Source organism: Streptomyces sp. NPDC127190 (genome assembly GCF_042672505.1).
Lineage (GTDB): Bacteria > Actinomycetota > Actinomycetes > Streptomycetales > Streptomycetaceae > Streptomyces.
In genome coordinates this window covers 454,052-497,157 of the sequence record NZ_JBHXVE010000001.1, presented here as the reverse complement: position 1 = coordinate 497,157, position 43,106 = coordinate 454,052, and the positions used below count along the sequence as shown (strand labels likewise).

Here is a 43,106-nt window from a genome sequence, read left to right as displayed (position 1 = left end):
TAAACAACAAAAACAAGACCCCAAATATCCAAAAACCAACGGATAACCCGAGTACCGGAGCTGAGCCCAACGCCCCGGACCCCGCCCCCACAACGGCCCCCCCCGGGGGAGTGATGCTCCCGGCCGTCACCGCGACGGCCGCCCCCATGCCCCAGGTGCAGACGATGGCTGTCGCCCACGACCACCACGAGCACCACCACCACCACGACCACGACCACGACCACCACGACCACCACGACAACGCCGACCACAAGGGCACCGGCGGCAACGGCGGCAACGGTGGTGCGGGCGGGGTCCTGGGCGGTAACGGCGGCAACGGCGGAAAGGGCACCACCACCGGCGGCAACGGCGGCAACGGCGGCGCCGGCGGGATCCAGGGCGGCAACGGCGGTAACGGCGGAACCGGCGGCACGACCGGCGGCAACGGCGGTACGGGCGGCACCGGTGGTGTCGTGGGCGGCAACGGCGGTACCGGCGGGAACGGCGGGACCACCGGCGGCAACGGCGGCAACGGCGGCGCCGGGGGGGTCGTGGGCGGCAACGGCGGCGACGGCGGCAACGGCGGCTGACCCGCACGGTACGGCGGCCCGGGCGGGCTCCAGCGCCCGCCCGGGCCGCCGTGTCCCTCCTCTCCCCAAGGACACCCCATGACCAGGAAACTCCGGCTCCGCGCGGCCCGTCTGCTGGCCGCCGCCGTCACCCTCGCCGCGGGCACCGGCTGTGCCGCCCGCGCCCTGCCGGCCCCCGCAGCGGCCGACCGCCCCGTCACCTCCGAGTGCGGCAACGGCGGCGCCGGCGGCCAGGGCGGCGACAGCGGCGCGAACGGCCGGCCCGGCAAGCCCGGCAAGCCCGGCAGCCCCGGCACCCACGCCTGCAACCGCTACGCCGACCTGCCCGACAAGCCGAAGGGCGACCTCACCCTCGCCGACAAGGTCCGCGTCGTGCTGGTCCTGCTGAACGGCGGCGCGACCGAGGCGCAGATCGCCCACAAGTACCGGATGTCCCCGCACGAGGTCGAGGCATGGAAACGGGCCTACCTCGACGACGACTGGGCCGTCCTCATGCGCCACACCTGAGAAACCGCCCACGCACCCCGACGAACCCCATGACCCCGATGAACACCCACGACAACCGACGAGCAGGAAGCACCATGAAGACCGAAACGCGCAGGAACTCGCTCACCGCGGCCGCCGCCATCGTCTTCCTCGCCGTGACCGGCGCGGCCGTCCCCGCCGGCACCGCCCTCGCGGCCCCGCTCGGGCACAGCAGCCCCGCGCACACCCACCACGACCGCGACCACGACCGGCACCACGACCACTCCCCTCACGACCGGCACGGGGACGACCACGGCTACTGCCGCCGCGGCGACGGCGGCAACGGGGGCAACGGCGGGGACGGCACGGGCAGCCCGCCGGTGTGTACGGCCCCGGGCCAGACCGGCACCGGTGGTGCGGGCGGGCGCGGCGGCCGGGGCAGCTGCGGCGGCCGGGACGGCCGTAACGGCAGCAGTGGCAGCGGGGGCGGCGGGGGCGGCGGGGCACCCTGCCCGGAGCCGCCCTCGACCTCGGGCACGGACGGCGGCAGCGACCACGCACCGCAGAACGGCTCCGCACCCTCGGCACCCTCGGATAACAGCGGCCACGGCGACTCCGCGCCGCCCGACCAGGGCAGCGACAGCGGCCACGGCAACCCCGCGCCGCCCCCCGACCAGGGCAGCGACAGCGGACCGGTCGTTTCCTAAAGGGCCTGGAGCCCCGTCAGGTTCTGTTCGGCCCAGACCGTCTTGCCGATCCGGTCGTGCCGGGTGCCCCAGCGGTCGGCGAGCTGGGCGACGAGCAGCAGGCCGCGCCCGCCCTCGTCGAAGATCCGGGCGCGCCGCATGTGCGGGGTGGTCCCGCTGGCGTCGTACACCTCGCAGATCAGGGTGGAGTTCTGATGGATCAGCCGGAGCCGGATGGGCGGACGGCCGTAGCGGATGGCGTTGGTGACCAGCTCGCTCACCATCAGCTCGGTGGTGAAGGCCGCCTCGCTGAGCCCCCAGGCGCTCAGCTGGTCGTCGGCGAGATGGCGGGCCCGGGAGACGACGGTCGGCTCGGGCGCCAGCTCCCAGGAGGCGACCCGGTCCTCGTGCAGTACCCGGGTGCGCGCCACCAGCAGGGCGATGTCGTCGTCGGGCCGATGGGTCAGCAGCTCGGTGAGCACGTGGTCGCAGACCGAGTCCAGGGTGCGGGCGGGCCGGCCGAGCGCGGCGAACATCTTGTCCAGCGCCTCGTCGATGTCGTGGTCGCGGGCCTCGAACAGGCCGTCCGTGTAGAGGGCGAGCACACTGCCCTCGGGCAGTTCGGTCTCGACGGCCTCGAACGGCAGCCCGCCGAGCCCCAGCGGCGGACCGGGGGGTACGTCGAGAAAGCGGACGGCGCCGTCGGGGGTGACCACGGCGGGCGGCGGATGGCCGGCCCGGGCCAGGGTGCAGCGCCGCGAGACCGGGTCGTACACCGCGTACAGGCAGGTGGTGCCGATGCCGCCGGCGGTCTCGGCGGCCGGGTCCGCGCTGCCCTCGTCGGCGGCCAGCCGCAGCACCAGGTCGTCCAGGTGGGTGAGCAGCTCGTCGGCGGGCAGATCGACGTCCGCCAGCGTGCGCACCGCCGTCCGCAGCCGGCCCATGGTCGCGGAGGCCCGGATGCCGTGCCCGACCACGTCCCCCACGACCAGCGCCACCCGCGCCCCGGACAGCGGGATCACATCGAACCAGTCGCCGCCCACCCCGGCCCGGGTGGCGGCCGGCAGATAGCGGGTGGCGATCTCCAGGGCGGCCTGGTCGGGCAGGGTGTGCGGGAGCAGGCTGCGCTGGAGGGCCATGGTGGTGGTGCGGGAGCGGGTGTGGGCGCGGGCCCGGTGGATGCCGGTGGCCGCGCGGGCCGTGAACTCCTCGGCCGCCCGCAGCTCCTCCGGGCCGAACGGCTCCCGCTGCGGACGCCGGCCGAACAGCGCGACGCCGAGCGTGCTGCCCTCGGCGAGCAGCGGTACGGCCAGCAGCGAGCGGGTGCCGGAGGCGCGCAGCCAGAGGGCGCCCGGGTCCAGCGCCGCCCACCCGGCGACGGCCGGGTCCGTGGTGTCGTACAGCAGCGGCGTACCGGCCGCCAGGCACTGGGCCGGCGGCGAGTCCGCCGGGCAGACGGTGGCCTCGCCGACCCCGGTGCCGTAGCCGGGCCGGTCCTCGTCCGGGACCGCGCGCAGGGCGGCGCGGCGCAGCACCACCTGGTCGGTCGGCGAGACGGGTTCGTCCTCGCCGAGCGGGGTGTCCAGCAGGTCGACGGCGATGACGTCGGCGAGCCGCGGGACGGTGACCTCGGCCAGCTCCTGCGCGGCCCGGGACTGGTCGGCCACCGTGCCGACGGGGGTGCCGGAGTCGGCGGGCGGCGCCTCCCCGGTCGCGGGGGCGGACAGGCAGACGGCCCGGACCCGGCCGCCGGCGTCCTTCAGCGGGGTGAGGACGGCGCTGCGGCCCAGGTCCGGACCGAGCCCGGCCGGCGCCTCCTGGGGCCGGCCGGACTCCAGCGCCTGCCGCATCGAGCGCTCGGTCTCCTCGCTCCCGGTGCCGGGCGCGATATGGGCGAGACGCAGTCCGCGCATCGCCGCCTCGGGCAGGGCGAGGGTGTGCTCCATCCGGCGGTTGGCCCGCACCAGCAGCAGATCGGCGTCGAAGATGGCGAGCGGGAAGGGGGACTGGAGGAAGGTCCACTCCTCCAGCGGTTCGCCGCGGGGCGGCTGGGCCCGGGCGGTGACGGCGCTGACCACCAGCCAGTCCGCGGCCCGGCGGTGGGCGAGCACGCCCAGTTCCAGCAGCCGGCCGTCGCGGTGGCGCAGCGGTACGGTGCCGTGCCAGCGCTGCCGGCCGGCCAGGACGCGCCGGGCCGCCGGACCGTCGGCGGCGAGCAGCGCGGTGGCGGGACGGCCGACGACCGCCGAGGAGTCGTAGCCGAGCAGCCGCCGCGCGCCCTCGCTCCAGCCGGTGAGGATCCCCTGCTCATCGATGGTGGCCGTGGCCGTGTACGTGGACTGTCGCTCCATCGCCGCTCATCTCGCCCTTGCTCGGCAGGCTCTCCACCCCCCAGCATGATCCGGGGCGCCGCTGAGCACCAACGCAGCGATCCACGGGCCGGCTATCCGTTGGCCAGGGCCTGCACCCGGTCCAGCGCGCCGTTGAACTTGTCGTGGTCACCGACGGTCGGGCCGGACGAGGTGTACTGCCACATCGTGTAGTACGACCATCCGGCGGGCAGGGTCCCCGGGTCCGTCGCGTAGCGGGCGATCCACAGCGGGTCGTTCGTGGCGAAGCCGCCGTAGTTGCCGGTGCACTGGCTCCACCAGCTGTAGGCCGTGTAGATCACCGGGTAACGGCTGGTGAGCGACTTGTAGGTGGTGACGAAGTCGGCGATCCAGCTGACCATCTGGCTCGCCGTCTTGCCGTAGCAGGCCGCCCCGTACGGGTTCCACTCGATGTCGAGGGCACCGGGCAGGGTCTTGCCGTCCTGGGACCAGCCCCCGCCGTGGCTGACGAAGTAGCTGGCCTGGGTGGCGCCGCTCGTGGTGTCCGGGGTGGCGAAGTGGTAGGAGCCGCGGATCATGCCGACGTTGTACGAGCCGTTGTACTGCTGGGCGAAGGACGGGTTCGTGTAGTAGGTGCCTTCCGTGGCCTTGACGTACGCCCAGCGCACCCCGCTGCCGTACAGCGTGGACCAGGCGACGTTGCCCTGGTACGCCGAGACGTCCACGCCCTCGGTCTGGGTGACCGAGGCGGGCGTGGCGGCACCCTTCCGGCCGTCATGGGCGAGCACACCCATGCCCATGTAGGCGGAGCCGCGGCTGGGCTTGGCCGCGGCCTGGGCGGAGGTGCCGGGCAGCGCGAGGGCGAGCGCCGTGAGCAGGGCGGTCAGCCCGGCTGTGAGAAGGAGGGCGCGCGGGGAGCGGGCGGGGCGGATGGAACCGGGTCTGTGCACGGGCATGACGTGCCTCCGGGTGTGAGGTGGGGGAGCACAATGTGGGGGGTCTCCCACTGGCGTGGGCATGCCATTGGTTGCTCGCTAAAGAAGCTACGCACGTAGATAGGGCGACGGAAGGGGGTCCGGCCACCGCCGTTGGTCTACGCCTGCGAAATACTGACCGAGCTGCGGCAATGGCGGCGTTTGACAGAAACTTTCAGGACCGCGAAACCGATCAGGGGTGCTGACGTGCACGAGGACGGAAACGGCGACGAACCACTCGGCGCCCGCCAGGTGACGCCCAGTGGTGCAGACCAGGAGTTCCTGGCGCTGGAGCGCGAGTTGACCGTGCTGCTCCGGCGCGCCCGGGCCAACCAGGGCGAGATGGCCCGGGAGGTCCACCCCGATCTGGAGTCCGCCGCCTACGGACTGCTCATCCGGCTGGACGAACAGGGCGGCCAGCGGGCCACGGAACTCGCCGGCTACATCGGCGTCGGCAAGGCCACCATGTCGCGCCAGCTGCGCGCCCTGGAGGAGCTGGGCCTGATCGCCCGCGAGCCCGACCCCGCCGACGGCCGCGCCTGGCTCGTCACCCTCACCGACGAGGGACGCCACCGCGTCGGCACGGTCCGCGAGGCCCGCCGCGCCCGCTACGTCAGCCAGCTCGCCCACTGGAACCGCACCGAGGTGGCGGAACTCGCCCGGCTGCTGCACCAGCTGAACCGGGTCATGGAGAAGTAGCCGCCGGGCTCACAGCTCGACGTACACCGCGGTCGCGTCGTCGTGCGTCTTGGCGCGGCCGAGGAACGCCCGCTCCTCGCGGTCCGCCGCCTCCAGCTCCCGCACCCGGTCCACCAGCGACCGGGCCCCCTCCTTGGCGAGGATGTCGAACAGGGCCGTCCAGTCGCCCTCGCGGAACAGCTCCGTCCAGCGGCTCGCGCCGTCCGTCAGCGCGGCCAGGGCGCGGACCTGCGCGCGGGGCACCGCGCCGGTCACCGCACGGGCGGCCACCGAGGGATCCGCGGCGGCCGTGAAGAAGCCGCCCTCCTTGTTGCGCAGCATGCTGTCGACCACGGCCGCGCTCGCGAGCGCCGAGCGGGGCAGCCGGGCCAGCCGGTCGTCCAGGACCGGGGTGACCGCACCCTGTGGCGACCGGAGCAGCAGCACCGCGTCGGACAGCACCAGGTACTCGACCAGGTCGGCGGACCAGCGGGCCAGGGCGACGGTCGCCTGCGGTGTCCGCGGGTGAGAAAGCTCACAGGTTTGAGCGTGGGCCTGGGCGGTGCGCTCGATCGCCCGGGAAAGAATCTCCGGCAGCGTCAGATCTCGCCCGGAAACGGTCAGTTCGGTCAGTGCGCCACCCAGGTGCGCGGTGAACCAGGGGACGGAATGCAGACAGCCCGTCTCGCCGCTGGGCGGCGGTGTCACCCCGTCCAGCACGATCACACAACCCCCCTGTCCGGAGGCGGGAAGTCCGACACAGGCGAAGTCCTCGTCGGGGCGGGCCGCGTCGCCCGGTTCCGAGACCAGATCAGTGCGCATTCGGCCAGTCTGCACGACCTCTTCACAGCGTGCGCCAAAGGCTGCGAAGCGTTGCCGAATGACCACGACCCCGCAGGTCAGCCGTCTGGTTTGGGAGGGAATGAGGCACTCCGGCAAGACGCGGTGGCGAATCCTGCCAAAGCCTGCCGCCCGCGTCCAACCGGCCCCCCGCGCAGGGGCCGTGCACGCGCCAGAGGAACTTGCCCGCCAACTCCCCTCCGATGTTCACTCCTTCGAGTGGCGGGTCAGGTGATGCACGACCACCGCCCACCGGCGCTGGGAGGGTCGGGAACCGTACGAACCGGGTGTACGCACCACTTGGCGCCGACATGACGGGCCGCCACCCGGGCCCTTGGGTAGACGAGTTACGGAATGCGAGCACCGGTGCAGATGAAGCGGCCTCGGCGCACAGGCAGGCAGACGGCCCCCGAGGGGACCGCCGAGCAGACCCCCGTGGGCACCGGCCGCCCCACTCATGTGCGCACCCGGCTGATCATCGCCGTCGCGGTGGTCGCCGCGGCCGTCGCCGGAGCCGGCGCGCCCGCACTGCTCACCGCCTCCGGGAACGTCAGCGACTCGCAGGACCTGGTGACCCTGGCCGCCCGCACCGAGGACGCCCTCGCCCTCGCCCACTCCCTCGCCGACGAGCGCGACGAGGTCACCTCCTACATCGCCGCGGGCCGCCCCCGCTCCAAGGCGCCCTCCGAGGACCGCAGCGCCCGCGTCGACCACGAGGTCGAGGACCTGCGCGCCGACCCCGACACCCCGGCGAGCCTGCGCGCCGACCTCGACGCCATCGAGCCGAACCGGCACGCGGCCCTCACCGGCAAGTCCACCGCCCTCCAGGCCCACCAGGCCTACTCGGCGATCATCACCGACCTGCACCGGCTCGCCGAGCAGCTCGCCGACCGGATGCCCCCGCGGGCCGGTTCCGGCGCCCATGCGCTCGCCGAACTGGACACCGCCGTCCAGCAGTCCGCCGCCGCCCGGGGGCTGCTGCTGGCCGCGCTGAACGTCCCCTCCACCACCCGCACGGTGATCAACCCCCTCACCGGCCTGCCCACCACCACCTCGCTGACCACCGAGGCGGACCGCAAGCAGCGCGACGCGCTCACCGCCGCCGCCCAGCAGGCCCGCGTCCGCGCCGACGCCGCACTCGCCGGCTTCCGCGCCACCGCCCCCAAGGCGGCCGTGGACTCCTACGCCTCCACCGTCACCGGCCCCGAGGTCAACTCGGCGGAGAAGTACCTGGCCACGCTCACCGACCAGCCCACCCTCGCCGACAGCGAGCTGACCACCAGCACCAAGAAGCTGGACGCGGCCCTGTCCGCCCGCGTCGACCTGATGCGCGGCGCCGAGTCCGCGCTCTACGACCACCGCACCAAGGACCTCGAAAAGCTCCGCGACGACGACGTCACCGCGCTGGAGGTCCGGGTCGCGGTCCTCGGCGTGCTGATGCTGGTGGCCGTGGGCATCGCCACGGCCATGGCCCGCACCCTGACCCGCCCGCTGTCCGTGCTGCGCCGCGGCTCGGCCCGGCTGGCGCAGTCCGAGCAGCCGACGGCCGAGGAGCCGATCGCCTTCACCGGCCGCAACGACGAGTTCGCCCAGGTCGTCCGCTCGGTCAACGCCCTGCACGCGCACGCGCTCGCCCTCCAGGAGCGGGTGACGACGCTGGAGACCGACCGCAAGCACCTGGTCGGCCAGCGGCAGAAGATGGCCGACGCCCGGGAGTCGCTGCGCGCGGAACTGGCCGACGTCGAGGCCCAGTTGCAGCGGCTGCGCACCAGCATCGGCGGCACCTTCGTCAACCTCGCCCTGCGCACCCTGGGCCTGGTCGAGCGCCAACTGGGGGTGATCGAGGGCCTGGAGGAGCGGGAGCAGGACCCCGACCGGCTGGCCACCCTCTTCAAGCTGGACCACTTCGCCACGGTCATGCGCCGGCACAGCGAGAACCTCCTGGTCCTCGCCGGGACCGAGCATGTGCAGCCGCACCACGGGCCGGTCCCGCTGGTCGACGTGGTCCGCGCCGCGGTCAGCGAGATCGAACGCTACGAGCGGGTCCGCATCGCCTCCCTGCCCCCGCACGCGCATGTGGCGGGCTTCGCGGCGGACGACCTCTCCCATCTGCTGGCGGAACTCATGGAGAACGCGACCTCGTTCTCCCCGCCGGACCTTCCCGTGGAGGTCTCCGGCTGGCTGCTGGAGTCCGGCGAGATCATGCTCTCCGTCCAGGACGAGGGCATCGGCGTCACCGAGGACCGCCTCGACCGCCTGAACTCCCGCCTCACCGACTTCGACCCCGAGTCCCCCTACGACCAGGAGGGCGAGGACGGTCTCGGCCTCGGCCTGTACGTCGTCGCCCGCCTCGCCCACCGCCATGGCGTCCGGGTACGGCTGCGCGAGCAGAAGCAGGGCGGCACCGCGGCGGTGGTGATCCTTCCGTCCACCCTGCTCGCGGAGGCCGCCCCGGCTTCGATCCCACCCCAGGCTTCCGCCCAGGGCACCCCCGTCTCCCTCCCCGGCGCCAACGCCGAAGCCAACTCCAACATCCTGCCCACCCGCCCCACACCCCCGACCCCGCTGCCCGCTGCGTCCGGCGGTTCGGCGGAGGGGCCGGCTGTGGAAGCCGACGGTGGGGCCGCGGATGAGTCCGTGGGTGAGTCGGCGGATGCTGTGGACGCCGTGGATGCCGAGGAGGCTGTCTCCGAGGGAGACCATGACTCCGCGGTCGGTGACGAGGGCCGGGCTCAGGATGAGCACGGGGCCGCGGCCGACGACGCGGGCTGGGCCGCGGGTGGACATCCGGAGGTGGGGGTCGAGGCGTATGCCGAGACCACGATGGAGCTGTTGCTCCCGGATCCCACCCCGCCGCAGGAGGCATCCGGCGAGCCCGCCGCTGACGGCGAAGGCGCCCCCGAGGGGCCGTCCGCGGCCGACGACGAAGGCCGTACGGACGGGGAGGCCGAGGAGCCGCTCACCAGCAAGGGCCTGCCCAAACGCACACCCAGGATCACCACCCCCGCCGAGGCCCCGCGCCAGCGGACCCGCTCGGTCGACGCCGAGGCCCTGCGCCGCAGGCTGGGCGGCTTCCGCCGGGGGGCGGAGGCCGGCTACCGCGACGTAGAAGCGCAGATCGAGGAAGAGACGGCCAACAACCGGCGGCCGTCCGATGTCGCACACGCCGAAGAAACCACGGGGGGTACAGCCGAGGAGGCAACCAGTTGACCGCGCCGAGTACCTACGGACTGAGCAGTGAAGCCCGCAATCTGCACTGGCTGCTGACCAACCTGGTCGAGGAGGTCCCCGGCATCCAGTCCGTCGCCGTGGTCTCCTCCGACGGCCTGCTCCTGCTCTCCTCCGACCCGGGCCACACCGAGCAGTCCCGCCAGGCCCTCCAGGAACGCAGGTCCGCCCCGGTGAAGGGCCCCCGCGGCTCCGCCGCCGACCTCGCCACGATCGTCTCCGGCATCGGCAGCCTCACCGTGGGCGCGGCCAGGCTGCTGGAGTTCGGCGGGGTCAAGCACACGATGGTCGCCATGGACGAGGGCAGCCTGTTCGTGATGTCGATCAGCGACGGCTCGCTGCTCGGCGTGCACGGCTCCGCCGAGTGCGACATGAGCGTGGTGGCCTACCACATGGCGCTGTTCGTCGGCCGGGCCGGCCATGTCCTCACCCCGGAACTCCGCACGGAACTCCGGCAGTCACTGGAGGCCGACACCGCCACCGGGACCGTCCGATGAGCGGCCGCCCGCCGAAGCTCCCCGTCCGCGGCGGCGACCGCAAGCCCGCCCGCGTCCGCCCCTACTCGCTCACCGGCGGCCGTACCCGCTTCGGCCATGTCCTCCTCGTGGAGACGTTCGTGGCCAGCACGGCAGCGCTCGACGCCCCCGAGGAGCGCAAGGAGCTGACGAACGGCTCGCTCAACACCCGGGTCATGCCGGAACTGCGGGCCATCGTCGAACTGTGCCGCCGTATGCGCACGGTGGCCGAGATCGCCGCGCTGCTGAAGATGCCGCTCGGCGTGGTCCGCGTCCTCCTGAGCGATCTCGCGGACCAGGGAAAGATCCGTGTGTACGGCACCGGAACCGGTCACGGCACCGGCCGCCCGGACCGCGCTCTGCTGGAAAGGGTGCTGAGTGGACTCCGCCGTCTCTGACGCCACCGTCGCCGACGCCACCGGCGTCACCCCGCTCGTCGCCGGCTTCACCGAGCCCGACGAGGATCTGAAGGCCTGGCAGAAGGACCGTACCCGGGCCCCCGTCGCCACCAAGATCGTGGTGGCCGGGGGCTTCGGCGTCGGCAAGACCACGCTGGTCGGGGCCGTCTCGGAGATCACGCCGCTCCAGACGGAGGCGCTGATGACCGAGGCGAGCGAGGGCACCGACGACCTCTCCGCCACGCCGGACAAGCTGACCACCACCGTGGCCATGGACTACGGCCGGATCACGCTCGACGACGACCTGGTGCTGTATCTGTTCGGCACACCGGGCCAGCAGCGGTTCTGGTTCATGTGGGACGACCTGGTGCGCGGTGCGATCGGCGCGGTCGTGCTGGCCGACACCCGTCGGCTGAAGGACTGTTTCCCCGCGCTGGACTACTTCGAGAGCTGCGGGCTGCCGTACGTCGTCGCGGTCAACCACTTCGACGGCAGCGAGCGGTTCGACCCGGAGGACGTCCGCGAGGCGTTGACCATACCCGCGCACATCCCAATCATGATCATGGATGCGCGGCGCCGGATCTCGGTGATCGAGACCCTGCTGTCCCTGGTCGCGCACGCTCTGGACGAAACCCCCGAGTAGTCCCGGAGCAGTCCCCGAGAAATCCCCGTAAGGAGCCCTCCCCCGTATGCGGAAGATACTCGTCGTCGGAGCCGGCCAGTCCGGACTCCAGCTCGCCCTCGGCCTCCAGTCGCACGGCTACGAGGTCACCCTGATGTCGAACCGGACCGCGGACGAGATCCGCTCCGGCCGGGTCATGTCCACGCAGTGCATGTTCGACACCGCCCTGGGGCACGAGCGCGATCTCCAGCTGAACTTCTGGGAGTCCCAGGCCCCGAAGATCGAAGGACTCGGCGTGTCGGTCGCGGCCCCCGGCTCGCACGACCCGGGCCCCACCCAGCGCGCGATCGACTGGGTGGGCCGGCTCGACGGGTACGCGCAGTCGGTCGACCAGCGGGTGAAGATGGCCGGCTGGATGGAGACCTTCGCGCAGCGCGGCGGCCAGCTGGTCATCCACGGCGCGGCGGTCGGCGACCTCGACTACTTCTCCCGCGCCTACGACCTCGTCCTGGTCGCCGCGGGCAAGGGCGAGCTGGTGTCGATGTTCGCCCGCGACCCGGAGCGCTCCCCGCACACCGAGCCGCAGCGCGCGCTGGCGGTGGCCTACGTCCACGGCCTGGGCCCCCGCCCCGAGCACCCCGATTTCCACGCGGTCCGCTGCAATGTGGTCCCCGGCGTCGGCGAGCTGTTCGTCATGCCGACGCTCACCACCTCCGGCCCGGCCGACATCCTCTTCTGGGAGGGCATACCCGGCGGCCCGCTGGACGTCTTCACCGGCGTCAAGGACCCCGCGGAGCACCTCTCCCTGACCCTGGAACTCATGGAGAAGTTCACCCCGTGGGAGTACGCGCGGGCCACCAGGGTCGAACTGACCGACGCGGGCGGCACGCTGGCCGGCCGCTACGCCCCGACCGTCCGCAACCCCGTCGGCCGGCTCCCCTCCGGCGGGCTGGTCCTCGGCGTGGCCGACGTGGTCGTGGCGAACGACCCGATCACCGGCCAGGGCTCCAACTCGGCGGCCAAGTGCGCGGCCGCCTACCTCGCCGCGATCCTGGAACACGGCGACAAGCCCTTCGACGAGGACTGGATGCGGGCCGCCTTCGACCGCTACTGGGCCACCGCCCAGCACGTCACCAAGTGGACGAACGCGATGCTGGCCCCGCCGCCGGAGCACGTCCTGAACCTCTTCGGCGCGGCCGGCGCGCTCCCGGCCGTCGCCGACCGCATCGCCAACGCCTTCGACGACCCGGCCGACTTCGAGGACTTCTTCTACGACCCGGAGAAGACGGCCGCCTACCTGGCGTCGGTCGCCGGAGCGTGACGGCCCTCTGACCTGGGCTCCGGCCGTCGTCGGCTGTCGTTGTCGGTCGACATCGGCCACCCTCGCACGGCCCACAGACGGCCCCGGCAGCACCGGGGCCGTCTCTAGGGGCACGCGAAGGACACGCCTTCGTGGGGCGCGAAGAGGGTGCACAGGAGCAAGATCAACGTTGCGATCTCCTTGACCAGTTGCAGCACCTCAGTCGCCCTCTCTGTGCGGGACTTGCGTGAGGGTCCGTCAGCTTTGGTTGTGTGCTGACAGGGGCAGCAGTAGGTACCCAATCCCCCCTGTGCATTGCATTGCAATGCACAGGGGGGTACGGTGGACGCATCTAAGGATGCGTTAGGGTGGGGCACCTCTCGGGGTCGCACATGATGTTCTCCTTGGTTAGAGCCAAGGCCGTGCGGCCGTTCAGGGAAGTTCGACGCACGGCTATTTGGCATTTTTGCACAACCTGCATGAGAGTAGCGCACTTGCTGCGCCATTCGCCTCGGAGTCAGTAAGGCTGGGCTACCCCGGGCTCACGAAGGGCCTCCAAGGCTCGCACTCCTCTCCTGCTTCGGTGTCCACCTGAGCGGTCAAGTGGACGTCGCCTCTGCATATGTTGGGGCTTGCCTGCAAGCTTCGGGTAAATCGCCACTCTCCTCCCTAAACGGGTCAAGCGTGCTTGATGCAAGCTTTGCCTTCTGTGGCTTCGTCGGCGCATACCTGTGCCGCTCAGGCGGGTGCGCGCGCTCCGGCAATCAGCCCATCGGGTGCGTACGAGTCGAGTGTGCCTCACAAAGGGCTACAGCACAAACATCCAAGGTGAGAGGGCTGCTCTGCCTAGTTTTATTAAATCAACCTGCTGCTGGAGGGGTGGATTCCTTCGAATCGAAGGCTCGCGGTGGGCCGGTTGAAGCCCCTTAACCCACCACTCACCCCCGCTCCCATCCCGTACGCCGTCGACCCACACACCGTGGAGCGGGCGTGGTTCCTGGCGTCCAGGTGGAGCGCGCCACTGTACGAACGACCTGGACGCCAGGGGCCGCGTCTGCTCGGCTCTGCCTGGGTCGATGGTGTGCGGGATGGGAGCCCCCAACACCCGCCACAACGGACCCGCAGCCGGGAACGGCGCCCCCTCCATCCCGGTGCCGGCCGATCCCCCGCCGGAGGCACTGTTCTGACCGTGGCTGACGCTCGGCGACTGCTCTCAACTCATGGCCACACCAGTGGGCGCGCGTCGGCGCAGCGCGGGCAGAGCGGGCCGGAGGCAGGAGCGTCGCCCGCGGCGGAGCCGGGGCTTGACGGCGGGGAGAGCATCAAGGCGGTCAGCGAGTACCTCGGGCACAGCAACGCCGCCCTGACGCTGCGGATCTATGCGCACCTCATGCCGAGTAGCCAGGAGCGAACCCGGACGGCGATCGCGACGGTCTATGCCGAGGCCCAACGTCCTGTCTGACGGCCCACAGACGGCCCACGGCCCCGTTAAGGCTGACCAGTTCGGTGGAAACCGCTGGTAGATGCCTTGCGGGGCCGTCGGCTTGCTTCTCCGACCCCGAGAAGACGGCCGCCTACCTGGCCTCGGTCTCTGGAACCTGACGGCCCTCTGACCTGGGCTCCGGCCGTCGTCGGCTGTCGTTGTTGGCCGACGTCGGCCGCCCTCGGACGGCCCACAGACGGCCCCGGCTGCACCGGGGCCGTCTCTAGTTTGGAAGATCGCGTATGCGGACGTGGTGTGAGCTGGGAAGGCGCTGACCTCGGCGTTCTCTAGACCCTCACCGTGGTTCCCCGTTGTTCCCCCGCGCTCGCCGCCCGATCGGGCACGTCCGGGGCACGCGGCCACGGAGCGCTGCGCGGTCGGGCTACCATGAGCGTACCCACCGGTGCGCCCAGCTTCGGGGCGGCCGTTTCGGCTGCGAGAGCATCCAGTGATCTCGGTGGACCTTCTAGGGAGTGGCTTTGCCACCCGGGGGGTTCGCCATGCATGCTCATTGGTATTTGCTGATCTTCGCAATCGTCCGTCTGCTCCACCGGTTCACCGCCCTCGTGCGTGAGTGCAGCCGGTTCCTGCTGGGCCGGTCCGCTGTGGCGCGGTGCAGGCCGAAGGACATCCCCGCTGTGCTCGCTGCGCTCAAGTTCGGAGAGGATTCGCGGAAGCGATAGCGGGGTCTGCGGTCGCCGGCACACCGCACAACCTCAACACTGCTTCGCCGATGGGAGCCTGCGCCGATACCCAACCCACCATCGCTCACCAGGGGAAGGGCTGTCCTCGGCTGTCGTCATCTGTCGTCGTTGTCCACCCTCGGACGGCGCACAGACGGCCCCGGATAGTGCCGGATCCCTCGGCGCCAGAGCCCCGCGTGGAGGGGGCTGCTCGGGGTGAATTGCTGCGCACCAGGCCAGCATTTCGGTTGGATGAGGCATGGCTGAACAGTCAATAGCGCTTATCAGCGCAGCTAGCGCGCTTGCAGGTGTGTTCCTGACCGGGGCGTTCACTCTACTGAAGGGGCGACAGGAGCGCCTGGACAAACAGGCGGATCGTGATGAGCAGCGGCGCATCGTGCATCGCGAAGCGCGCCGCGCTGCTTACTCACAGTTCCTGGCTGCGTATCACGAGGTGGAACGGCGGTTCGAGCGGGTCAAGCGGGTCACGCCCCCGCCTAGCGCGGATGTCCCTGTCCCTCCTCAGCTACATGACACTGAAGCTGCAATCACAGCGCTGAACGAGCTGGCTTCCATCGTTTCCATGGAAGGTCCGCCAGAGATGAGAACTGCCGCCGGAGAGGTCGTTGTATCTTGCACCGCCCTACTTAAGGAGTTCGCCACACTTGGCCGAGACCACGCCGGAGAGTCGCAGCGGTTGTGGGCTTATACCTCCACAAGCCGCGATCAGGCAGAGGCTGCAATGCACCAGGCTTGTCTGCACTTCGAAGAGGAGTCCAGGAGAGCTCTTGGTGGCAATGAGCCTGGTTGGCCGTAGCGCCTGCGCACGCGGTCGGTGTAGCGACTTTGGCCGGGAGCTGCTTTGGCGCGAGTGATCATGGCCCCGTAAGCTTCCGGCGCGTCGGGCAGTCTGTGGACCTGCCCGGTAAAGCACGACGTTGGGGCCATGATCTTCGAGGCTCGCGCCAAAGTGGCTGGCTAAAGTCGCGGAGCCGACCGCCCCAGCCACGACGTGTTCTGACCTCACGCACTGTGTGCCTGCCTCTTGGGTGGGAGCGGGCGGCCGGCGGTGCCGAGCGGGGCGGAGACATGAGCGCGGGCGCCGCCGGCCGCCCGCTCCCACCCGGAGGAGCGAAGCGACGACGGGTGCTTGAACCAGTAGAGAAAGTTTGAATCATGCCGTCGCTGGCCCGTGGTGTAGAACCCTGGGCATGGGGAGTGAACGGCAGCAGCGGATGAAGGCGTTGGGAGCGCGTCTTCGTGTGCTGCGGGGTGAGGCCGGACTGACGGGTGCTGTGCTGGCGGAGCGCGCCAGCGTGGGGCAGCCGACGGTGTCCAAGGTTGAGACCGGGCGGATGGTGCCGAGCCGGGATGTACTTGACCGGATCGTGTTGGCGCTCGGACTCGATGAAGCCACCGCTCGTGAGGTGCATGCCCTCTTCGTTGCGGTGCTTGCCGCCGACCGCTCGTCCGCTGTCGAAGTGGGCGCGGCAGTCGATGACGAGGTGCGGTCCGCTCGGCTGGTGCGTTCGTTCCAATGCGTCGTCCTGCCGGCCATGCTCCAGACTGCCGAGTACGCCCGGCACGTCTTCGCCAGTGCCCCCAACTCGACCTCCGATGCGATCGGTCGAGCTGTCGCTGCCCGGGTGGACCGGCAGAGCGTGCTCTACGAACCGGGTCGGGAGTCGGCGTTCGTCCTGACGGAAGCCGTGTTGCGGACCTGGCCCGGGAGTCCCGCGCTGATGCTGGCCCAGCTCGACCGGCTCCTGGCCGTCGAGAGTCTGAGTACGGTCCGGCTCGGTGTCATCCCCTGGCAGCGGCCGGTCCCCGTCCTCCCGCGCCACGGCTTCACCTTGTGCGACCAGCGGGCGGTGGTCGTGGAGACCTTCGACAGCGAGAGGGTGTCCGACGACCCCGACGAACTCGCCACCTACGAGGAGACGTTCGCCCGCTTCGAGGCGGCTGCCGTCTTCGGCGCCGAGGTGCGGGACCTGCTGATGCAGGTGATGAAGGAGTTCCGGGACTTGGGCGACAGCCTCACCCCTTAGAGGAATAATTCCTAAAGATGTCTAGCCTCTTGGCCTCTCCGGCAATACTCTCGCCGCTGTGCTGTCTAGCCCCCTAGACATAGTTCGGGAGTGTTCCATGCAGACCAAGTGGTGCCGTGCCTTCCGTGGTCTTGCCGAGGAGGTGGCTCATGCCCGTCACTTCGTCGCGTCCCTCCTCCATGAGCAGGGCTCGGCCGAGGATGCCGTCCTGGTGGTCAGTGAGCTGGCCACCAATGCCGTACGGCATACAAGGAGCGGAGCGGCCGGCGGCTGCTTCTACGTGATCGTCGGCTTCAGGAGCGACCTCGTCCGCATCGAGGTCGTGGACCAGGGCGGCGAAAGCGAACCGCACCTCTGCGACGCCGCCGAACAGGAAGAAGGCGGCCGTGGTCTGCTGCTGATCGCGGGCTGCGCCAAGAACTGGGGCGTGAAGCAGTGGCCCGACGGTCGTTCCGTCTGGGCCGAGCTGGTGAGGGAGGGCGCGTGACCGCGTCCGCACCGGCGGCTGCTTGCGGCACGCCGACGAGTGGGCGGTGACGGGTGAGCCCTCGGGGTGTGCCTGGACGGCTGTCCCGGTTCTATGTGATCGGCGTTCGTACGGGGCAGCGTCTGCCGCCCATTCCGTCTAGGGCCCTAGACTCCTGGTTACCAGGAGGTGAGGGCATGTCGGACGAGCTACAGCGGATCGCGGCGATCGAGGATCCGTACCGGCTCCTGCGCGAGGTCACGACCAGGTTGGCGGACGCGCAGCAGGAGGTGACCGAGCTTGCTCGCCTTCGCCGACGCGTGGTGCAGGACCTGCATGCGCAAGGGCTGTCGTACGCGCAGATCGCCGCGAAGGCCGGCCTGAGCCGCGGGCGCATTCACCAGATCCGCCACACCGGCCCGGCGCCCGAGGGTGCCTTCCTCGGTCGGGGTGCCGTCACCGTCGCCACCCCGCTGCGGCGGGACGACGAGCGTGGGCGGACGGTCGTCGCCGTGGACGACGTCAGCTCCGGCAAGCGGCTGGAGGACCTGGCGCGGTCGTACGGCCTCGACGTCACCTCCGAGCACGTCCCGGTGACCGGTGAGATCGACCTCAACCGTGACGGCCTCGTCGTCGTCTGCGGTCCGCGTATGTCGCAGGCGATGTGGGACACGTACGCTCAGGACCCGGTCCTGCACTGGGAGCGCGCGGAAGACGGGCCTTGGACCGTGGTGGACCGGCGGACCGGCGCCGTCTACCGCTCCGGGCAGGACAGCGACCCGGCCCGGCCGTACGACGTCGGATACCTCGGCAGGCTGTCCCGTCCGGACGGCAACGGCTCGCTCCTCGCCATCGCCGGCATTCATACGCAAGGCTCGCTCGGCGTCGTGCACTTGCTCGCCAACGACCTGAATGCCCTCTGGGGTCAGGTCGGCGACCGCCGGTTCTCCACGCTTGTGGGTGTGGCGTACGACCCGGAGACCAGTGAACCGCAGTCCGCCGAACTCCTCTGCCCCCTCTACCGGCACGACGAGGAGTCGGCGGCGTGAGGGTAAGCCTCGCCACGCTGCCTGCTCATCCCGACTGCGAGAACGAGGACTTCGCGGCCGTCGCTGCTCCTGGTGCGGCCGTGCTCCTCGACGGTGCCGGCGTCGGTGGCGCCGAGACCGGGTGCACGCACGGGGTCGCCTGGTTCTCCGGAACGCTGGGCGCCCTGCTGCTGCGCAGCATCACCACGCAGCCCGCCCGGCCGCTGGCCGACTGCCTCGCCGACTCGATCGACCTCGTCCGGTCCCTGCACGAGGACAGCTGCGACCTCGCCTATCGGGCCACTCCGACCAGCACGGTCGTCGCCGTACGGGCCGAGGTCGATGGGGGAGACCTGGAGTACCTCGTCCTCGGGGACTCCTCCCTGCTCCTGGCCGACAAGGACGGCGGTACGACCGTCGTCACCGACCGGCGCCTGGACGAGGTCGGCAAACGGCTGCGCGGGCCGGTCGACACGCTCCCCACCGGCTCCCCGGAGCACTCCGCAGCGCTCGCCGAGTACCGGGACGCCCTGACGGGGCTTCGTAATCGGCCGGGCGGGTTCTGGATCGCCGGGCCCGATCCGCAGGCGGCCGAGCATGCCGTGACGGGGACGGTGCCGCTGGATTCGCTCGCCTCCGTGACGCTGCTCAGCGATGGGGCGACGCGGCTGGTCGACCGGTTCGAACTCGCTGACTGGGAAGAAGCGTTGGACGTCCTTCGTGCCTCGGGGCCCGAGGAGCTGGTCCGGCGAGTGCGTGAAGCCGAGGCGGGCGACCCCGACGGCCGGCGATGGCCACGCGGGAAGGCGCAGGACGACGCCACCGTCCTTCACTGGACGCTGCCTTAGCGTCTCCGCGCGGCGGCCGACCACCTCGTATACCCCCCTAGACAGTTGATGGGGCGTCGGCTACTTTACTGTCGACCCCCCTAGACAGTTGGGGTGGTCGCCTCCCTGTGCTGTCTAGGGGGGTATCCAGTCTCCGAGTGCCGCTGATCGCCGAACGGCGCTCGACAACTCCGTGAGGTACCGAAATGCGAGTCATCCCCGTCGACACCTCGGCCGCAACGCTTCTCGTCACCAAGCTGCCCGAGGTCAAGGTGAAGGACCGGCAGACCGGTGAGATCGCCGTGGACCCCGTGACCAACCAGCGGCTGATGACGCTGGAGTTGGTGTTCATCGCGGCTGGCGGCTCGGACATGATCAAGGTCACCGTCCCGGAACAGGGCATCGGTGAGGGGCTGGTCATGGGCGCCCCGGTCATCATGTCGGGCCTGGTGGCCCGTCCCTGGGAGAACGAGTTCGGCGGGCGCACCCGTCACGGCATCGCCTACCGGGCCGACGCCGTCATGGTCAACGCGCCGGTCGCGGCGCAGGGTTGATCGCCATGACCGAAGTCGTCCGCGTGATGCTGCCGGTCCTGCTGACCGTGGTCGTGCTGCTGGTGGTGCGCCGTCGTGTACCGGTGGTCTTCTGGTGGCTCATCGGGTATCCGGCGGTCGCGCTGCGGGTGCTCGTCTCGTACCGGGCGACGATGGACGCGTGCGGCCTGACGGTGCCGGCCTCGGCCATCCGCCGGGCCACCGCCCGCATGGTCGGTCGGCAGGCGGCCCCCGTACCTCCTCGGCGCACCTTTCCGCTGCCGACCGGGTCCGGTCTCGTGATGCGGCTGCGAATGGCGGCCGGGCAGGCGCCCGAGGACTTCGCCGCCTCGGCCGATCGGCTTCGGCACGCCTGGGGAGCCCACGCCGTCTACGTCCGTCCCATGAAGCCGGGGTGGCTCGAACTGCGGCTGGTCGGCTGGGACGTGCTCGCCGACGTACGGCCCTCCCGGCGCCGCTTCGACGCCGGTCTACTTCGTCTGCGGTTGGCGCTGCGGGAGGACGGCAAGTGGCACGTCCGGGACTTCCGCGCCATGCCGCACGAGCTGATCCTCGGTGCGACGCAGTCCGGCAAGTCCGTATACCTGCGCAATCTGCTCTGCGGCCTGGCCCGGCAACCGGTCGTCCTCGTTGGCATCGACTGCAAGTGGGGCGTCGAACTGGCGCCCTTCGCACCCCGGTTGTCCGCGCTCGCCGACACCCCGGACCGGGCCAACGAACTCCTCGACGTGTTGCTGAAGGAGATGGAGGAGCGGTTCCGGCTCATCGGGTGCAGCGGGCTCCCCGGCCCGGACGCCGTCCTCACCTCGGACGTGTGGGGGCTGCCGGAGGCAGTGCGGCCGGTGCCGGTCGTGGTCGTCGTGGACGAGGTCGCGGAACTCTTCCTCGCGGCCAACAAGGACGACGAGAAGCGGCGGGACGCCATGGTCACCAAGCTCGTGCGCCTCGCCCAGCTCGGTCGCGCGGCCGGCATCTACCTGGAGGTGTGCGGACAGCGCTTCGGCGCCGAACTCGGTAAGGGCGCCACCATGCTGCGCGCTCAGCTGTCCGGCCGCGTCTGCCACCGGGTCAACGACGAAGCCTCGGCCAACATGGCGCTGGCCGACATCTCCCCTGAGGCGGCGCTGGCTGCCACGTCCATTGCGGCCGAGCGGCCCGGCATCGCGGTCGTCGGTGACACCACCGGCGGCTGGTGCCGCGTCCGCTCGCCCCATCTCACCCTCGTCGAGGCGGCGGCCGTCTGCCGCGACACCTCCGCCCTGGTCCCGGAACTGCCTCGGCTCGACGCCTTCCGGCCGATCATCGCCGGACTCTCCGTCGAACTGTCCTCCGCGACCGCTGCTCACCAACTGGCCGAGTAGCTAATTCCCCTTCTTTCCCGGTCGGCGCGGCCGTCCCGCGCCATGTCCCTACCCCTCCCATGCCCGAAACAGGAAGGAACCGGAGCCGATGCGTGCCCACCTGGTCCGCGTGGACGCCGTGATCGTCCAGGCCGTCATCGCGGGGGCCCTTTCCTTCTCCCACCTGCACGACCTCGCTGCGGCGGCTGGACAGGGCGGCTGGAAGGCGTGGGCCTACCCCGTCAGCGTCGACCTGCTCCTGGTCGCTGCCTGGCGTCGGCTGCGGCAGGTGGAGGGAGGTGGACAGGCGGCGAGGAGTCCGCGGCTGTGGTTCCTCGTTGCCCTGACCGCTTCCCTTGGCGCCAACGTCGCCACCGCCGGGCTCCTCGACCTCGACCACGTCCCGGCCGCGCTCCGCGTCGTCGTCGCGGGCTGGCCGGCCATCGCGTTCTTCGGCGGCACGCTCCTGGCCCATGCGCCGCGCGGCCAGGAAACGCCCACGGCCGTCCCGGCCGAGCCGTACGAGGAACAGCTCGTCGTCTCCGCCCCCGAACTGGACTCGATGCCCGCCACATCCGCCCACACCGTCCAGGCACCGGAGACACCAGAGGCCTCGGCGCCTGTTCCCGTCGCCGCGCTCCCGCCCGCCCTCATCGACCGCGTCCGCGCCCTGGCCGACGAACACCGCTCGACCACCGGCCGCCCCGCCGACCCCGACGCCGTACGCGCCCGGCTCGGCCTGCCCCCGTCCATGACCGCCGCCGTCGCGGCCCACCTCTGAGAGAGGAGCACCACCGTGCCCCGCAATTTCCGCAACCTCCGCCGCATCGGCCCCGTGAACGTCGCCTCGTACATCGACCGGGGCAAGCACCGGCACCTGGCCGCCTGCACCGCGCCCCGCTGCGACTTCTCCGCCGAGTACGACTCCCGCGCCGCCGCCGAACTGGCCGCCCGGACCCACCGCTGCTCCGCCTGACAGGAGTCCACCGCATGCAGGTCCCTCTCTGGTTCGCCCTCCTCTGCGTCGGGGTCCTGGGCGTCAAGCTCATCCGCCCGCCCGGGTGGCTCGTCGCCGTACTGCTTCTCGGCGGCTACCTCCTCGCGCACAGCCTGCTCGCCCCCGCCATCAACTCCCTGGTCAAGTAACCCGCGAAAGGGGAACGCCCATGCTCCGGCCGAAGATCCCGACCATGCCTCAGCCGACCGGCCTGATCACCCCGCCCGCCGTCGTGGAGCCGAGCACCATCACCCCGGCCGCCCCGCCGGCCCCCGTCGTCCCGGCGCAGTCCCGCCCGGCGGTCCAGCTCACCCCCTCCACCGCCCTCACCCTCATCGGCGGCGGCACCGCCGTGGTCCTGGTCGTCGGCGCCGTCCTCGTCTCGATGCTCCTGGCGGTCGCCGTCACCGCCGTCTCGGTCGCCGTGTGCGCCGTCGTCGTCCGCTCCCTGCTGACCCGCCGCTGATCCCGCGCCCAGCCCTGCCCGCCCGGCCACCCCATGCTGTCTAGCCCCCTCGACAGGTAGGCGCCGGGCGGGCGGCCCCCACCCGATTCCGTAAGGAGGAAGCCGCACATGCCCAACCCGGCTCCGCTCGGGGCCATCCGCCACCTGGCAACGCTCGCCCGATACGGCGACCTCGGCGCCTACGCCCGGCAGATCCAGCGCCTCGGCGGCTGCGAGCGGCCCGTACGAATGGAAGGCCACCGGCTGGACGTCCACGCCACCACTGGCGAGATCGTCCGGGAGATCGGCGACCGCGACCTTCCCGCCGGGCAGCTCCTCATCCGCTGCAACAACCGCCGGGCCAGCCGCTGCGCCGCCTGCGCCGAGGTCTACCGCAAGGACACCTTCCACCTCGTCACGGCCGGCCTGAGCGGAGGCAAGGGCATCAGCCCGACCGTCGCCCGGCACCCCCGGGTCTTCGCCACCTTCACCGCCCCGTCCTTCGGCCCGGTCCACAACCGCCCCACCGCCGGGCGCTGCCGCTGCGGACGCTCCCACCCCCAGGACGACCCCGCCCTCGGCACACCGCTCGACCCGGAGCGCTACGACTACCGCGCGGCCGTCCTCTGGAACGCCCACGCCGGGGCCCTCTGGGGGCGCTTCACCACCTACCTGCGCCAACAGCTCGCCGCCCGCGCGGGCATCACCCGCTCCGCGCTGCGCGACTGCCTCAAGGTCTCGTACGCCAAGGTCGCCGAGTACCAGCGGCGCGGCGCCGTCCACTTCCACGCCGTCATCCGCCTCGACGGCCCGGACGGCGCCGAGTCCGCTCCGCCCGCCTGGGCCACCACCGAACTCCTCACCGACGCGATCCGCTCCGCAGCCCGCCTCGCCGAGACACCGGGCCCGGTCCTCGACGGCCGGGAGTACGCCTTCCGCTTCGGCACCCAGCTCGACATCCGCCCCATCCGCTCGGCCGACTTCGCGGGCAGCTCCGAGCTGTCCAGCCGGGCCGTGGCCGCGTACATCGCCAAGTACGCCACCAAGGGCGCCGAGACCGCCGGCACGCTGGACTGCCCCGTCCGCAACCCGATCACGGACCTCATCGGCTCCGGCGTCACCGACCACGCCCGGCGGATGATCCTCACCTGCTGGCACCTCGGCGCGCTCCCCGAACTCGAACCCCTACGGCTGCGCAAGTGGGCCCACATGCTCGGCTTCCGGGGCCACTTCTCCACCAAGTCCCGCGCCTACTCGGTCACCCTCGGCACCCTCCGCCAAGAGCGCGCCGACCACAACGAAGCCCTCGCCCGCGCCCGAGCGGCGGCAGCGGGCCACCCGCTGCCGGACCCGGACACCGTCCTGGTCATCTCCCACTGGCGCTTCGCCGGCATTGGCCTCACCGACGCCGAAGCCTGGCTCGCGCCCTCCCGCGAACCCGCGCTCAGCACGGAAGGAGACCCCACGCATGGCTGACCGACGCCGTGTCTCTGTGGAAGTGACTGCCGCACCGCGCGCCCTGCCCTCGCGGTTCCTGACCCCTGACGACCTGGTGGAGATGTTCGAGCTTCCCAGCGTCGAGACGGTCTACCAGTGGCGCCGGAAGCACACCGGTCCCCGCGGCTTCCGCGTCGGCCGACACCTCCGCTTCGACCCGCGCGACGTGCGGGCCTGGGTGGACTCCCAGCTCGGAGAGGCTGCCTGATGGCCGGCCACGTCCAGGACCGCTGGTACAAGACCGAGCCCGGACCGGACGGCAAGCCCGTCAGGGGCAAGACCGAGCGCTACGGCACCGGCATGCGCTACCGCGCCAGGTACATCGGGCCTGACGGCACCGAGAAGTCCAAGAGCTTCCCCGATCGCAAGAAGCGGGAGGCTGAGCGGTGGCTGGACCGCATCGAAGCGGACATGGCGACCGGTCACTACGTCGACCCCGGTGCGGCCAAGGTGACCTTCCAGGAGTACACCGAGAAGTGGCTCACGACCCTTGGGGCAGACCCGAACACGATCGAGTCCATGAATTCCCAACTGCGGCTCCATGCCTTCCCGTACATCGGGACGCGCCCGCTCGGATCGTTCAAGCCGGAGCACATCCGAGAGTGGGTGGCAGCACTGGAAGCCAGGGTGCCCGGTTCGTACGGACGGATCATCTACGCCAACGTGCGAGCGGCCCTGAGCGCCGCTGTTGACGACGGATACCTGAGCCGCAACCCGGTCTCCGCTCGATCCGTGAAGCCGCCGGCGCTTGAGCCCAAGCGCGTGGTTCCCTGGTCGGCTGAGCGGGTGTTCGCCGTACAGGCAGCCATGCCGGAACGGTACCGAGCCATGGTCGACCTGGGAGCCGGTTGCGGCATGCGCCAGGGGGAGATCCTGGGAATCGCCGTGGATGCGATCGACTTCGACTCCGACACGCTGCACGTGGTGCAGCAGCTCAAGCTCAGCAGGAGCAAGCCGGTGTTCGCACTGCCCAAGGGCGGCAAGACCAGGGACGTGCCGCTTCCCGGTCCCGTGGCTGACGCCCTCAGGGCCCACATGAAGCAGTTCCCGCCGGTCGAGATCACGTTGCCTTGGAAGACACCGGACGGTCCGAAGGTGACCCGGCGGCTCATCTTCATGGCACCCGGGGGTAACCATGTGTGGCGTACATCCCTGAACGAGGAGGCGTGGAAGCCTGCACTCGTCGCGGCCGGCGTCATCCCAGAGCCGGAGACCAAGGCCGCTGGTTACGCGGCGGCTCGCGAGCATGGCATGCATGCGCTGAGGCACTTTTACGCGTCCGCGCTCCTGGACGGCGGGGAGAGCATCAAGGCGGTCAGCGAGTACCTCGGGCACAGCAACGCCGCCCTGACGCTGCGGATCTACGCACACCTCATGCCGAGTAGCCAGGAGCGAACCCGGACGGCAATCGCGACGGTCTACGCCGAGTCCCAACGTCCCGTCTGACGGCCCACAGACGGCCCACGGCCCCGTTAAGGCTGACCAGTTCGGTGGAAACCGCTGGTAGATGCCTTGCGGGGCCGTCAGCTTGCTTCTCCGACCCGGAGAAGACGGCCGCCTACCTGGCCTCGGTGGCCTGACCGCCGTCCGGACGCACGGCTCCCAGGACCGGGTACGACGCCAGCGGGGACACCTGCACCCTGGCGCCGGGCCGGGGAGCCTGGACGACCTTCCCGCCCCCGACGTACAGCGCCACATGGGTCGCCTGCGGGAAGTACACCACCAGGTCACCCGGGCGCAGTTCGCGCAACGGGACCCTGCGCAGCCGCTGCCACTGCTCCTGACTGGTGCGGGGGATCGGGGTGCCCGCGTGCGACCACGCCTCGGAGGTCAGGCCCGAGCAGTCGTAGGCCCCGGGGCCCTCGGCGCCCCACTCGTACGGCTTGCCGAGCTGGTCCATGGCGTAGCGGACCGCGCGGCCGCCCTCCGCGGAGGCGGGGCGGTCGGCCGGCAGGGCGCCCGAGGTGGTCAGCCGCTGCTGGGCCTCGGTGACCCCCTGCTGTTCCAGCCGGGCGACGGCGGCCAGCTGGTCCGGGGTGAGCGAGGCCAGCATGCGTTCCACGTCGGCCAGCCTGCCCCGGACCTCGTCGCGCTGCTTGCGCTGCCGGTCGGCGAGAGACAGCTGGGCGTCCAGCGCCTTGCGGGCCGCCCGGGCCAGGACGTCCTGCCGCTTCTCCGTCCCGGCCAGCCGGGCCACCGTCCGGGCCCGTTCCCGCGCCAGTTCGCCGATGACATGGCCCTCGTCCAGCGCGTGCTGCGGGTCCGGGGCGAGCAGCAGGCGGACGTACGGTCCGAGTCCGTCGCCGGACTGGTACTGCTGACGTGCCAGCCGCCCGGCGTCCCCCTGGCTGTCCCGCAGGGCGAGCCGGGCGCGGGCCAGTTCACCGTCCAGCCGGGACACCTCGGCGCGCTGCGCCGCCAGCTTCTCCGTGGTCCCGTTGTAGGTCTCGGTGGCCTGCTCGGCCTGCTGGTAGAGCTGCTGAAGGTCCGTCAGGAGGCGGGAGACGGACGGCTGTCGGGGTTCCGGTTCCGGTACGGCCGCGGCCGGCGCCGCGGGGGCGAGGGCGGCCTGGGCCGCCACCGCGGCCGTACAGGCCAGGCGGACAAGCCTTCCTGACACGACATCACCTCGGGTGCGGGGAGGGAATCCCGGCGAGCGGGCTGTTCGCCTCCCATGGCACCGCGATTATCGGATGAATCGGTGCGGGGCGCGCGCCGAGCCTGCGCGGACGGCGCAACCCTGTCACCCGTTCGGCCGCTCCTCGGGGCCCTCCGGCTTCGACCAGGGCCACCGGAGCTTGCCGCCCGACCTGTCCTCGGGGTCGTACGCGTACTTCCACCCCTGGATCAGCCCCAGCCGCTTGCTGTACCCACGCGGCACCCTGCGGTAGACGTACACGGCGGGCGGGCCGCCCGCGGGGTCGGGGACGGGGATGCGGTACGTCTTCGGGGGGTGCCCGGTCGGGCCGACCAGCACGGGCAGCACGCGCCCGTCCATCGGGCCGCCCTCGAAGGGGGTGTCCTGGCTCTTCACGGCTCCAGTGTCAGCCTTCCGCGGCGAGCGCGCCGACCAGGCCTGCCGTCTGCTCGTCCCGGCCGGCGGTGACCGCGAGCATGGCGGTGAACTGCTCCACCAGCCAGTCGCGCAGCTCCTGCACCGGGGGCTGCTTCTCCTCGTCCAGCCAGATCAGCGAGGCCGCCTCCACGGCCGTGATCCAGGTCCGTACGGTCATCCGCAGCCGGGGGCCGGGGGCGGTGACGCCGAGATGGCGGAAGATGTGCTCCGCCGCCGCCCGGCGCACCCCGTCCACGATGGCCGTGGTCCGCGAGGTCTCCACCACGCTGCCGCCCTGGAGCAGCGCGCTGAAGCCGGCGTCGTGCTCGTCGACGAAGGCCAGGTAGCGGTCCAGGGTGCGGCACAGCCGGGCCAGCAGCGGGCCCTCGCGGGGTTCGTCGAAGCAGTGCTGGAGTTCCTCGGCGGCGGAGCGGAGCGCGGCCTCGTACAGCTGCTGCTTGCCGCCGGGGAAGTACCGGTACACCAGCGGACGCGAGACCCCGGCCGCCTCCGCCACGTCGTCCAGCGACACGTCCTCGGGGGCGCGGTGCGCGAAGAGGGTGAGAGCCGAGGTGAGCAGTTGGCTGCGCCGGGCTTCGACGGTGAGGCGGCGGTAGGCGGGGGTGGCCGGGGTCATGCTCAGCAGCCTAATCGCTGCGCTGCTTCGGCCGTTTTTGTCTGCGGGTGCGTTGGGGCTGGTCGCTCCCCCGAGTTCTCGGCTTCGCTCGAACAGGGGGCACCCCCGTCGCGGCGGAACCGCATGTCGGACAGAGCCCCGCGCCCCTTCGGGGCGCTTATGCCAGTAGTCCCGATGACCTCCACAGGCGGCGGCCCACTCCGCGCAGGACGCCGATGTCGTCCAGGAAGTCGGTCAGCCGCTTCGCGCCGGTCTGCATGACCTCGCGGCGGTGGGCGCTCGCCTTCACCTGGGCCATCGCCTCCCGCTTGTCCAGTCCCACGTTCGTGTAGACGTCCGGGTTCACGAACGCCACGGAGAACACCCGGGCGAACTCGCCCGAGGTGACCCGGGTGAACTCCTGCGACCACCTCGGCGCGGTCAGCATCTGGCGGCGCAGCTCCTCGCGGGCGTACCGGACGTGCCGGGCCTCCTCGACGACGTGGATGCGGGTGACGCCCCGTATCAGCGGCTGGACCCGCTCGTCCGGGAAGGTCAGCCGCTGCATCCAGTCCAGCACCTCCTCACCGAGCAGCGTCGCGGTGAAGGAGCCGGGGGTGGTGGAGATGGTCTTGAAGACGCGGCCGAGGTTCTGGTGGGCCCTGCTGACCGGGTACCAGGGGGTGCCGCCGTGCGAGATCAGCCGGGCGAACATCTTCGAGTGCCGGCACTCGTCCTCGATCTCGGTGAGCGCGTAGCGGACGTGCGCGCTCGTTGCCGCCTTGTCGTAGATGTGCCGGACGAGCAGCTGCATGAGGATGATCTCGAACCAGATGCCGAGCGAGGCCAGCGCGGCCGCCTCGTGCTGGGAGAGCAGGATGCGCTGCTCCTCGCTCATCCGCTTCCACAGCGGCGTGTCGTACAGCGACACCAGCTCCGGCGGCCAGAACCACTTGCCCTCCTCGAAGGGCGCGTCCCAGTCCAGCTCCCTGTCCGGGTCGAAGGAGTGCTTGGCGGAGGAGGCGAGCAGCCGCTCGGCCACCTGCTCCCGGTCCTTGAGCAGGCCGAGCGCGTCGCGCAGGCCGTCCAGCGCGTCCGCTTCCGTCAGGGTCGTCATGGCTCCCTCACCTCGTTACCCGGGGGTACGTCGTCAGCCTCTTATGAGACTGCCTGTCAGCAAGACCGTCAATCCCCTGCACCGGACTTGTTGACTCGGCGTCTACGTGTGAGCCTGCGAGGTATGCCGACCCATGACCTCTACGCCAACGCGCCCGGTGACTCTCCCTGGCAGGTGCCCGCGACCGGCGCGGCCCGCTTCAGCTGGGAGTACGACGACGGCCGTGACCGACTGCTCGCCCTGTACCAGAAGGGCAAGGACAAGCAGTGGGACGGGCAGACCCGTATCGACTGGGACCTGGAGGTCGACCCGCACGACGCGCTCGGCACGCCCGAGGAGGCGATGTCGCTGTACGGGACGCCGTACTGGGACAAGCTCAACGCGAAGGACAGGGGCGAGCTGCGCCGGCACTACGCCTCCTGGCAGTTCAGCCAGTTCCTGCACGGCGAGCAGGGCGCGATGATCTGCGCCGCCCGGATCGTGGAGTCGGTGCCCGACATGGACGCCAAGTTCTACTCCGCGACCCAGACCATGGACGAGGCCCGGCACGCCGAGATATACAGCCGGTTCCTGCACGAGAAGATCGGGCTGGTCTACCCGATCAACGACAACCTCCAGTCGCTGCTCGGCGACACCCTGCGGGATAGCCGCTGGGACATGCCCTACCTCGGTATGCAGGTCCTCATCGAGGGACTCGCCCTCGCCGCCTTCGGCATGATCCGGGACACCACCAAGAAGCCGCTGCCCAAGCAGATCCTCACCTACGTCATGCAGGACGAGGCCCGGCACGTGGCCTTCGGGCGGATGGCGCTGCGCGACTACTACCAGCAGCTGACCGACGCCGAGCTGCGCGAGCGCGAGGAGTTCGTCATCGAGGGCTGCTATCTGATGCGGGACCGGCTGCGCGGGGTGGAGGTGCTGGAGAACTTCGGCATACCCAGGGCGGAGGCCGAGGCGCTGAGCGAGCGCTCCGAGTACCTCCAGCTCTTCCGTAAGCTGCTGTTCAGCCGCATCGTGCCCTGCGTCAAGGACATCGGCCTGTGGGGCAAGCGGCTCCAGCAGGCCTACGTCGACATGGGCGTCCTGGAACTGGGCGACTCCAGCCTGGACCTGCTGATGGCCCAGGACGAGGAGCTGGCCGACCGGCTGGACGCGGAACGCTTCGCGGCCGAGGAGCAGGAGCGGGTGGCCGAGGTGACGGGGGCGATCGAGGCCGGAGCGGACGAGGGCTGAGGCGGCCGAGGGGCCGTCCGCCCCGTGCAGTAGCGTGCTGGCGTGTCCATGCCTCCGCCGTCGCACCCTTCCCCGTACGGCCCCCAGCAGCCCCAACAGCCCTACCCCTACGGCTCCCAGCCCCCGCAGGGACCCGCCGGGCCGTACGGCTCCCCGTACCCCCAGGCACAGCCCTACCCTCCGGCACAGGCCTACCCCCAGGCACAGCCCTACCCGCAACAGCAGCCGTATCCGGGTCAGCCCTACCCGCCCCAGCAGCAGTACCCCGGCTGGGGCGTGCCGCCCATGGGGCCGCCGCCGAAGAAGCGGCGGGTCGGGCTGGTGCTCGGGATCGTGGGCGGTGTCGTCACCGCCGGTGTGGTGGGGCTGATACTGCTCGGGACGGCGGCCGAGGGCGGCTTCCCCGAGGCGAAGAACAAGCTGGTGCTTCCGCACACCCTCCTCGACGGTAAGTACACCCTCGCCCAGGACCTGTCCGGCACCGAGGGCAAGAAGGTGGAGGAGGAGGCCGACGGCGCCTGGGACGCCAAGGACATCCACGCCGTCACCGGCCGCTACAGCCCGGGCGGCGACGACACCAAGGGCATGCTGCTCGTCTCGTCCATGTACGGCCGGTTCAAGAACCAGGACGACGTCCGCAGCCGCATGCTCAAGGGCGCCACCCAGGCCGACGGCGTGACCCTGGACCAGCCGCCGAAGGACGTCACCCCGCCCGGCGCGGCCACCACCATCAGCTGTGAGGTGCTGACCCAGAAGGGCGCCCTGGCGACCCTCACCTACCCGGTCTGTTCCTGGGCGGACGGCAACACCGCGGCCGTGGTGGCCGAGGTCGACATGGCGACGACCCACGCCGCGGACGTCGATCTCGCCGCCGCCGCGCGGCACACCGTCACGGTCCGCTCCGAGATGCTCCGGCCGCTCGGCTGACCTCCGGGCGCCTCCCCAGGGCCTCTCGAAGGACTCCCCGGGCGGCGCTCACCGGGCGAGGACCGCCCGCATCACGTCCCGGGCGATCGGCGCCGCGTCCCCGCCCCCGCTGATCTCGCCCCGGTCCGCCGACGCGTCCTCCACCACCACCGCGACCGCCACCTCCGGCTCCAGGGCATCCTCCGACTGCGCCCAGGACACGAACCAGGCGTACGGCACACCGGAGTTGCCCACCCCGTGCTGGGCGGTGCCGGTCTTGCCGCCGACCAGGGCGCCCGGGATGCCCGCCCGGGTGCCGGTGCCCTCCTCGACCACGTCGGTCATCAGCTCCTTCAGCCGGGCCGCCGTGTCCGGCCGCATCACCTGCCGCGCCGGATGCGCCCCGCTCCCGGCCACCGTCTCACCGCCCCGGCGGGTGGTCCGCTCGATCAGGTACGGCCGGCGCAACCGGCCGCCGTCGGCGACGGCCGCCGCCACCATCGCCATCTGGAGCGGTGTGGCCCGGGTGTTGTACTGCCCGATCGAGGACAGCGCCAGCTGCGCCCGGTCGACATGGGTGTCGAAGGTGCTGGGTGAGACGCCGAACGGGATGCGCAGCGCGGGGTCGTTGAAGCCGAACGCCCGCGTCGTCTCCGCCATGTCCGCCACGCCCACGTCCACGCCGAGCTTGGCGAACACCGTGTTGCAGGACCACTCGAACGCCATCCGCAGCGAGGCGTCCGCACAGCCGTCGCCCTCGTTGGTCAGCCGGGTGGTGGTGCCGGGCAGCCGGTAGGGGTCGGGGGAGTCGGTGGGCGCGTCCAGGTCGGTGACCACCCCCGAGTCCAGCGCCGCGGCCGCGGTGACCACCTTGAACGTCGACCCCGGCGGATAGGTCTGCCGTACCGCCCGGTTGAGCATCGGCTTCTCCGGGTCGTGGTTGAGCCGCGCCCACGCCGACGCCACCGCCTCGCCGTTGCCGGACAGCAGCGCCGGGTCGTACGACGGGCTCGTCACCAGCGCCAGGATGCGGCCGGTGGCCGGCTCGATGGCGGCCACCGCGCCCTTGCGCCCGGCCAGCCCCCGGTACGCCGCCTCCTGGGCCGCCCCGTCCAGCGTCGTCACCACGTCGCCGCCGGGGTTCGGCCGCCGGGTCGCGTCCCGCCACAGCGGCAGCGGCGACAGCACCGGATCGGTGCCCGACAGCACCCCGTCCGCCGCGTGCTCCAGGAACGTGGTGCCGTACATCTGCGAGGCGAAGCCGGTCACCGGTGCGTACAGCGGGCCGTCGCGGTAGGTGCGTTCGTAGCGCAGCTGCTCGCCGGTGTCCACCGACCCGGTGACCGGCTCGCCGTCGACCAGGATGTTCCCGCGCGGCTGGCCGTAACGGGCGATCGTGGTACGCCGGTTGGCCGGGTTGTCGTCGTAGGCGCCGGACTGGACGACCTGCACCCGGGCCGCGTTGACCAGCAGGGCCGCCAGCAGCAGCGCGCAGAACGCGCAGGCGTGCCGGATGTACCGGCCCATCGGCCGGCCGCCCTCGCCGAGGCCGCCGTACTCGGTCACCGCGCCTCCCGCCCGTCGTACTGGCTGCGCGCCGAATGGCTCACCCGGATCAGCAGCGCCACGATCGCCCAGTTGGTCACCACCGAGGAGCCGCCCTGGGCGAGGAACGGCATCGCCATGCCGGTGAGCGGGATCAGCCCAGTCACCCCGCCCGCGATCACGAACACCTGGAGCGCCAGGATCGAGGCGAGCCCGACCGCGAGCAGCCGCCCGAACGGCTCGCGCAGCGCGAGGCCCGCCCGGTAGCCGCGCTCCACCAGCAGCGCGTAGAGCAGGATGATCGCGGCCAGGCCGGTGAGGCCCAGCTCCTCCCCGGCCGTCGCCAGGATGAAGTCCGACTTGGTGGCGAACCCGATGAGGATCGAGTGGCCGAGCCCGAGCCCGGTGCCCAGGACCCCGCCGGCGGCGAACGCGAACAGCGACTGGGACAGCTGGTTCGGCCCCTGCCCCGCCTCGATGGTGGCGAACGGGTGCAACCAGTCCTCGATCCGCTGGTTCACATGCGGCTCCAGCCGCCCCACGGCCACCGCGCCCAGCACGGCGAGCAGCAGCCCGACCGCGATCCAGCCGGTGCGCCCGGTGGCGACGTACAGCAGCACCACGAACAGCCCGAAGAACAGCAGCGAGGTGCCGAGGTCGCGCTCCAGGACCAGCACGCCGACGCTCATCAGCCAGATCGTCAGGATCGGCCCGAGCACCCGCCCGGTCGGGAACTGCAACCGCCACACCCGGCGGCCGGTGTACGCGAGCGCGTTGCGGTTGGCGGCCAGGTAGGCGGCGAAGAACACCGCGAGCAGCACCTTCGCGAACTCGCCCGGCTGGATGGAGAACCCGGCGATCCGGATCCAGATCCGGGCCCCGTTGACCGCCGGGAAGAGGATCGGCAGCGCGAGCAGCGCCAGCGCGGCGACCACGCACACGTACGCGTACCGCTGGAGCATCCGGTGGTCGCGCAGCATCAGTACGACGAGGATGAACAGGCCGACTCCCAGCGTGGACCACACCAGTTGGGCGGGGGCCGCCCGGTCGCTCGGCGTCTCCAGGTCCAGCCGGTAGATGAGGACCAGGCCGAGGCCGTTGAGCAGCACCGCGATCGGCAGCAGCAGCGGGTCGGCGTACGGCGCCCGGATCCGGACGGCGAGATGCGCGAACAGGGCGAGCACCCCGAGCCCGGCCCCGTAGCCGACGGCGCCCGGCGGCACCGTACCGGCCCTGGCCAGGCCCACCGCGCAGTAGCCGGACACCGACAGCAGGACGGCCAGCACGATCAGGGCGAGTTCCATGCCACGGCGCCGGGGGAGGCGTACGGCGGGTGCGGGAGCCTGGGCCGCCGCCAGGGTGGTTCCGGCGTTCGTCATGCCCGGAACCTACCCAAAGGGGAGGTCTGGCGGGTGTTGTCCCCCGGCAGTGTCCGTCGGCGCGTCAGCACCGGCGTGGCAGGGGCCCGATGATGTCGATGTACCGCGCCGTGCCCCAGGCCCAGGTGCCGTCCGTCAGCAGGTACCACACCGGGTTGCCGTGCACGGGCCGCCCGCGCGTCTCGCAGAAGACCGACACCCGCTCGCCCTCGTCGACGAACCGCACCCGCCGGCTGCCCCGGTCCGGCCGGTCCCGCAGCCACATGCCCTCCTCGGCGGTGACGACACCCTGGGAGAAGCGCGGATCCCTCCCGCCGCCGTCGTCCTCGTCCGCGAGGGCGGGCACGGCCGCGACGGTACAGGCCAGGGTTCCGGCGGCGGTGACTATGGCGAGCCCACGGGAAAGGACGGAACGCAGGGACATGGGGGCACCTCCGGGAGGCGGACGGATCCTGACTAACCGCCACATTAGGATCGGCCGCCTGCGGGTGCCCTGCGCATTAGTCCCTTAGGGGCGCGCGGACACTCGGTCCCTTAGAGGCGCGGGGCATCGGTCCCTGCGGGCACCGGTCCCTCAGGGGCGCGGGGACATCGGCGGCTCAGGGGCGCGGGGGCATCGGCCCCTACGGGCATCGGTCCCTTAAGGGTGCGGGGAGTCGGGCAGCCGCAGCGTGGCGACCGCCCCGCCGTCCACCGCGTTGGCGAACGACAGCCTCGCCCCCAGCACCTCCGCCTGCCCCAGCGCGATGGTCAGCCCCAGCCCGTGCCCGGTGGCGCCGCCCTCCGTACGGAACCGCTGCGGCCCGTGCGCGACGAGGTACTCCGGATAGCCGCCCCCGTGGTCCCGCACGGTCACCACCGGCCCGTCCACCGTCAGCACCACCGGCGCGGCCCCGTGCTTGTGCGCGTTGGCCACCAGGTTCCCCAGCACCCGCTCCAGCCGTCGCCGGTCGGTCTCCACCCGCGCGTCCCGGAGGATCCGCACCTCCGTACGGGTGCCCGAGGCGCGTACCACCCGCTGCGCCAGCGCCCCCAGTTCCTCGGTGTCCACCTCCAGCCTCTCCCGGCCGGTGTCCAGCCGGGAGATCTCCAGCAGGTCCTCGGTGAGCGTGCGCAGCGCCGCCACCCGGTCCCGCACCAGCTCCGTCGGCCGGCCCGGCGGCAGCAGCTCCGCCGCCGCGTGCAGCCCGGTCAGCGGGGTGCGCAGCTCATGGGCGACGTCCGCGGTGAACCGCTGCTCGCTCAGCAGCTTGCTCTGGAGCGTGGAGGCCATGGTGTCCAGGGCGGCCGCGACGGCGGCCACCTCGTCCGGCGGCTGGCTCGCGTCCTTGGTCCGCGGGTCGTTCACCCGCGCGTCCAGATCGCCCGCGCTGATCCGCCGGGCCACCCGGGCGGTGCCGTGCAGCCGGCGGGTCACCCGGCTCACCGCGAACACCCCGACCAGCACGGTCGCCCCGATGGCGAGCCCCGAGGACCACAGGATCGAGGTGTCGAGGCCGGCGATCGTACGGGCCTGCTGGGAGTAGTCGACCTCCACGGCGAGCGCCCGGTGCCCGGCCACCGGCCCCGCCGCCCACATGGTGGGCCGGCCCAGATGCGCGGAGACCATCGTGCCGCGCTCCCCGGCCGCCGCCAGCGTCCGCAGCGGCGCGGGCAGCCCCTCCGGGTCCACCCCGGCGCCCGGCAGCAGCGTGTCCCCGGCCTCGTACGCCTGGGTCGCGTCGGCCAGCCGGGACAGCGCCAGCTTGCGGGCCTGGCCCACGGTCTGGTTGGTCACCGAGACATGCACCAGGACGCCCAGCAGCGCGGCCAGCGCACAGCACATCACCGTGATGAACAGCGCCGCCTTCACGGCGAGCGTCCCGGCCCACTGGGGCAGCGCGACCCTCATCACGCGCCCGCCGACGGCGAGACGGACGGCACCGGGCTCGGCGAGGGCTTCCGGGTGCGGCGGCCGTCCCCGGTGTGCAGATACTCGTCCCGGGAGAACACCATCGCGCGCTGCTCCGGGTCCCACACCCAGGTGGTGCGGTACTCGTACCCGGAGATGTCGGCCGGCGAGCGCTCGATCAGCGCGCGTCCGGCCAGCTCCACGCCGATGATCGCGTCGTTGTCGGCCAGGACCTGCACCAGCCGGTGCTTCTCGACCGTGTAGACCCGTACGGCCGTCTGGTTCGTCGGGTACAGCCGGAAGCCGAGCGTCATGTCGGGCCGGCCGTCGCCGGTCAGGTCCCGGTAGTACGCCGGCAGCAGCGGACAGCGCGCCCGCCGCCCGCCCGGCCGGCACTCCTTCAGCCGGTCCACCGTCGCGTGGTACGCCCCCTTCGACCCGTAGTCGTCCGGATGCGCCTTCACCTCGGCGTCCACCACGTCCACCGGATCGACCTTGCGGATGTCGTCACCGGGCACGGTCACACCCTTGACGGTCTCCCGGGTCGCCACGGAGTACGGAAAGGCGGGGCTGGACGCCGGCCGCAGGTCGGGCCAGAGCTTGGCGGGACTGATGGCCGTCTGGGTCGGACCGGCGGCCTGGAGCCCGCCGCTGTCGCCGCAGGCCGCCGCCGTCGCCGCGAGCAGTGCGACGGCGACCGCGGTACGGGCGGTGCGCAGAGGGCGACGGGCAGACACGGGGCTCCTGAGGGCGACGGGGCGGTCGTCATCCACCACACCCTAAGTCGTAAAGGCGTAAAGTCCGTTTTGTTCACCCGGGGTGGTGCTGGGAGAGAGGCTACTCGGCCGACTTCTCCAGCAGCCGTACGGTGCCCGGCCAGGCGCGCGGGTACGCCACGAACAGCTCGTTGTGCGGCCCGCCGGACGGGACACGGCCGGCCGGCCTCCACGGCAACCGCAGTCGGCCCAACCGGTCTTGCCCCCGGACCACCCTGCCTGTTCCCATGGTCGAGGGGTGATGGCGCATGAGCGGACTGCGCGTGGTGCCGGCCTTTCGGCACGGCCGGGAACGGCTGTACGTCTGCCGCCCGGACGGATCCAGCGTCGCCTGGTACGACCGTGAGACCGGCCGGGTCAGCGTGCTTCTGCCCGGCGAGGACGGCCATCAGGACGTGCTCGAGGCACTGAAGCCGTTTCTGACCGGCCCGGTGACCGTCGGCCCGCCCCCGGTCCCCACCCCCGCGGAACTCGCCCGGCTGACCCTGCACCCGGACGACGACCTCGCCCCCAATCGCCCCGGCGAGGCCCTGCTGGTCGCCCTCGACCGCGAATCCGGTCACGGCCGCGGCCGGGCTCATGGCCTGGGGCACGGTCTCGGTCACGGCCCGGGCCACGGCGGTCCCGTCCGCAGGCTCCGCCCGGACCCGCGCCGGCGCGCACTGCTGGCCGAGCAGGCCGTCGGCGAGACGCTGGACGGGCTGGAGGGCGCGGGCTGGCACACCGTGCACTCGATACCGCTGCCCGGCGGCGACCGCATCCACCACCTGGTCATCGGCCCCGGCGGCCTGTACGCCGTACACGCCCTGTACGCCCGCAGAAGCCGGGTCCTGATCGCCGACCTCATGGTCACCGTGGGCCGCCGCGAGCCCGAGCCGCTGCTGCGCCGGCTGCGCGCCGACGCCGACCGCGCCGCGTACGCCCTGACTGCCGAGGTCCATCCGCTGCTGGCCCTGGTGGGCCCCACCGAGGTCACGGTCACCGCCCGGCCGAGGGGCGTGCGCATCCTCCGCGACGAGGAGCTGACGGGTCTGGCGCGGACCGGCGGGGTGCTGAAGCCGGGGGACGTGGAGGCGCTGCACGCGATGGCGCGGGACCGCAGGACGTGGGGGAGGGTGTAGGCGGGGCCTTGTGGCTGCTATCCGTCCCGGGTGGGAAGGTCGGCCGCGTTCGCCCCGTCCACCAGCGGTGACATCAGATCGCCCAGGTCCTGAAGACGCGGGGCGATGTCCTCCGCCCGGAACTCCAGCCGGCCGGGGCTGCGGCACTCGGCGACCTCCTCCCAGGTCACCGGCGCCGACACCAGCGGGGCCCGGCGGGCGCGCAGGGTGTACGGCGTGGCCGTGGTCTTGCGGGCCGCGTTCTGGCTCCAGTCCACGAACACCTTCCCCGGCCGCAGGCTCTTGGTCATCCGGTGCACCACCAGCCGCGGCATCGCCCGCTCGGCCTCCACCGCGAGCGCCTTGGCGTACTCGCTGGCCTGCTCCGAGGACGAGCCCCGTACGGCGGCCAGCAGATGCAGCCCCTTCGAACCGGCCGTCTTCGGGTACGCCTCGATCCCGTCCGCCGCGAGCCGCTCGCGCAGCCACAGGGCGACCTCGCAGCAGTGCACGACGGTCGCGGGCGCACCCGGGTCGAGGTCGAAGACCAGCCGGTCGGCCTCCTGTGGGGTCTGCACCCGCCACTGATGGGTGTGGAACTCGGTGACCAGGTTCGCCGCCCAGACCAGACTGGCCAGATCCTGGATCACCACCATCCGGGCCGGGCTGTCCGCCGAGGACCGCGGCACCTCGGCGGTGGTGACCCACTCGGGTGTACCGGGCGGCACGTTCTTGGTGAAGAACAGCTGCCCGTCCGGGCCGTCCGGATACCGCAGGAACGACACGGCGCGGTCCCGCAGATGCGGGAGCAGCACGTCGGCGGTGGTTGCGTAGTAGTGCACCAGCTCCGCCTTGGTGAAACCGGTCTCCGGGTACAGCACCTTCTCCAGATTGCTGAGCGCGACCCGGTGCCCCTCCACCTCTGTGATAGGCGTCATAGGATGACAATCCCAGACAAAGCGGTGAAAACGGTGGAAGGGTGTGGCACGTGCGATCCATATGGAACGGTGCGATCTCCTTCGGGCTCGTCAGCATCCCGATCAAGCTGGTGAACGCGACCGAGAGTCACTCGATCTCCTTCCGCCAGATCCACACCGAGGACAACGGCCGGATCCGCTATCGCAAGGTCTGCGAACTGGAGGAGCGCGAGGTCACCCAGTCGGAGATCGGCAAGGCGTACGAGGACGCCGACGGCACGATGATCCCGATCACCGACGAGGACCTCTCCCACCTGCCCATCCCCACGGCCCGCACGATCGAGATCGTGGCCTTCGTGCCGGCCGACCGGATCGACCCGCTCCAGATGGACGCGGCCTACTACCTGGCGGCCAGCGGCGTCCCGGCGGCGAAGCCGTACACCCTGCTGCGCGAGGCGCTCAAGCGCAGCAACAAGGTCGCCATCGCCAAGTACGCGCTGCGCGGCCGGGAACGCCTCGGCATGCTCCGGGTCGTCGGCGACGCCATCGCCATGCACGGCCTGCTGTGGCCGGACGAGGTCCGCGCCCCCGAGGGGGTCGCCCCCGACGCCGACGTCAGCATCCGCGACAAGGAACTGGACCTCGCCGACGCCCTGATGGACACCCTCGGCGAGGTCGACCTGAAGGACCTGCACGACGAGTACCGGGAAGCGCTGGAGGAGGTCATCGCGGCGAAGGCCTCCGGCGAGGCGCCGCCCGAGGCGCCGGCCCCGCCCGCCGGCGGCAAGGTGCTCGACCTGATGGCGGCCCTGGAGAACAGCGTCCGCGCGGCCCGCGAGTCGCGGGGTGCGCAGCCGGCGGGGGAGGCGGAGGTCAGACCCCTGCCGCGAGGCCGGACCACGCCGAAGGAGACCGAGGGCAAGAAGTCGACGAAGGCGGCCCCGGCCAAGAAGACGGCCGCGGCGCGGAAGTCGACGTCCAAGGCGACGGAGGGGACGAAGAAGAAGACGGCGGCCAAGTCCGCCTCGACCTCGTCGTCCTCGTCGGGGAAGAAGACGACGGCGGCTGCGAAGAAAACGACCTCCCGCAAACGCCCGGCCTGACGGCGGCCCTCACTCCTCGAAGCGCCGCCCCACCACGGCCGCGAGCGCACCCCCACCCACGGCGACCACCCCCAGAGCGACCCCGAACACCGTCGCCCCCGTACCCAGCCCCACCGCATCACTCAGATACCCCACGGACACAGGCAGCACCCCGGCCGGCAGATACCCCCCGATGTTGAACGCCGCGTTGGCCTCGGCGAGCCGCTCCACCGGCACCGCGGCGTTCAACAGCGACAGCCCGCCCAACTGCCCCATCCCCTGCCCCGCCCCGGCCAGCAGCACCGCCCCCGCCAGCGCCGTCACCGAGCCCCACCGCACGGCGACGACCAGCAGCAGCATGCCGAGCGCGGTGGCCCCCGCCCCGCCGGCCAGAATCGCCGGCCGCCGCAGCCGCCGTACCGCGAACTGCACCCCCGTCGCACCGAGGAACATCACGAACGCCAGCGCCCCCGACACCACGCGGCTACCGGTCCCGAGCAGCCCCGCCAGCAGCGAGGGGCCGAGCGACAGCACGAACGACGTCGCGGTGATCCCGGGCGCGAACACGGCGATGCCCACGGCCAGCCGCCACCCCACACCCCGGGGCACACCCGGCACCCGCACCCAGGCCCCGCTGCCGCCCCTGTCCGGCCGCCCTACCGGCATCCGTACGACCACCACCCCCGCCGTGACCAGCAACACCGCCTCCACCACGAACACGGTGACCGTGGGCGCGGGCAGGGCCTCGGACAGCACCCCCGCGAGCAGGGGCCCGGTGCCCGCCCCGAACACCATCGCGCAGGAGGCGAGCAGCGCGGCCAGCCGGCGCCGCCCGGGCCCGGCCACGTCCGTCACCGCGGCCATCCCCGCCGACACCACCGCGCCGACCGCGATCCCGGTGCACAGCCGCGCCACGACCAGCGCGCCGACCCCGCCCGCGGTGGCGAAGACCAGGCAGGCCACCAGCGCGAGCCCCAGCGCGGGCAGCAGCACCGGCTTGCGGCCGAACCGGTCGGACACGACGCCGGACACCAGCAGCGAACCCAGCAGCCCGGCGATATAACACGCGAAGACGACGGTCAGCGTGCCCTTGCTGAACCCCATCTGACGCTGCCACAGCACATACAGCGGCGTGGCGGTGTTGGACAACACGAACACGGCGGTCACCGGCCAGGCGGCGAGCCACACCCACCGCACGGACACCTCCCCACCACCCGCCCTGAGCCCCACCCCGCGCCTTCGCACCCCAACCTGGCTCACGACCCACTCCTCCCCTGGAAGTCCTCAGTACGACCGAACCCGTACCAGTACGACTTCAATCGAACCTAGCACGTAGTACGATCGAACTCGTACAGGAGAAAGGAAGTGCCCATGCCGGACCCGCACCCGCGTCCTGCCCCCCTCCCCGAGCCATCCGTGGAGGACCTGCGCCTGGAGACCGTCCTCGGCGCACTCAGCGACCCGCTCCGGCTGCGCATCGTCCGCAAACTGCTCCTGGAGTCGGAGGAGTTCGACCACCCCTGCGGCTGGTTCGGCCTGGACCGCCCCAAGTCCTCCCTGACCCACCACTTCAAGGCCCTCCGCGAAGCGGGCATCACCCGCCAGCGCCAGTACGGCCTGGAACGCCGCAGCCAGGTCCGCACGGCAGACCTGAACACCCGCTTCCCCGGCCTCCTGGACCTGGTGGCATCGTGGACACCGCCCTCCGAACCCTGAGCCGGCCATCTCCCCACCAGCACCCGGGCCCAGCCCCCGCTCGTCACCATCCCGGCACGGGTCGGCTCGGCCGGCCAGTCGTCCGACGGCAACGGGCACCCGTGCGCCGCCCCGCGGTTCGTGCCCGAGTGGGCAACTCCGTTCAGTGGACCGACTCCGGGGAACACCACGACCACCGGGGCCTGAAGGCATGGGAGGCATCCATCGACCGGCTGGCATCCCGCCGGTCCTGGTCGCCGTCCTTCAGGCTCACCTGAAGAAGCTTCGGGACGGCCGAGGAAGGGCGCGTGTTCGGCAACGAGCGCGGGTGTGGGAAGAACCGCGGGAGTACGCGCTCCCCCTGAGCGTGTTGACTCGCCTTTCCAATGCGAAGATCGGAAGGTCCTCGAAAGAAGAGGGCGGCTCTAGCGCACCGTACCCAGCCCCGAACCGCGCCGCCGTTGCTCTCAACAACCTCCCGGCGCATGATGGAAGATGTAAAAAAGTCACTCAGATGGTCCTCCGGTGGCGAAGTGACCTGTCAGCTCTATCGAGCAGACCAAATATCTATCGTTGATGCCTCTCATTGTGGGCGCGTCATGGTGGCCGAAGATCTACAAATCGCGGCATGGGCAGCAACATCGCTTGGTCCTATACTCGTCATGAGTAAGCCCGCGTGTGCACGACTCAGAAACTTCCGAAGCGATGCAAGGTTTATTGCAGGAGCCAAGGAGGCGTTGACTATCGGAACATTGCAGTTGCATGAGACCGACTTTCGGCAGCAATCTGCGCATCCGCTTTTCCCCACCGGGGATGCCATCCATCCGGACAATGCAGCAGCTCTAAACGCAGTGCTAAGCGGCGAACGACGCCGGAAGAGGAAGGTTGTTGACCAGCTGTGGGGAAACGTAGGTGATAGCCTAGTTCTGCTTGGGAGTCCCACGTCTGAAGGGCTTTCTCGTCTCGTTTTCGGATATCAGGAGACGCCTGATCGTCCGGATTACCTTCGCAAGACGGGGCTGGCGTCCGCGCTGCCGTTCAGTTGGAATCTTGATGGCACGCAAATAAAAGCGAGGGCCAAGCGGTGGGTGCAGGGGCTAAGTGAACCGACTGCACGACCCAACTGGAGCATTCAGGGGGAAAAGAATCATCGATGGTACCCAGATCTCCGCGGGGACGATTTCCTCAAGACCGACTACCTGCTGATCACGAAAATTCCCAACATTCTCGTAGATGAAGATAGAGGGTCGGGGCACTTTATCGTCAGTATTGGCGGCGCACACGGTACCGGTACCAGGTCCATTGAGCGCGTGCTGTCCAATAAGTCGGTGTTGCGTAAGATCGTAAGTGATCTCCGTATTGATCCTGATGATTCTGCTAGTTGGCCGAATGCGTATCAGGTCTTGCTTCGAGCGGGCAAGATCGAGCACGATCCATGGCTTGGCTCGTCTTCAAGAGATGTGGAATATGTTGATTCTCGCCGCATCTCGGAATCCTCTGATTGGTGGAATTCCTGGAGGAGATCGTTGGCCCCCGAGATGGCAAAGCTAGAATCGGAAATTGGTTCTCAGGCGCACGGAACGCATGAGTAACGCCTCCGGGGCCCGGATTTCTGCGGCGGGCCAAGCCGGCCCCTTCAGCCTGGGACGTGCTGACTCGACCGGGGGCTCTGCGTGTCGGAGGGGTGTCGCGAACAGCGAGAGGCAATGAGAGAGGGGGGGGGGGGGGGTTGGCGGATAGACCCCCCCGCAGAGGGGGTAGGCCCCGCAGCACAAAAAACAAAAATTTTTGTTTTGGAGGGGTGGCCCCCCCGCGCGATAC

Annotated in this window: 42 protein-coding genes and 1 pseudogene; 29 read left to right on the top strand and 14 right to left on the bottom strand. The window is 71.2% G+C overall.

The features are described 5' to 3' along the window. Positions 1 to 164 precede the first annotated feature (164 nt). The 3 genes from ACFVIU_RS02190 to ACFVIU_RS02180 all read left to right on the top strand — a co-directional run bounded on the left by ACFVIU_RS02190 (position 165) and on the right by ACFVIU_RS02180 (position 1,741). Positions 165 to 569 carry a hypothetical protein gene (locus ACFVIU_RS02190; RefSeq protein WP_385840021.1) on the top strand — a complete coding sequence of 135 codons (405 nt, stop codon included), beginning with the start codon at positions 165 to 167 and terminating at the stop codon, positions 567 to 569. Between the two features lie 78 nt (positions 570 to 647). Further along, positions 648 to 1,076, top strand: coding sequence for a hypothetical protein (locus ACFVIU_RS02185; RefSeq protein ID WP_385840020.1), 429 nt, complete (start codon positions 648 to 650; stop codon positions 1,074 to 1,076). 74 nt (positions 1,077 to 1,150) lie between these two features. After that, positions 1,151 to 1,741, top strand: a complete 591-nt coding sequence (locus ACFVIU_RS02180) for a hypothetical protein (RefSeq protein ID WP_385840019.1) — start codon at positions 1,151 to 1,153, stop codon at positions 1,739 to 1,741. Here ACFVIU_RS02180 and ACFVIU_RS02175 read toward each other — a convergent pair. Together ACFVIU_RS02175 and ACFVIU_RS02170 are read right to left on the bottom strand one after the other, a co-directional pair. Further along, the gene (locus tag ACFVIU_RS02175) at positions 1,738 to 4,071 is read right to left on the bottom strand and encodes a SpoIIE family protein phosphatase (protein WP_385840017.1); all 2,334 of its coding nucleotides are present in this window, start codon (positions 4,069 to 4,071) and stop codon (positions 1,738 to 1,740) included. The two genes, ACFVIU_RS02180 and ACFVIU_RS02175, sit on opposite strands and share 4 nt — an antisense overlap. A 92-nt stretch (positions 4,072 to 4,163) precedes the next feature. Next, positions 4,164 to 5,006: a lysozyme gene (locus ACFVIU_RS02170; protein WP_385840016.1), complete on the bottom strand. Its 843-nt coding sequence runs from the start codon at positions 5,004 to 5,006 to the stop codon at positions 4,164 to 4,166. A gap of 225 nt (positions 5,007 to 5,231) precedes the next feature. Here ACFVIU_RS02170 and ACFVIU_RS02165 point away from each other — a divergent pair, with 225 nt between their 5' ends. Next, a complete protein-coding gene (locus ACFVIU_RS02165; RefSeq protein WP_385840014.1) occupies positions 5,232 to 5,723 on the top strand; it encodes a MarR family winged helix-turn-helix transcriptional regulator in 492 nt (163 codons plus the stop codon). Between the two features lie 9 nt (positions 5,724 to 5,732). Here ACFVIU_RS02165 and ACFVIU_RS02160 read toward each other — a convergent pair whose 3' ends face one another. Further along, entirely contained in the window at positions 5,733 to 6,524 is a 792-nt protein-coding gene (locus ACFVIU_RS02160; RefSeq protein WP_385840013.1) for a protein phosphatase 2C domain-containing protein, read from the bottom strand. 384 nt (positions 6,525 to 6,908) lie between these two features. Between ACFVIU_RS02160 and ACFVIU_RS02155 the strand changes: the two genes are divergently transcribed. The 19 genes and pseudogenes from ACFVIU_RS02155 to ACFVIU_RS02065 all read left to right on the top strand — a co-directional run bounded on the left by ACFVIU_RS02155 (position 6,909) and on the right by ACFVIU_RS02065 (position 25,419). Next, positions 6,909 to 9,752, top strand: coding sequence for a nitrate- and nitrite sensing domain-containing protein (locus ACFVIU_RS02155; protein ID WP_385840319.1), 2,844 nt, complete (start codon positions 6,909 to 6,911; stop codon positions 9,750 to 9,752). Next, positions 9,749 to 10,267 (top strand): roadblock/LC7 domain-containing protein, encoded by a 519-nt coding sequence (locus ACFVIU_RS02150; RefSeq protein WP_385840012.1) that lies wholly within the window; start codon positions 9,749 to 9,751, stop codon positions 10,265 to 10,267. Before ACFVIU_RS02155 ends, ACFVIU_RS02150 begins: the two co-directional genes overlap by 4 nt. Beyond that, positions 10,264 to 10,683, top strand: coding sequence for a DUF742 domain-containing protein (locus ACFVIU_RS02145; protein ID WP_385840010.1), 420 nt, complete (start codon positions 10,264 to 10,266; stop codon positions 10,681 to 10,683). The genes ACFVIU_RS02150 and ACFVIU_RS02145 overlap by 4 nt, the downstream gene beginning before the upstream one ends. Continuing rightward, the gene (locus ACFVIU_RS02140) at positions 10,664 to 11,326 is read left to right on the top strand and encodes an ATP/GTP-binding protein (RefSeq protein WP_385840009.1); all 663 of its coding nucleotides are present in this window, start codon (positions 10,664 to 10,666) and stop codon (positions 11,324 to 11,326) included. The genes ACFVIU_RS02145 and ACFVIU_RS02140 overlap by 20 nt, the downstream gene beginning before the upstream one ends. A 46-nt stretch (positions 11,327 to 11,372) precedes the next feature. Continuing rightward, a complete protein-coding gene (locus ACFVIU_RS02135) occupies positions 11,373 to 12,626 on the top strand; it encodes a styrene monooxygenase/indole monooxygenase family protein (RefSeq protein WP_385840008.1) in 1,254 nt (417 codons plus the stop codon). Positions 12,627 to 13,902: 1,276 nt separating this feature from the next. Continuing rightward, positions 13,903 to 14,067, top strand: a pseudogene (locus ACFVIU_RS02130) (site-specific integrase); the annotation flags it as partial. Positions 14,068 to 15,982: 1,915 nt separating this feature from the next. After that, the gene (locus tag ACFVIU_RS02125; RefSeq protein ID WP_385840318.1) at positions 15,983 to 16,819 is read left to right on the top strand and encodes a helix-turn-helix domain-containing protein; all 837 of its coding nucleotides are present in this window, start codon (positions 15,983 to 15,985) and stop codon (positions 16,817 to 16,819) included. A 97-nt stretch (positions 16,820 to 16,916) separates the two neighbouring features. Further along, positions 16,917 to 17,306 carry an ATP-binding protein gene (locus ACFVIU_RS02120; protein WP_385840006.1) on the top strand — a complete coding sequence of 130 codons (390 nt, stop codon included), beginning with the start codon at positions 16,917 to 16,919 and terminating at the stop codon, positions 17,304 to 17,306. A 176-nt stretch (positions 17,307 to 17,482) separates the two neighbouring features. Continuing rightward, positions 17,483 to 18,334 carry a sigma-70 family RNA polymerase sigma factor gene (locus ACFVIU_RS02115; protein WP_385840005.1) on the top strand — a complete coding sequence of 284 codons (852 nt, stop codon included), beginning with the start codon at positions 17,483 to 17,485 and terminating at the stop codon, positions 18,332 to 18,334. After that, positions 18,331 to 19,161, top strand: coding sequence for an integrase (locus ACFVIU_RS02110; RefSeq protein WP_385840004.1), 831 nt, complete (start codon positions 18,331 to 18,333; stop codon positions 19,159 to 19,161). Before ACFVIU_RS02115 ends, ACFVIU_RS02110 begins: the two co-directional genes overlap by 4 nt. Positions 19,162 to 19,346: 185 nt before the next feature. Further along, positions 19,347 to 19,694, top strand: coding sequence for a hypothetical protein (locus ACFVIU_RS02105; protein WP_385840003.1), 348 nt, complete (start codon positions 19,347 to 19,349; stop codon positions 19,692 to 19,694). A 5-nt stretch (positions 19,695 to 19,699) separates the two neighbouring features. Further along, positions 19,700 to 21,055, top strand: coding sequence for an FtsK/SpoIIIE domain-containing protein (locus ACFVIU_RS02100; RefSeq protein ID WP_385840001.1), 1,356 nt, complete (start codon positions 19,700 to 19,702; stop codon positions 21,053 to 21,055). A gap of 88 nt (positions 21,056 to 21,143) precedes the next feature. Beyond that, entirely contained in the window at positions 21,144 to 21,815 is a 672-nt protein-coding gene (locus tag ACFVIU_RS02095) for a DUF2637 domain-containing protein (RefSeq protein WP_385840000.1), read from the top strand. A gap of 15 nt (positions 21,816 to 21,830) precedes the next feature. Further along, a complete protein-coding gene (locus ACFVIU_RS02090; protein WP_385839999.1) occupies positions 21,831 to 22,010 on the top strand; it encodes a mobile element transfer protein in 180 nt (59 codons plus the stop codon). A gap of 14 nt (positions 22,011 to 22,024) precedes the next feature. Next, positions 22,025 to 22,180, top strand: a complete 156-nt coding sequence (locus ACFVIU_RS02085; protein WP_385839997.1) for a hypothetical protein — start codon at positions 22,025 to 22,027, stop codon at positions 22,178 to 22,180. A 20-nt stretch (positions 22,181 to 22,200) separates the two neighbouring features. Beyond that, a complete protein-coding gene (locus ACFVIU_RS02080) occupies positions 22,201 to 22,497 on the top strand; it encodes a SpdD-like protein (protein ID WP_385839996.1) in 297 nt (98 codons plus the stop codon). 108 nt (positions 22,498 to 22,605) lie between these two features. Next, positions 22,606 to 23,952 carry a replication initiator gene (locus ACFVIU_RS02075; protein WP_385839994.1) on the top strand — a complete coding sequence of 449 codons (1,347 nt, stop codon included), beginning with the start codon at positions 22,606 to 22,608 and terminating at the stop codon, positions 23,950 to 23,952. Then, positions 23,945 to 24,181 carry a helix-turn-helix transcriptional regulator gene (locus tag ACFVIU_RS02070; RefSeq protein WP_385839993.1) on the top strand — a complete coding sequence of 79 codons (237 nt, stop codon included), beginning with the start codon at positions 23,945 to 23,947 and terminating at the stop codon, positions 24,179 to 24,181. Before ACFVIU_RS02075 ends, ACFVIU_RS02070 begins: the two co-directional genes overlap by 8 nt. Beyond that, positions 24,181 to 25,419 carry a tyrosine-type recombinase/integrase gene (locus tag ACFVIU_RS02065; protein WP_385839992.1) on the top strand — a complete coding sequence of 413 codons (1,239 nt, stop codon included), beginning with the start codon at positions 24,181 to 24,183 and terminating at the stop codon, positions 25,417 to 25,419. Before ACFVIU_RS02070 ends, ACFVIU_RS02065 begins: the two co-directional genes overlap by 1 nt. Before the next feature lie 112 nt (positions 25,420 to 25,531). Here ACFVIU_RS02065 and ACFVIU_RS02060 read toward each other — a convergent pair whose 3' ends face one another. The 4 genes from ACFVIU_RS02060 to ACFVIU_RS02045 all read right to left on the bottom strand — a co-directional run bounded on the left by ACFVIU_RS02060 (position 25,532) and on the right by ACFVIU_RS02045 (position 28,761). Next, positions 25,532 to 26,593: an NlpC/P60 family protein gene (locus tag ACFVIU_RS02060; protein WP_385839990.1), complete on the bottom strand. Its 1,062-nt coding sequence runs from the start codon at positions 26,591 to 26,593 to the stop codon at positions 25,532 to 25,534. 123 nt (positions 26,594 to 26,716) lie between these two features. Continuing rightward, the gene (locus tag ACFVIU_RS02055) at positions 26,717 to 27,007 is read right to left on the bottom strand and encodes a hypothetical protein (protein WP_385839989.1); all 291 of its coding nucleotides are present in this window, start codon (positions 27,005 to 27,007) and stop codon (positions 26,717 to 26,719) included. 10 nt (positions 27,008 to 27,017) lie between these two features. Further along, the gene (locus ACFVIU_RS02050; RefSeq protein WP_385839988.1) at positions 27,018 to 27,665 is read right to left on the bottom strand and encodes a TetR/AcrR family transcriptional regulator; all 648 of its coding nucleotides are present in this window, start codon (positions 27,663 to 27,665) and stop codon (positions 27,018 to 27,020) included. A 157-nt stretch (positions 27,666 to 27,822) separates the two neighbouring features. Beyond that, positions 27,823 to 28,761 carry a diiron oxygenase gene (locus ACFVIU_RS02045; protein WP_385839987.1) on the bottom strand — a complete coding sequence of 313 codons (939 nt, stop codon included), beginning with the start codon at positions 28,759 to 28,761 and terminating at the stop codon, positions 27,823 to 27,825. Positions 28,762 to 28,884: 123 nt separating this feature from the next. Between ACFVIU_RS02045 and ACFVIU_RS02040 the strand changes: the two genes are divergently transcribed. Beyond that, complete coding sequence (locus ACFVIU_RS02040) at positions 28,885 to 29,994, top strand: ferritin-like domain-containing protein (protein WP_385839986.1); 1,110 nt, start codon at positions 28,885 to 28,887, stop codon at positions 29,992 to 29,994. 48 nt (positions 29,995 to 30,042) lie between these two features. After that, positions 30,043 to 30,921: a hypothetical protein gene (locus tag ACFVIU_RS02035; RefSeq protein WP_385840317.1), complete on the top strand. Its 879-nt coding sequence runs from the start codon at positions 30,043 to 30,045 to the stop codon at positions 30,919 to 30,921. A gap of 48 nt (positions 30,922 to 30,969) precedes the next feature. Here ACFVIU_RS02035 and ACFVIU_RS02030 read toward each other — a convergent pair whose 3' ends face one another. From ACFVIU_RS02030 to ACFVIU_RS02010, 5 genes are all read right to left on the bottom strand, one after another. Next, positions 30,970 to 32,427 (bottom strand): penicillin-binding transpeptidase domain-containing protein, encoded by a 1,458-nt coding sequence (locus ACFVIU_RS02030; RefSeq protein ID WP_385840316.1) that lies wholly within the window; start codon positions 32,425 to 32,427, stop codon positions 30,970 to 30,972. Between the two features lie 35 nt (positions 32,428 to 32,462). Next, on the bottom strand, positions 32,463 to 33,824 hold the full coding sequence (locus tag ACFVIU_RS02025) for an FtsW/RodA/SpoVE family cell cycle protein (RefSeq protein ID WP_385839985.1): 1,362 nt from the start codon (positions 33,822 to 33,824) through the stop codon (positions 32,463 to 32,465). Positions 33,825 to 33,888: 64 nt separating this feature from the next. Beyond that, entirely contained in the window at positions 33,889 to 34,248 is a 360-nt protein-coding gene (locus tag ACFVIU_RS02020; RefSeq protein ID WP_385839984.1) for an SH3 domain-containing protein, read from the bottom strand. Between the two features lie 216 nt (positions 34,249 to 34,464). Continuing rightward, positions 34,465 to 35,715, bottom strand: coding sequence for an ATP-binding protein (locus tag ACFVIU_RS02015; protein ID WP_385839983.1), 1,251 nt, complete (start codon positions 35,713 to 35,715; stop codon positions 34,465 to 34,467). Beyond that, on the bottom strand, positions 35,715 to 36,452 hold the full coding sequence (locus ACFVIU_RS02010; protein ID WP_385839982.1) for a hypothetical protein: 738 nt from the start codon (positions 36,450 to 36,452) through the stop codon (positions 35,715 to 35,717). The genes ACFVIU_RS02015 and ACFVIU_RS02010 overlap by 1 nt, the downstream gene beginning before the upstream one ends. Positions 36,453 to 36,739: 287 nt before the next feature. On the opposite strand from ACFVIU_RS02010, the gene ACFVIU_RS02005 reads away from it, so the two are divergent. Then, entirely contained in the window at positions 36,740 to 37,612 is an 873-nt protein-coding gene (locus tag ACFVIU_RS02005; protein WP_385839980.1) for a nuclease-related domain-containing protein, read from the top strand. 17 nt (positions 37,613 to 37,629) lie between these two features. Here ACFVIU_RS02005 and ligD read toward each other — a convergent pair whose 3' ends face one another. After that, positions 37,630 to 38,529, bottom strand: a complete 900-nt coding sequence (ligD, locus tag ACFVIU_RS02000) for a non-homologous end-joining DNA ligase (RefSeq protein ID WP_385839979.1) — start codon at positions 38,527 to 38,529, stop codon at positions 37,630 to 37,632. Between the two features lie 50 nt (positions 38,530 to 38,579). Between ligD and ACFVIU_RS01995 the strand changes: the two genes are divergently transcribed. Then, on the top strand, positions 38,580 to 39,611 hold the full coding sequence (locus ACFVIU_RS01995; protein ID WP_385839978.1) for a Ku protein: 1,032 nt from the start codon (positions 38,580 to 38,582) through the stop codon (positions 39,609 to 39,611). A gap of 9 nt (positions 39,612 to 39,620) precedes the next feature. Here the strand turns inward: ACFVIU_RS01995 and ACFVIU_RS01990 are convergent, their stop codons facing one another. Beyond that, positions 39,621 to 40,787 carry an MFS transporter gene (locus tag ACFVIU_RS01990; protein WP_385839977.1) on the bottom strand — a complete coding sequence of 389 codons (1,167 nt, stop codon included), beginning with the start codon at positions 40,785 to 40,787 and terminating at the stop codon, positions 39,621 to 39,623. Positions 40,788 to 40,961: 174 nt separating this feature from the next. On the opposite strand from ACFVIU_RS01990, the gene ACFVIU_RS01985 reads away from it, so the two are divergent. Together ACFVIU_RS01985 and ACFVIU_RS01980 are read left to right on the top strand one after the other, a co-directional pair. Continuing rightward, positions 40,962 to 41,306 carry an ArsR/SmtB family transcription factor gene (locus ACFVIU_RS01985; RefSeq protein WP_385839976.1) on the top strand — a complete coding sequence of 115 codons (345 nt, stop codon included), beginning with the start codon at positions 40,962 to 40,964 and terminating at the stop codon, positions 41,304 to 41,306. Positions 41,307 to 41,770: 464 nt separating this feature from the next. Continuing rightward, positions 41,771 to 42,877, top strand: a complete 1,107-nt coding sequence (locus ACFVIU_RS01980) for a hypothetical protein (RefSeq protein WP_385839975.1) — start codon at positions 41,771 to 41,773, stop codon at positions 42,875 to 42,877. Positions 42,878 to 43,106 lie beyond the last annotated feature (229 nt).

Coding starts and splice junctions, on each gene's coding strand:
- ACFVIU_RS02005 (WP_385839980.1), top strand. CDS start 36,740: ATGAGCGGACTGCGCGTGGTGCCGGCCTTTCGGCACGGCCGGGAACGG.
- ACFVIU_RS02050 (WP_385839988.1), bottom strand. CDS start 27,665: ATGACCCCGGCCACCCCCGCCTACCGCCGCCTCACCGTCGAAGCCCGG.
- ACFVIU_RS02180 (WP_385840019.1), top strand. CDS start 1,151: ATGAAGACCGAAACGCGCAGGAACTCGCTCACCGCGGCCGCCGCCATC.
- ACFVIU_RS02040 (WP_385839986.1), top strand. CDS start 28,885: ATGCCGACCCATGACCTCTACGCCAACGCGCCCGGTGACTCTCCCTGG.
- ACFVIU_RS02065 (WP_385839992.1), top strand. CDS start 24,181: ATGGCCGGCCACGTCCAGGACCGCTGGTACAAGACCGAGCCCGGACCG.
- ACFVIU_RS02030 (WP_385840316.1), bottom strand. CDS start 32,427: ATGGGCCGGTACATCCGGCACGCCTGCGCGTTCTGCGCGCTGCTGCTG.
- ACFVIU_RS02025 (WP_385839985.1), bottom strand. CDS start 33,824: ATGACGAACGCCGGAACCACCCTGGCGGCGGCCCAGGCTCCCGCACCC.
- ACFVIU_RS02175 (WP_385840017.1), bottom strand. CDS start 4,071: ATGGAGCGACAGTCCACGTACACGGCCACGGCCACCATCGATGAGCAG.
- ACFVIU_RS02120 (WP_385840006.1), top strand. CDS start 16,917: ATGCAGACCAAGTGGTGCCGTGCCTTCCGTGGTCTTGCCGAGGAGGTG.
- ACFVIU_RS02145 (WP_385840010.1), top strand. CDS start 10,264: ATGAGCGGCCGCCCGCCGAAGCTCCCCGTCCGCGGCGGCGACCGCAAG.
- ligD (WP_385839979.1), bottom strand. CDS start 38,529: ATGACGCCTATCACAGAGGTGGAGGGGCACCGGGTCGCGCTCAGCAAT.
- ACFVIU_RS02035 (WP_385840317.1), top strand. CDS start 30,043: ATGCCTCCGCCGTCGCACCCTTCCCCGTACGGCCCCCAGCAGCCCCAA.
- ACFVIU_RS02070 (WP_385839993.1), top strand. CDS start 23,945: ATGGCTGACCGACGCCGTGTCTCTGTGGAAGTGACTGCCGCACCGCGC.
- ACFVIU_RS02045 (WP_385839987.1), bottom strand. CDS start 28,761: ATGACGACCCTGACGGAAGCGGACGCGCTGGACGGCCTGCGCGACGCG.
- ACFVIU_RS02020 (WP_385839984.1), bottom strand. CDS start 34,248: ATGTCCCTGCGTTCCGTCCTTTCCCGTGGGCTCGCCATAGTCACCGCC.
- ACFVIU_RS02115 (WP_385840005.1), top strand. CDS start 17,483: ATGTCGGACGAGCTACAGCGGATCGCGGCGATCGAGGATCCGTACCGG.
- ACFVIU_RS02085 (WP_385839997.1), top strand. CDS start 22,025: ATGCAGGTCCCTCTCTGGTTCGCCCTCCTCTGCGTCGGGGTCCTGGGC.
- ACFVIU_RS01985 (WP_385839976.1), top strand. CDS start 40,962: ATGCCGGACCCGCACCCGCGTCCTGCCCCCCTCCCCGAGCCATCCGTG.
- ACFVIU_RS02185 (WP_385840020.1), top strand. CDS start 648: ATGACCAGGAAACTCCGGCTCCGCGCGGCCCGTCTGCTGGCCGCCGCC.
- ACFVIU_RS01980 (WP_385839975.1), top strand. CDS start 41,771: ATGATGGAAGATGTAAAAAAGTCACTCAGATGGTCCTCCGGTGGCGAA.
- ACFVIU_RS02105 (WP_385840003.1), top strand. CDS start 19,347: ATGCGAGTCATCCCCGTCGACACCTCGGCCGCAACGCTTCTCGTCACC.
- ACFVIU_RS02125 (WP_385840318.1), top strand. CDS start 15,983: ATGGGGAGTGAACGGCAGCAGCGGATGAAGGCGTTGGGAGCGCGTCTT.
- ACFVIU_RS02170 (WP_385840016.1), bottom strand. CDS start 5,006: ATGCCCGTGCACAGACCCGGTTCCATCCGCCCCGCCCGCTCCCCGCGC.
- ACFVIU_RS02080 (WP_385839996.1), top strand. CDS start 22,201: ATGCTCCGGCCGAAGATCCCGACCATGCCTCAGCCGACCGGCCTGATC.
- ACFVIU_RS02190 (WP_385840021.1), top strand. CDS start 165: ATGGCTGTCGCCCACGACCACCACGAGCACCACCACCACCACGACCAC.
- ACFVIU_RS02015 (WP_385839983.1), bottom strand. CDS start 35,715: ATGAGGGTCGCGCTGCCCCAGTGGGCCGGGACGCTCGCCGTGAAGGCG.
- ACFVIU_RS02095 (WP_385840000.1), top strand. CDS start 21,144: ATGCGTGCCCACCTGGTCCGCGTGGACGCCGTGATCGTCCAGGCCGTC.
- ACFVIU_RS02160 (WP_385840013.1), bottom strand. CDS start 6,524: ATGCGCACTGATCTGGTCTCGGAACCGGGCGACGCGGCCCGCCCCGAC.
- ACFVIU_RS02100 (WP_385840001.1), top strand. CDS start 19,700: ATGACCGAAGTCGTCCGCGTGATGCTGCCGGTCCTGCTGACCGTGGTC.
- ACFVIU_RS02135 (WP_385840008.1), top strand. CDS start 11,373: ATGCGGAAGATACTCGTCGTCGGAGCCGGCCAGTCCGGACTCCAGCTC.
- ACFVIU_RS02075 (WP_385839994.1), top strand. CDS start 22,606: ATGCCCAACCCGGCTCCGCTCGGGGCCATCCGCCACCTGGCAACGCTC.